This window comes from Bacteroides sp. B1-V-101, from assembly GCF_023656585.1.
Taxonomy (GTDB): Bacteria; Bacteroidota; Bacteroidia; order Bacteroidales; family Bacteroidaceae; genus Bacteroides; species Bacteroides thetaiotaomicron.
On record NZ_JAMOKH010000018.1, the window covers coordinates 57,672 to 111,108 of the forward strand.

Here is a 53,437-nt window from a genome sequence, read left to right on the forward strand (position 1 = left end):
GATAGCCGCCTACTACCGTTCCGTCCAGAAAGTATTCATAGCCCAGACAGCGGGCAGCTACGTCTACATCTCCCTGATGCAGCAACTTGCGGATTAAAGAAGAACTGACCGGAGCACTTTGGATGGTATCTATCTGTATATCATCTGTGTAAGCCTGTGCACGGATGACCTCAATGCCGATTGCCTGCCCGTAGCGTACATAATCGTCAAATCCTTCGCTGCGGTTGTGACCGAAACGGTGATCGTATCCTATCACCAGATACTTTACCTGATAACGTTCTTTTAGTATCTGAGTCATGAATTCTTTGGCGGTCAGACGGGAGATGTCGGGTGTAAAATCGAGCATCAGGCAATAATCTACTCCCGTGCCTGCGAGCAGGTTTGTTTTTTCTTCGGGAGTAGTTAAAAGTTCCGGATGGTAAGCGGCGTTCATCACTTTGCGCGGATGAACGGGGAATGTGACTAATGCAGAACGCAGACCTTTGGCTGCCGCTATCTCCTTCACCTGTTGAATCAGATAGCGATGTCCCATGTGTACTCCGTCGAAGAAACCGATGGTAGCTACGCATGGTTCGGGAATCATAGCCGATGTGTCATTTATAATCTGCATACTTACATTCTCATTTTTTTCTGAAAAGATGGCTCCAGTCTTCACCGGCTTTCGGTGTGTAGGTCGAGATACCCAGTTCCTGAGCTACTTTACAGTTAATTTCGGAATCGTCAATAAAAAAAGTCTCTTTCGGGTCAATACCCGCATCTTCGGTCACCGCCTTGAATATTTCCGGTTCGGGCTTGGCCATTTTCATTTCATAAGAGAGATACGTCTTCTCAAAATAGTCCTCTACTTTGAACGTACGGTAGGGGAAGGCATTCTTGCATACCCATTTCCAGTGGATGTCATTGGTGTTGCTGAGCAGATAGACTACGTATTTCTCGCGTAGTTTGAGCAGCAAGTCGAGCTTGTAGGTCGGGATGTCTACCAGAAAGCTGTTCCAGGCTGCGTCGATCTGCTTGTCGCTTACCATCTTTCCCATCATCTCCCGAATGCCGTCACGGAATTCGGCAGGAGTGATCAGTCCTTTCTCCTGCTGCAAAAATATTCCGTCCAGCTGGTGGGTGCAGAACTTTTCTTCTATGTTCTGGAACCCGATCTTTTTAAAGTTCTCAATACAACGTTCGCGGTCGAGATTTATCAGTACACCGCCTAAATCAATAAGTAAGTTTTTAATTCCTTTACTTTTCATTATTTTCTCATTTGTGAATACTACGTTGAACAAGGCGAATAAGTTCTCCAACCCATAACACCGTGGACGAAACGCCTATAATCAGAAGCCACGTCTGCCAGTCGAGCGGCTCTGTGCGGAATACAGCTCCACCGAACTGTACAATCAGAAATTGTCCGACCAGAATGGCCAGAACAATCAACTCCATGCCATACGATTTGGAAAGTCCCTTGAATGCCGAGTCGGTAGTGCCGAATACGCGGGCATTGAACAGGTTCCAGAATTGCAGCATGACAAAGAAAGTGAAGAAAATGGTGAGGTTATGTACATCCATACCTTGTGCGCTGTGGTCGAAATAATAAATCATTCCGAGCAATACGGCGAGGAAGATCGTACCTACACCTAATATATTGTTACGCATCGCTTTGCTGATGATAAAGTCAGTGCTGCGGCGCGGCTTTTCCTGCATGACGGTTTCGCTGGGAGGGATGGAAGCGAGGGCCAAAGCGGCAAAAGTATCCATGATCAGGTTCACCCACAGCATTTGTGTCACTGTCAGCGGAAGTTCCGTTCCGATCATCGATCCCAATAACACGATCAGCAAGGCTACAAAGTTGATTGTCAGCTGGAATACGATGAAACGCTGGATATTCTTATAAAGAGAACGTCCCCACATGACAGCGGTGCCGATACTGTTGAACGAGTCGTCGAGCAGCGTGATGTCACTGGCTTCTTTGGCTACGGACGTACCTGTACCCATTGACAGACCAACTTGGGCATGATTCAGGGCAGGCGCATCGTTCGTTCCGTCTCCGGTTACGGCGACTACGGCTCCTTTTTGTTGGAGCAGCTGCACAAGACGTTGTTTGTCCGTCGGGCGGGCACGAGACATGATTTTGAGGTCCATCACACGGTCCAGCGCTTCTTCGTCACTCAGTTCGGCAAAGGCAACACCGGTGATACGGTTCCGGTCGGTATCCGTTTCCGGTTGCCACAGTCCGATCTGACGGGCAATTTCCGTCGCAGTTCCCGGTGTGTCACCGGTAACGATCTTGATGCCGATACCAGCCGACTGGCATTTGGCCACGGCGGCGGGTACATCCGGACGAATCGGGTCTGAGATGGCTACGACTCCTAAGAAATTAAGGTCGTTGGCAGACACCAGTTCCGTGCAGTCATTCGGTTCGTTTTCTCCTACTATTTTGAAGGCAAAGCCGAGTGTGCGCATTGCCATATTCTGATAATTCAGCAACTGGGCTTCTACTGTCGAACGATATTCGACGGCATCTACCCGTCGGCCGTCCAGCACGACTTCCTTACATTTGCCAAGCACGATTTCGGGTGCTCCTTTTATATAAAGTACTTTCTTTCCGATGATCGGAGACTCGACGAGAGTCGCCATAAATTTACGTTCGGTCGAGAAGGTGAGCTGGTCGAGGATGCGGGCGTGTTCACGGAGTTCGAGATAATTTCTTCCCTGACTGTTGAGCCATAATAACAGGGCGACTTCCGTAGGGTTACCAACACCTTTCGGCTTTTCGCCCGTTGCCGCTTCTTCGAGGAAAGCGGTTGAGTTGGCGCTGATCCCTTCTGCGACGAGAGCGCTGATATCATCATCGCCCAGGTTGCCGCCATTCTTGATTCCGTAGAAATTGGGTTCGTGTACCTGCATCAGGTTTTGAGTCAGTGTACCCGTTTTGTCCGTACAGATCACGGTGATAGCTCCCATCGTCTCGCAGGCATGCATCTTTCGTACCAGATTGTTGGTCGAGAGCATACGGCGCATATTCAGGGCCAGGCTGAGTGTTACGCTCATGGGCAATCCTTCGGGGACGGCTACTACAATCAAAGTAACAGCCATCATGAAATATTTGAGGGTCCGTTCGAAAACCGGAAGCCACTCGTGCCAGCCGTTCAGCGAACTGAAATCAAAGTACAACAGTACATCTTTTACAAAGAAGATAAGGAAGGCAAGTCCGGCAACGGTAAAACCGATTTTACCGATCAGGTTCGCGAGCTTGGTCAACTGTATATTCAGAGGGGTCGGTTCCAGATTTTCTTCGGTGCTTTGGCGTGCTACCTTGCCGATTTCTGTGGCATCTCCCACGTGCAGTACGCGCATGGTGCCGTGTCCGTCCACCACTGTCGTTCCGCGCATCACTAAGTTGGAGGCATAGGTTGCTTCTTCGTCAAAGTCCGCTTCGATCACAGTCTTGTTGATTACCGGTTCTCCGGTCAGGTTGGATTCGTTCACTTGCAGGGAGATCGCTTCCAGCAGCTGGCCGTCGGCAGGAATCTCTTCGCCTGTTTCCAGTATGATAATATCGTCTACAACGACGTCTTTACGTGGGATTTCCTGTACGTGTCCGTTGCGAATCACTTTTACGAGTGTTTCTTCATTGACGGCATTCAGTAAGTCGAATTTTTTATTGGCATCATATTCGAAAAAGAAGCCGATACCTGTGGCTAATAAGATGGCAGCTATGATTCCGATAGTTTCGGCATATTCATTTTCGATGATGGAAATGATCAGTGAAAATACGGCGGCTACCAACAATACCCGCACAACCGGATCTTCAAACTTTTCGAGATAGAGCTTCCATAAGGAAGGACGCTTGGGGGGTGTTAACAGATTGACACCGTTCTTTTCCCTGCTTTGTAGGACTTCGTCATCCGTAAGGCCTACATGATAATAATCGTCTTTTTTTGTAGTACTCATGCAAATACATGCGTTTGATTAGGACCGCAAAAATACAACATAAAATTGTGATAAAATGTTTAATTAAAACTTTTTATGAAGTTACTTTATTCGGGACGTCCGCAAGTACGATAGGGAATGGTAAACCAGAACGTTGATCCCTTGCCTTCTACGGAGTCTGCACCGATTTGCCCCTCCAATTTGTTTACGATGGTTTTAGAGATGGAAAGTCCCAGCCCCGTTCCTTTCTTGTCTTTGTTCAGCTTCACAAAACGGCCGAAAACTTCCGGTAGTTTGTCGGCAGGGATTCCTGCTCCCGAGTCGGTGACATAAAAATAAAGTTCGGTATCTCTTGCCTCATAACCGATGCTGATCGTTCCCTCCTGCGTGAATTTAATGGCGTTGGTGGTAAAATTGGAGAGCACCTGCGCGACACGGTTCCGGTCGGTCTCTATGCTACAGGAGGGAAGGCTTGGTTCTGCTATTATTTGAATATTTCCTCCTGCATCGTTGACTTTCATTTGGAAAAGCTGTCGCAGGTCGGATAGTAACAGGTTGATATCTACCTTTGTATATACAAATTCGAGTGTGCCGGCTTCTATTTTCGACATATCCAGGATATCGTTCACCAGTTGCAGCAGCAGATCGGCATTCATTTTTATGATTTCCTGATATTGTGCCTTTTCTTCTTCCGTATTGGCGCTGGCAAGTATTTCTGCAAATCCCGTGATGGCGTTGAGAGGCGTGCGGATTTCGTGACTCATATTGGCGAGGAAGGCAGACTTCGAAAGGTCGGCATTTTCTGCTTTCTCTTTGGCCAGTGTCAGTTCTTTTTCGGCTTGTTTAAGTTGGGTGATGTCATGCACCGTGAGTACCATGTTCTCTTCTTCGTTAAGGAGAAAATAGGAACCGGATATTACGGCGTCACATTCTACAGATTTCTTTTCGGAGGTAAGCACGTTCAGAGTAGCTTCCAGATCAGTGAAGCCTCTTCTTTGTTCGAAAGCCTGACGGATGGCACAACGTATGGGGCAGGAACCGCAGTAAGCATGAGTACCGCAGCCTCCTTCCGCCGATAATGCGTTGCGGCATTGCAATAAGTCGCCCACTCTCTTTTCTTCCAGACCTTTTTGAGTTCCGGTGAGTTGATAGTAGTTTGTTTTTAATACTTTGAAGTCATTATCTATTAATAAGATATAGGCATGAACATTTTTCAGAATGGCGCTGGCGATGTGGTTGGTGTGTTCCAGTTTTCTGGATTCCCGGAATAGTCGTTTTTGCATCCGAAGACATTTTCTCCGTTCCCATAGATAGCTGAGCAGGAGGATTGCACATATAATTAGCAGGAGAGGTAGCAATGCAATTAGCATGATGTAACTTGTTGGTTTTGTTCTACAAATATATTGCAAAGATAACTTTTTTACTCGGGATAAGAAATAAGTTCGAACAATTTGCATTTTATTTGCGTTATATTATTTAGTAAACCAATAAAAAAACGAACGTTATGAAAAAGTACATTTGCACAGTCTGTGAATACATTTACGACCCCGCACAAGGAGATCCCGAGAGCGGAATTGAACCGGGAACAGCATTTGAAGACATTCCGGATGATTGGACTTGTCCACTTTGCGGAGTCGGAAAAGAGGACTTTGAACCGTACGAAGGATAAAAAAATTAAGAGAGAGAAGAGATTATTGAAAAAATGACCGGAAAGCAATGCTTCCGGTCATTTTTGCGTTTCAGCTCATGCTGAGCTTTTTTTGTTCCTGTTTTTATACTGTCGGGTCAGGTGCTTCCTCATCGCCACCGCCGTCGGGGTTGGGAGGAGTAGGAGTGTTTCCGTTGTCAACGATCTCGCTGCCGGTTACCAGTTTTTGAATACTTGCCTTTTTCAGCATATCTTTAAACTTGTATCCCGGAGTAAATACGATTTTCACCCAACGAATCGTGTCGGAATCCACTGCCGCTTCTGTCTCCTGGCTTTCGCTGCTGATGCCGGGACGAAATTGACCGAAATCACCCAGTTGTACGGAAATGCCTTTGTTTAAGTTTATATTCAGCGTATCGATCAGTGCATCGAGTACAAACTTGACCGCTCCGCTGGGAACCATTCCCACTTTAGAAATCTCATCACACAAATCCTTGAAATTAACCGTATTGGTAATAAAATTCTGTGCTACATATTTTTCGGTTTTCTCTTTACCGAAACCAATCATTCTTTTTTTAACGACATACCTAAGTGCCATAATCTTTTTTGTTTTTTAATAGTTAGTAAATCTGTTTCTTTTGTTTTGTGATCACGATGCAAATGTATGTGTTTCCAAATGAACTGCCAAGCAAAAAACTCAAAGTGCGTTAATAAGTTTCTTCAACTAAAGAAATGGTCAGATGTTTTTTTGTTGTTCTCCTTTCATCTTTTTCCGATTGAAGATTGTCCTTTTCATATCATATCCATACCTTTGTAGATTCAAGAACCCAACGTGGCTCCGGTGGCTCAGGAGCCGTGATGTCCGGAGAACGACCGGCTAGGTGGTGGAAAGGGAATGAAGAATATGAATCAAGAATTAACGGATGTAGTATAAATGATGACTTCCTGTTTATTGAGAATACACAGTTTACGTTTTTTCGACGGAGGCTTGCATGAGGTTCCTGTGGAAGAAGTGATGACGGTTGCGCTTATTGCGATATTCATCTTTGTTCCGTGCCTGTGGCTTGTCCGGTATTTAAAAGATAAGAGGCTGGACTCGGACGAGAAAGACAAGTTTATACAAATACATATTATCTCGACCATTGTCCTGACTATTGCGGGCGGTGTTTTTGCACGGATGTCCGGACTTGTCAATAAATGGATAGACGAACAGCCGTTGATTATTGCTGTTTACATCGCTTTGGCACTTAGTTCCTTCGGCATCATTGTCGGAAAAATGATCGACTTTTGGGTGTATTGTCTCCGAAAGAAGATGTTTTAAAGTATCTGTATATAGATGCCTGTTGCCTCTGCCCGAAGAAGGTTGGAAACAGGCTTATTCATCTAATGAGTTCAATTAGGGATATACGCTATATGCTTCAAATCATTTTCTTCGCATAAACCACCTGTTTTCCTGCTCCGTAGCGCATCAGTATCCCTTTTTCGATAAAAGCGTTCAGCTCTTTTAGTGCACGTTTTTTGTCGTGACCGGTCATATGGCAATAATCAGTGCGAGTCATGCAAGGATATTTTTCAAGGTGGGCGGTTATTAGTGCCAGACATTCCGCTTCGCTACGTCCGTTACCTTTGGGGCGGGTGAGGGATTCGGTACGTTCCAATCTCATGTCATACCCTACTTCCCGCTTGAATTGTTTGGTCGGTAGATAGTTGATGTTTTTTAGTTTGATTGATTGTGCACGCACATCTTTCTTGTGCATTACGGGTGGTCCTTGCAGCGATACGGAGAAATAGCCGATCTCGCCTAATTCTACAATCCAGCCGTTAGCCAGTAAATCTTTTAACTCATTTTGAAAAGACTGCATTGCTCCTGCCAGCAAACTACGGCTGATTCCCGTAAATTTGTGCACGCGGTCCAGAAATTCGTCCTGACCGATAGTCCCTTTGGGAACAATGCGGGGATGAAGGGGTTGTTTTTCTCCTGTCTGCTTGATATCGGGAATCTCGTAAAGGTCATACTGTGCGCTCATAACTTAAGTTATTTTGTTGTGTTATTAATGTTTCCGTTCCTATAAACTAAGGAATCCGGCTTAAATATTAATTCGTTCTACTACAGTTCCCCGTGCGGACCACTATAGTGGGGCACAAGGGGAACTATAGTTCTTCTTTCGTGCCACTATAGTGGTACGAAAGAAGATTTGCATACAAAGTTATTAATATTAAAGAGAAAAGGGTTAACCTTATGAGGTTTTTGCGTTAATTATTTATTTCCAGCCGCAATTCCTCTTGCATCACCTTGCTTTTCCCATCCTTTGTATATCGGTACGACAGCAGAAATACATTATAAGTATGACCGAAAGATTCCTCTACCTTGAATGTATTGGGGTATTTGGAGTCACCGTCTATCTGAGTTACCTCAATATCCTTGTACGGTTTTATCGTGACATGATTGTTTTCCTCCACTTGCAGTATGATAGCGGTTTTGTTGATGTGATCCACATTGCTTTCAAAAGACTCCGTTCCGGCTATCATGCGTACGCTGTTGTGGGTGAGTGGAAACATCTTCTTGTTACCTGCGGTTGCCATCCCGTCTGCCAGACCGGTCATTGAATAGTAAACGTTTTCGCCCTGCGTTGCATAATCGTTCTTGATAAGTATCTGATATAGAATGGTGTTTTTGCTTTCATTAATCTCGACGCCCGAGATATCCGTAGCTTTTAATCCTACGAAGTAGGTAGAATCCGGTGACAGTCCTTCGGGACGTATCCTGATCATGGTTCTGCCTGTCCGTTCGCCCGCATTGATCTGAATCTTGTAATCTACAATCTCGTATTTGTCACTGGACAGGAATTTGGCATAGCAGGCTTCATCGACGTCGTAAAGAGACCGGTTGTAGAATTCCAGTGAAGTCAGGTCTTCTTCCAGCCCGATCACCATGTCTTGTTTCGGGGCATGGGTACCTCCGGTGCAGGCTGCGATATATCCTGTCGCCTCTTCTCCGGTAGGGGACAAGGTGACCACTTCTTCAAACGTGTTATAGTAGTCACTGCTGATTAGGGCCACTACATTCTTGTACATTTCCTTTTCAAACAGCGCATCGTCATTGCATGACGAAAGCGCTGTCATAAGTGCGAGTATCGTTATAAAATCTCGTTTCATCTTCTTTTTTGTTATTTAGATTAATAACCCGGATTCTGGTCGAGAGAAGGCAGTCTTCTCATTTCGTTGCGTGGTATGGGCACCCAGACAGACCTTTTGTCAACCACCCTCGTCAGGAATGAGGAAGAACTAGGGATGACACGCTGGTAGTAGGTCTCTTTGGTTGCGCCGTCGGGATTCATTCCACGGATAGGTTCCTGCTCTGTTTCTTCATAAATACCCCAGCGGCGGACATCATAGAAACGTCTGTTTTCCCATAAAAACTCTACCATACGTTCGCGTTCTATCTGTTTCTGTACTTCCGGCGTACTGTTGAGTTGATTGGCTGTCAGCCCCGGCAGTCCGGCTCTGTAGCGGACTTGATTGAATGCTTTTTTAATTTCCTCTTTGTCCCTGCTCATGGTATAAGGTTGTCCGTCCAGTTCCACGGTGTGTGGCCCAGTCAGGTTGTTGAGTGCCTCCGCATACGATAGCAGGATTTCCGCGTAGCGGATAATGGGATAGGCTTTCTGGATATGGCGGGCTCCGGTGCCGGTCCAGGCATCCATCGGGTTATTGTACTTTTTGATTACGTATCCGGTGATGGGATAGTTGGGTGAGGTGGCGGTAACACCGCCACGACCGTCTTCATCCTGATAGTAGTACTTGGCTGTGTGGTTGTTGAGAGTCGAACTGGACAATGCCTGCCATACTGCCTCATTGAATCCTACAGACGCGTAGAACCGCATTTCACGATTGGCGTACATCTTATATACACCGGCGTTGAGGGGATAGCCGGAAAAGTTGCGCGGTTCGGAAGTGAAGCCTGTCTCCGAGTAATATCCGTCGGCGGCGGCTTCTTCTTTCGTACGGCCGTCGTCCATCAGATACGCGTCTACCACTTTCTGAGTGACGCAGAAACGTCCCCATCCACCCATCGAGGGAGGGAAAGAACCTTTGCTGATGGTTTCGTTGAGGTACGTCGTGTTTCTTCCCCATATCAATTCCGGATTGATAGACGCTACGGCTTCGCCGGTAAAGATGTCCGAATAAGATTTGAAAGGGTCTATTCCGTTGGCTCCGTTCGGGTAGGCGTCATAGAAATTGGGGTCGGAAGTGACTCCGGCGGGAAGTTCCGGCGTGTTGTCATCTTTTGCATACGTATAGAGCTTGTACGCTCCCATATCCATCACCCGTTTTGCGGCGGCGGCAGCTACTGCCCACCGGCTTTCGTCATATTGCTGGGAGACATAATGTACACCGTCGGTCTTGCGTTTCCAGTTGCCGAAATAGGAGCTGGCAACAGGCCCCCCGTTGAATAGCGGGCTGGCGTGTATCAGTCGCAGGCGGGCTACCAGGCCGAGTGCGGCTCCTTTGGTGGGACGTCCGAAGTCCAGTGTAGAAACATCCTGAGGCGAGGGCAGCAGCCGTGCCGCTTTTTCGAACTCCTCACAAGTATAGTTCATTGTTTCGTCATAGGTGGCTCTGGGGCGGTCGTAGTATTCGATAGGTTCGTTGGTATTCACTACTTCGTCTCCCAGCAAGATTGCCGGACCGTAATCGACCAAAAGATTGTAGTAGGCGAAGGCACGGATAAAGCGTGTGTATCCTTCCAGTCTGAGCCGTTCCGAGTTTGTCAGGTCTTTTGGGCGGTCGAGGTTTTGCAGGATGCTGTTGCACTTACGGATGATTTTGTAATACTTGCCCCATTGGTTCAGGTTGGGGGAGCCGTCTCCGAGGAAATCCTGTGTGATCTTTCCGTTGGCGAAATCCATGCCGTGATAGATATTGGCTGTTCCGCTTCCGGTCAGTCCGTTAAATCCTTCGTCGGTCGCCATCGGTCCCGGTGTGTACCCGTTACGGATGGTCTGTGCCTCATCCGGGAACATGGCTGCCGCTCCCCACATATACGCTTCCATATATCGGGCATTGGTGAAAACCGAGTCGATGTTGAATTCATCATCAAAGTAATTGTCTATGTTTAAGAAGTTGCTGCAGGACGTTACCAACATGACTGCCTGAACCAAGAAGAACATTCTTGCTGTTTTTTTTATTAGGGATGTTTTCATTCTATCGGGTGATGTATTTATTAGAGATTGACATATAATTGCAGGGAATAGGTGGAAGGGATGGGATATACACGGCCGTTCCAGCGTGCCTGCTCCGGATCGAAGAGTTTCACTTTATCCCATACATAGAGGTTGTTACCTACGAATTGGATATCCAGTGAGGAAACACCTATGCGTCTCAGAAATGCTGCTGCAAGATGGTAGTTCAGGGTGATTTCCTGCAGGCGTATGTAGCGTGAATCGCCCTGCCAAAAGGTGGACAACTGGCTGTTATTGCTGTTATTTCCATATTGCAGGCGCGGGAAACGTGCGTCCTTGTTTTCGGCAAGGGAAGGGTCGATCCCGTGTGCGATGGCATAATCTTTGGGAATCCATCGGTTGGCCGGATTGGCTGCCAGGGTGAGTACATTTCCGGTATTACCTTCGAAGAAAGGCATATATCCCATTCCGTTGAGGCGGGTTTCGTCGTTCACCGTCGTTTTTTGACCTACATAGAAAAAAGAGGTCTTGCCGGTTCCCTTGAACAATACACCCAAAGTCAGATTCTTGTAGCGGATTTCTGCCCCTAGTCCGTACATCAGCAGCGGGTAAGTGCTGTGCGTCAACGGCACCATGTCCAGCTTGTCCACCATACCGTCTCCATTGATATCCTTATATTTGATGTCACCGGGCATTACTTCCCCGAAAGTCTGCTTGGGACTGTATTTGATGTCATCTTCGTCTTTAAACAGTCCGACTGCCTGATATCCGCGGATGGAATTGTACGGGAAATTATTGTATTCCAGATAGGGATACTCCAGATAAGCCTGCTCCCAGTTCTGTACTTTATTTTTAGAGTAAGTGAAATTACCCCGTAAGGTGAAGCCGAAATCGGGAGTGAAATCCTGCGTGAAGCTGATGTTTCCGTCGGCACCGTAACTTTTCATTTTACCCACATTCGCGTATGGATTGGAGACCACTCCTACGAACTCGGGCACCTGTACGCGTTGCTGGAAAATACCGTTACGCTGATCATGGAAAATATCGACAACGAAATCGATCTTGTTATTAAACAACTTTCCTTCAATACCCACATTGGACTTGATGGCCTTTTCCCACGCCAGATTATCAGCTCCGATACGTGTCTCACCGATAATCTCGATGTCGGGAACGCCCCAAGCTGATCCGGTGCTTTCGTTCACTTTAGTAAGGTAAGGAAAGCGGACGTCGGTAATCCGGTCGTTACCTACCGAACCATACGAAGCTCTTATTTTAAGATAGTCGAGCCAAGGGAGCGCCTCTTGTATAAACTTGTAGCCGGTAGGTACCCAGCCCAATGCGACGGACGGGAAGAAACCGTATTGTCTGCCGGGCTGGAAGTTTTCGGAACCGGTATATCCGAAGTTGACGTCCAGCAGGTAAGTATCCTTGTAGCCATAAGTAAACCGGCTGGATACTCCCTGATAGCGCAAGGGAATGGCCGATAAATTACTTGTAGCGTCGTCCGTGTCTTTAGAATCGCTGATGTAATAATAGACCAGCGCGGATGTCCGGTGATCTGTACCGAAAAGCCGGTCATAATTGAGCGTAGCCTCAAAGTGGTATTTGCGGTACTGGCGGGTGGACTTGCTGTACGAGGCTTTTTTCTCCTGTACGGTCTCCTGCATGATGAGTGATCCGTCGCTTGCTCTGCCCAGCGCATTGTAGAGGGCCGGCTGCACGCTTCTCCGTTCATTGAAGTAGCTGTGGATATCGTATGCTCCCTGTACACGTAATTTAAGCCCGTTGATCAATTCGGAAAAGTCCTGATTGATTGCCAAAGTTGATTTGCCCTTGTACACTTCGTTGGCAGCCTTTCCCGTATGGTTGATCATGACATAAGGCGATGACAGCTCTCCGGCACCGCGTCCGGGCAGCATACCATTGGAATATTGGGTGGGAATGGACAATGGAGTAAGCCGCGACTGTGCTCCCCATATATATTCGGTATTGGCTACGCCGGGCTGATTCAACTGGGAGAGGAATCCGTCAGAACCCAAATAAACTTTCGTTGATTTGGTCAGGTTCACGTCTAGATTGATACGGTAATTATAGGTGTTGTAGCTGACGTTCGAACTGTATATACTGTTCTTGTCTACCTTGTAGGCCGCACTTTCGTTTTTACCTCCCAGGCTCAGAAAATAACGTGCCACATCGCTGCCGCCACGTCCGCTTACATAATAAGTGTGCCGCCAGAATGTTTTGTTGAGTATCTCATCCTGCCAGTTTACGTTGGGATAGAGGTCGGGGTCGAGACCGTCGCGTATAATTCCCATTTCCGTATCGTCATACAAAGGTGTTTCGTTCCGTACCGCTCTGGCTTCGTTTGCTAACTGCGCATACTCATAAGCTCCCAAATATTTCGGCAGACGGTTGAGGACGGACAGCGTGGTGTTGAAACGTCCGGTAATCTGAATTTTGCCCGAAAGGCCTTTCTTGGTGTTGACCAATACGACTCCGTTGGCTCCCCTTACTCCGTACACGGCAGTTGCCGACGCGTCTTTCAGGATGGAGAAACTTTCGACATCGGCAGGGTCGATGGTGTTGAGGTCGCCTTCCAGACCGTCAATCAGTACAAGGGCACTGCTGTTGGCTCCGAACGTACCGATACCACGTACCCAGAAATCGGCGATATTCTGACCGGGCTCGCCACTGCTCTGCAAGGAAATGACACCGGCTGCCCTGCCTCCCAACAAGTTACTGATGGAAGGGGAGGGGGACTGGATATCTTTAGTGCTGACCGTCGTAATGGCACCTACCGAACTGATTTTCCGCTGAACGTTTCCCAGTGCGACGACAACCACTTCATCAAGGGAATTGTTGTCTTCAAGCAGTGTGACCGTTAAGTCGGTTTGGGGTTTGATGGCCACATGCTCCGACGGTTTGAAGCCGATAAAAGAAAATATCATTTTGTCTCCATAAACCACTTTCAGCTTGAAATTACCGTCATTGTCGGTTGTGGTACCTTTGGAGGGCTTGTCTTTGATGTATACCGATACGCCGGGCATGGATAGCTTGTCCTTATCCACGACAGTTCCTGAAACGGTAAATTCCTGAACTTGCTGCGCGAAGGTTGTTGCCGAAAGCAATAAGCAGAACGACATTAAGTATAAAATCTGTTTGATTTTCATTGTGAGTTTACTTTGTTATTCGATAACCAATTTGCGAATGCGTGCATTACCCCAGTCTGCAATGTAAATGTCTCCCTGTTCATTGACAGCCACTCCCCAGGGATTCTTGAATAAGGACTCTACCGGTCCTCCGTCCTTGTATCCGGCGACGCCGGGCTGTCCGGCAACTGTCGTGACGATATTGTCGGCAGATATCATGCGGATGCAATGGTTGCCATAGTCGGCTACGAACATATTGCCGTCGTTGTCAAACTTGATATCCTTGGGATAATTGAAGAGGGCATCTTCAATCGGACCGTCACGGAAAGCGCTGCCGCCGGGAGCATTGAGACGCTTAAATCCGCCTGTTCCATCCGGATCGCGGAGGTCGAGCACCGAAATCCCTTGTCTGTATGCGGTAGGGGCGTTGGAGTGAAGCGTTATATACAGAAGCCAGGGCTTCGCAGGATTAATCGCCTGTCCGTATTGTGATCCGCTGGGACCTTGATGGATAATGTGTCCTTCGAATGTGTTGGGATCTATTTTAGCGATCTTTCCATCACGGTATCGTGTATATAGATAGCCGTCATAAGGGCAGAAGGTGACGAAATTCTTGTATCTGTCGGCATCTACGATTGAGTTCAGATCCGACTGTGAGTATTTTATGTTACGCTGGCGGGGATACCAGGCTTCACGCGGATCGAAGGTAAACGTCACTTCTTTGACTGACTCGTGTGCGGCGGTCAGTATTCCGGTGGTACGGTCCACCGTTAAGCCGTTGGCATATAAGATACGGTTGGCGGCATCTGCTTCAATGAGAGGAGTCACAATGTTCTGTTGTTCGTTTATCCGGGCGATTCCAAATGTACCGCCGTCACGCCATGACATGAAAAGATTGCCTTCGGCATCCAGATCAAGATATTTGCCATATACCTGAGCGGTGGAGAGTGTTCCGGCAAGGAAGCTCGTTTCACCGTTTCCGGTGACCGTGCTGACCAATGCCTGCGTATGATAAGCGTATGTTTCTTCGTAAGCGACAGAATCGGTGTCGACCACTACGGAGATACGGGGATTATCGCCCGGAAGGCGCGGTACAATGGCATAAATACGGCTTCCGCTTGATGAAACGACGGAGGCCCTGGCATTGTTGAAATATACTTTGATTTTACTCACGTCGGTGCCGAAGTTTTTTCCGTCCAGAAGAATTTTGTCACGTGCTCCGCCTTCTTTGGGATAGAAGGAGGTCAGTACAATCGGTTGATCGGCTTGGTGGGCTTTCTCGGTGGGCTCACTGTAGCTTTCGCAACTTGATAAATAGAAGAAAGCTACCAGCCAGCAGGCTAGGGATAAGTAACGATTCATAAAGTAATAATTTAAAATTAAACGATTATCCGCATGTAGTCCGTCGGATATCTTGATATTACATGGCTTTGATGACTGGAACTTTATAGTTTGATGGTGTAATCCAAACCTTTATCGGGGGCTACGATGAAGTTGGTAACTTCAAAATTGCAGTCACCTCCTTTGATACCGTTTTCAAACTTCACAGAGATTGTATGCTGCGTATGTGGTTTCAATGTCATTTCGCGGAAATAGACCAAAGAAGGATCATGTGCGGTCTTTTTCAGTTTCAGTACCAGATCGGTAGCGTTCATGACAGAAAATGTCACTTCTTTTTCGGTGCGTTTCACTTCTTTTATGTCTACGCATTTTTCAAAGAAGGGACGGAGGATTTCTTCACGCCCGATCACCAGTTCGCGGTAATAAACGGCAGTGCGGCGATTGTCGAGTGCTTCACGGATACCTTCCGGAGAACGTTCTTTGGCAAAGACAAACGTCATCGTGCGGTGTTCGCCTTTTGAAAAATCATAGTCTGTCTGGATAGGCTGGTGGATATCGGAAGTTCCTATCATGGTCAGATTCTTGTCCAGACACCATTGAATGGCTTCGGGCATGAAAAGACCACCGTTGGCTACTTCAATGCCGTGCATGCAGCCGTCATTGTAGAGTTGTGTATGCTCAGGCCACCACAGGGTGGAGTCCGGCTGCTGGCGTGCCCAGCCCGGATGATTCCAGAAGATAAAGGCTCCTTGTTTTTTTGCCTCATTGAAAGCGTCTTTATATGCCTTTTGTTCCAATGGATTGGAGTCGTTCAGGAAGATTGCATTAAAATGTCCCGGAGGCATGGAACGGGTGATTTCACTGCCTCTGATTAGAAGTATTCCTAACTTCTTCGCCTGCTTCTGAGACAGTTCATAAGAGCGGTTATGATCTGCTATAATGTCTTTTTTGTGCGGGCGGTACTCTATATGTTCTGTCAGAGAAATGGCATCCAGTCCTTCTCGATATGCTTCGTCTACACGTACGGTAGGCCATACTAGACCGTCCGAAAAAACACTGTGCATGTGAAAGTCACATTTTAAAGTAGTGTACCCGTTCAGATTGGGAACTTGAATCTCATTGCGGCGTTGCGCTTGTGCGCTCATTAAACACATTGCTGCCAGTGCAACTCCCATCAATACTTTTTTAATTTTCATTTCTTTTGCTTTAAATTAGAGATTTGGTTTTCTTTTGGAATGCCTTTGTCCGGTCATTGGAAAATGGTACTAAACATAGGCCCCTGTGTATTTTGGCGCAAATGTATATGCAAAAAAAAGACCTGCAATAGGCGCAGTAAAAGCTTAACGGGAACTTCACGGAAAAGAAATGTAATCGTAACGTCTGTAAAAAATGTAACGTCTTTGTAAAGTGTGAGTGTCCTTGTAAACGGACATGAGTTGTTTTGTCTGTGTGGAAATAAAAAAGAAATGGATAGTCAATTTTATGCTGCAACGCATAAATTGGCTATCCATTTCTTTGATTGAGTTCCTCTTTATTTAAGAGGCTTTCTTCTCTTTTACATCACTGCTGGCTTCTACCACATTCACTACATAGTCGCCCAGTTTCTCACATTCGGCGATAATATCCATATAATAGACTCCCATCTGATAATCATATTCCTTGTTGTTGACATCCAGAATATTCTGATTTTTCAGTTGGTTACGGTAGTTATTGATTTCGTTTTCGATGTTGAAAGACTTGTTGATATCAATGCTTTGGTGTTCCGGTTTCTCTACCACCACAATCATTTGTGCGAGGGCATCATCGGTCAGCTTCATCATGAAGTGGATGTGCTCGTATTGCTTTTCGGTAAAGTCCTGATTCGTCTGGCGTTTCCGGTTGATGGTGCGTGCCAGGTTGTAACAGCTGTCGCCGATACTTTCGATTTCCGTCACTTCGCGCAGCATGGCACGTATCTGCAACTTACTTTCAGAACTCAGACGCCCTTCGGATACCTGATTCAGATAATTGGCTATTTCAAGTTCCATGTTGTCGCTGATGTTCTCGTACTTTTCTACGCGGCTGAACAGCTTGTTAAAGTCATCGTCCTTTTCGGTGTGCATCAAGTCCTGCACCATTCCGAACATACGGTGGGTACGTTCTGCAAACAGGTGGATTTCCTTGCGTGCCTGCAGGATAGAAAGCTCCGCAGTAGAAAGCATACCGCCGGTGATAAACCGAAGGCGAGGTTCCTCGTCTTCCTCTTTCGGGTGGATTAATGCGCATACGGTGCGTTCGATCAGTTTCACTCCCCATATCAGGATACATACGTTACAGATATTAAAGATAGAGTGGAAAGCGGACAGTTTATAAGAAATGGCTACTTCCGGATTATTGCTCTGGAAGAAGGTATCCACTACCCAGTTGACCAGTTCCATGAAAGGATGGAAGATGATCAATACCCAGATCACACCGAACACATTAAAAACAAAATGGGCCAATGCTGCCCGCTTAGCCTGTGTATTGGCTGTTAATGCGGCAAGATTGGCCGTGATGGTAGTTCCGATGTTTTCGCCCAGTACGAGCGCTGCTCCCAGTTCCAGACTGATCCAGCCGTTGGCGCACATAATTAATGTGATTGCCATCGTGGCGGCTGAGGCCTGTACGATCATAGTCAGTATGGTACCGATGAATAAGAACAGGAGAATGGAGAAGAATCCCATATCCGTGTAGTTCTGTACGAAGGCGAGCATTTCCGGATTGGCGTTCAGGTCGGGAGCATTTGCTTTCAGGTAAGAAAGTCCCATGAAGAGGAAGGAAAAACCGAAAATGAATTCACCGATGGACTTGCGGTTGCTCTTGCCGGAGAAGATGAGCGGAAGGGCGATGGCCAGAAGTGGAAGAGCGAAGGCGGCCATATCAACCTTAAATCCGAAAATTGAAATAATCCATGCCGTAACCGTCGTACCGATATTGGCACCCATGATGACACTGATGGACTCGGCCAGTGTAAGCAAACCGGCGTTGACGAAACTGACGACCATTACTGTTGTCGCCGAGGAGGACTGGATAAGGGCTGTGATCAACACTCCTGTTAATACCCCCGTTACCCGATTGGTGGTCATAGCTGTCAGGATACTTCGTAGCCTGTCACCTGCGACTTTTTGTAAGCCCTCGCTCATTATCTTCATGCCATAAAGGAAGAGCCCTAACGAGCCTATGAGCTTTAAAAAATCATAAAAAGAATATTCCATCTATAATAATTTTAGTGGTTGTTTGTTCTCTATCTGATTACTAAGTATATTTAGTCCCATGTTATTCACCTTATTAAAAAGACTACGATGAAACAGATGTTACAAATATGTTGCAAAAATAATAATATTTATAAAGAATTCCCTATCGGAAGCTCACTTTTGGATATTTATTACGGTTTTAATCTTAATTTTCCTTATCAGGTAGTCAGTGCCAAGGTGAATAACCGTTCCGAAGGTCTCAATTTCAAAGTATATAATAACAAGGATATAGAGTTTCTGGATGTACGCGATTCATCCGGTATGCGTACGTATGTGCGGTCACTCTGCTTTGTCTTGTTCAAGGCTGTCAGTGAGCTTTTTCCCGAAGGGAAGCTGTTTGTGGAACACCCGGTCTCCAAAGGTTATTTCTGTAATCTGCGGATCGGTCGCCCTATTACATTGGAAGATGTGACGCGTATCAAACAGCGTATGCAGGAGATTATCGCAGAAAATATCTCTTATCACCGCATCGAATGCCATACGGCTGAGGCTGTACGGGTGTTCAGTGAACGCGGGATGAATGATAAGGTGAGGCTGCTCGAAACTTCCGGTTCACTATATACCTATTATTATACGCTGGGCGATACGGTCGATTATTATTATGGTAATCTGCTCCCCAGTACCGGATATATCAAGTTGTTCGACATCGTGAAATACTATGATGGCCTCTTGCTGCGCATTCCCAATAAAGAGAACCCGGATGTGCTGGAGGAAGTGGTGAAGCAGGAGAAGATGCTGGATGTATTTAAGGAGTATCTCAACTGGAGCTATATCATGGGACTTAATAACGCCGGCGACTTTAACCTCGCCTGCGAAGAAGGGCACGCTACGGATTTAATCAATGTAGCGGAAGCATTGCAGGAAAAGAAAATAGCCCAGATTGCCGATACGATCTTCCATCGTGGGGAAAACGGCGACCGGGTGAAACTGATTTTGATTTCCGGTCCGTCCTCTTCGGGAAAGACCACGTTCAGCAAACGTCTTTCCATCCAGTTGATGACGAACGGGCTCAAACCCTTCCCGATCTCCTTGGACAATTATTTCGTAGACCGTGAAGAGACACCTCTGGATGAAAACGGTAACTATGATTATGAGTCTCTGTATGCGCTCGATCTGGAATTGTTTAACCAGCAGTTACAGGCTTTGCTGCGCGGTGAGGAAGTGGAGCTTCCGCGTTTTAACTTCTCTCTGGGGAAGAAGGAATATAAAGGTGATAAACTGAAAATTGAGGATAATACGATTCTCATTCTGGAAGGTATTCATGCGTTGAATCCGGAACTGACACCGCATATCCCGGATGAAAAGAAGTTCAAAATTTATGTCTCGGCATTGACCACTATTTCTTTGGACGACCATAACTGGATTCCTACAACAGACAATCGTTTGCTTCGCCGCATTATCCGCGACTTTAATTATCGAGGATATTCGGCCCGCGAGACTATCTCCCGCTGGCCTAGTGTGCGTGCCGGCGAAGATAAATGGATATTCCCTTATCAGGAGAATGCGGATGTGATGTTCAATTCGGCGCTGTTGTTTGAATTTGCAGTGCTTCGCCTGCATGCGGAACCTATTTTGATGGGTGTTCCGCGCAATTGTCCGGAATATTGTGAGGCGTACCGGTTGCTGAAATTCATTAAATATTTCGTTCCGGTGCAAGATAAGGAAATTCCCCCGACGTCTTTACTCAGGGAGTTTTTGGGAGGAAGTAGCTTCAAATATTAGATAATAAATTTATTTAAGAGAATTATTTTGGAATTTATAGTTATTGTATAAATATAAGTTCGTAACTTCGCGCCGCAAAAAACAAGCGTGGCAATATGTTGTTGTATTCCAGGGAAAGGAAATAACTGTAAGATTAGACTTAAATAATGAACATTTGTACGTTCTTTCCGTTTATGTTATTACACAGCAAAAAAAGGGTATATGATATTTTATAACAATTTACTAGCGAAATGCTTTTTAGGGAAAAAGAAGCATTATTTTATGATAGGAGGGTTATTCTTTACTCGGTACAAGTATTTGGAAGTTTGGGAAGAAATGGAGTTAAGAATACATGCACGGCAATTCTGGGAGTGTTTTTTATTGACTTTAATCCCAGCATTGGGTTTGTCACTATGGTTTTCATGGTGGTGGATGGTGCTTCCGTTCATGACATATCACTTGCTTTACTGGTTTGAAAAAGCAATTAGTTCTCATTCGGTTTTTAACTGGGAGGCATTGACCTATTGTGGTGATGCCGTTTATATGAGAAAAAGAAAATCCTATGCCTGGATGAAATGGTATGGGAAGAAAACTTTTCCGAAATCGGAATGGGAAGATTAAAGGAATAGAGAGACGTTAAAACTCTCTTGCGGATTTATTCAGGCACGGCTTACACAGATTAATATGGTTTCGATTAAAACAGAACCATAAAAACTCTGTAAGCCGTGCCTGAATAATGATATGATAACAGTTATTTCTGCTTTCGGCGGTTTTTCCTTTTCTACTGCTTTTATTTCAGATGTTTCTTTATCCAAAGCAGATGTCCGTACTCTGTGTCACTGGAGGTCCAATGTTCATTAATAGGAGTGATCAATGCTTCTTTCGGGCAATTCAATACATTATATACAATGTAGCTGGTAGTCGGTGGACAAACGTCATCATTGAATCCCCATGTCATATAAGTATCCGCCCTGATTAATTGGGCAAAGTTCACCACATCATAATAAGCCATTGTTCTGATCTTTTCGGGAGTATCCATATCTACGGTATTTCGGAAGAAATGGGGGTAACCTCCGGCACGACCGGCTTTGTAACCTGCCATATCGCTTAGAGCCGGATGATTGGCTACGCAGGCCGTTACCCGCTGATCCAGTCCGGCGGTGACGAGTGCTAATGCTCCTCCCTGGCTGCCGCCTTGAACGATTACATTCTTTCCGTCCCATTCCGGTAGTGAGGTCAGTAGGTCGATGCTGCGGACACAGGCCAGATATACCCGTTTCATGTAATAGTTGTCGCGGCTGTCCAGACCGTTGGACAGGTAGCCATTTTCTCTGCCGTTGAAAGCGGCACTGATTTCTTTGAATTCTTCTTCGCTCATTTCCGGGTTCAGCCCGTGAATCTCTATTTCAAAACGGATGCAGCCTTGTTCGGCGTAATACTTATGTCGCAAAGGTTCCTTGATTGTTTTGATTCCTGCGCCCGGAGGACATAGTACGACAGGGTATTTGCCTTCTTTCTTCGGATAGAACAGGTAGCCGTAGATACTTTGTCCGCGTTGGTTCACCTGCAACTTGATAAGATAGCAGTCTATTTGGTCGGTCGAGTATTTCTTTACGTGCTCTTTGGTGTATGTCAGCGGAAATTTGGCCAGTTCCGCCTTTTCGTTCTCCCAGAATTGCTGAAAGTCGGCAGGCATGGTGGTATACGGACGGAGCTTTTCCGGCGAGAAACCCACTTTGACGTGATGGGAGTATTTCTTTCCGTCTACGGTGGTGGTCAGGCGGCAGTCTCGGAAGCCCGGTTTCTTCATGGTGCCTACGGGGATTGTTGCCTTTCCTTTTCTCATGATGACTGTTCCTTTGGTATCGGCAGGCATCATTTCTCCGCCTATTTCGAAATTAATCGCTATGCTATCTCCCGGAATGCCGTATTTGTAAAACTGTACTTCTACATTTGCCTGTTCTCCAGTTTTGTAAAGCCAGTCGGCATGATCGGGTACGGTTACCCAAAATACGTCACTCCGGTAGGGATTATTTTCGGCAACCGCGAGCAGCGTTGTCAGTAACAACGCTGCTGATACGTAAAATCTTCTCATATTCATTTTACTGTTCAATATAACTGTCATTCGTTTTCTCATTCTATTTTCCATCTGATCGGTTTGTTAATTACGCCGCAATATTAGGAAAGATTAGAAAAACAGAGGTCGATAAAATGTTCTATTAAGTGTAAATTTAGAGCAACTTCCACTCGAATGTATGTTTTCCGGCTTCTAACTCTATGACACGTTCTCCTTTCACAGTATCGGGCACGTATAAAGTGGCACTGCTGTTGGCAGGAATCGTCACGCTGTACACAACACTTTTTTTCTTACGTTCCCATTGGGACTGAATCTCTCCGTACGGAGAACGGTGTCTGGCCTCAAACTGCTTTAAATCACTGGGGAAGTTGGGGCGCAGGAGGATATGTTTAAAACCCGGCTGCTGTGGGTCGGGGAAGATACCGCCCAAGCCTTTATAGAACCATCCTCCGATTTCTCCGAACATCATGTGGTTGTCCGAAATGTCACGTGTAGCATTCAAATCCCAGTTTTCGAGCAGGGTGGTGGCTCCGTTGGCAATCCAGCAGCCCCATGACGGGTAGGTGTCTTGTGCAGCTACTTTATAAGCGGTTTCGGCTTCTCCGTTTTCACTCAAGGCGTTCAGTATGGCTTTGGCTCCCAATACACCCACATCCAGATGGAAACCGGCTTCTTCCACCTTCTTCGCCAGGTTGCGGGCTACTTTTGCTTTCATATCCTTGGGGACAATACCCCACATCAGCGGTACGCTCAGTTCCGTCTGAACGCCGCTGGCGTATATGCCGGTTTCCCTGTTCAGATATTTGTCATTGATCGCTTGCCTGATCTTTTCCGCAAGCGCCTGATAATGTTTGTAATCTTCCTGCTTGTTGAACAGCTTTGCGGCATTGGCCAGTATTTTAGTATCTACATAGAAGTATACCGATGAGGTCAGTTCTTTGGACGAATGCGATTTCACAGGAACCCAGTCTCCTCTTCCCCATGAAGTCAGTCCGCTTGGGCTGGTACGGTCTACGTAGTCTACATATCGTTTGATGTTTTCGTAGCAGTCGGCTAATAATTTGCTGTCTCCATAGAACAGATAAATATTCCAGGGAATAATGGCGATTGTACTCGTCCAGTCCAGACCGTTGTCCGTGCCGTATCCCCATCCTCCGGTCGGAATGATGTCGGGTAATACTCCGTTGGGTTGCTGTTCGTCACGGTGGTCGGCTAGCCATTTTTCGTAGACTGTGATGCCGTCATAATTATATAGTGCTGTTTCTATCGCAAAATGTCCGTCTCCCGTCCATCCGTTTTTCTCCCGTTGGGGGCAATCGGTGGGATACCCCATCAGATTGGACAGATAGGCGTTGTTGGTCGCCCACCACAACCGGTTTACGAGTGGGTTTGACGTGTTTATCTCTCCTTTTTGCGGAACGTCGCTATGAACGAAATAAGCAGTCAGACTGTTTTGATCGAGTGCGACAGGCTTACTGCTTGTCACTTCTACGTATCTGAAGCCTTTGTAGTTGAACCGTGCCATAAACTCGTCTTCTCCCTTTCCGCTCAGGATGAGAATATCCATCTGGAATGGGTCTTTGTCATCTACCGGACGATGGTATACGTCAATGTTTGACATATTCACCCGTCCGTTGTCATAGATGCGTTCGCCGTGTTTGAGCCTTACTACCGTTCCTTCTTCTCCGGATACCTTGATGCGGGTCACTCCGGACATATTTCTGGCAAAGTCGAATACATACGTCGTGTCGTTCACTTTCTTAAGCGCTTTTGCCGGTATTGTTTCTACGATACGAATCGGTTGTACCTGCTGGGATACGACGTTTTGAGAAGGTACAGCTCTGTAACCTGCTTCCTTCCATTTCGAATCGTCAAAATCTGCCGTATTCCAGCCTTTCTGTTCCAGGCGGGCGTCATAATGTTCCGCTGTATAGATGCTGTTGAAGATCAAGGCGCCCGATGAAGTCTTCCAGTCTCTTTCGGAGCGGATTACTTCTGTAGTACCGTCTTCGTAGGTAATTCTCAGGTCCATGCAAAAAGCGGGGCGGTTACGCCACGGTGCGCGGTCAAAGTCCCAGACTGCTTTTGACTGATGGTTGTACCAGCCATTTCCCAGCAGTACGCCAATCGCGTTTTTACCTTTCTGAAGTTGGTTGGTCACATCATAAGTCACATAGAAATTCCGTCTGTCGAAACGGGTATACAGCGGGTCTAGCCGATGGTTTCCAATTTTCTCTCCGTTGATGTATAATTCGTATAAACCGGCGACGGCGATGTACGCTCTGGCGGATTTGACTTTCTTTTGAGTGTCGAATGTTTTTCTGAAATAGGGGGCGGGCTTATAGTTGATGTCTCTGTTGTCGCCAATCCATGCGCCCTGCCAGTTTTCCATTCCCATCATTCCAGTCTCGAAGCTGTTGATGTCCGAAGTAGCCTTTTTGCCGTCCTTATCCCATACATTCACTTTCCAGTAATATTTGGTAAAGGGTTGAAGATTCTTTTCCGGATAGGTGACAAGGATTTGATCCGATTCTTTTTTCCCCGAGTTCCATATTTCCCCGTTTTCGTTGTTTGCTTTCAGTGAGTCTGTGCTGACTATTATCTGATAAGCAGTCTGCCGGGCTCTTTGTCGGGCATCGTTCAGCATCCACGACAATCTGGGATTGGCATTGTCGATGCCCAGCGGATTGATCAGGTGGTCGCAATGAAGGTTCACGGGCTTGCATTCTTCTTGCTTTTGTGCAAGGGTCGGTTGCAGTGCACAACATGCAAGTGCAGTCACTAAATATATTTTTTTCATTCTGTCTATTTGTTTTCCTTTTTAACCACAAACTGATATGTACCGGACTGTAGTTCTAATACTGCCTTTCCATTCATGAAAGTAACCGAAGAAACTCCTTCCGCTTTCACGGCAGTTTTTCCGCTTTCTTCTACTACATAGTCGAGAGTAGGTAATAGTAAGTGAAGAGTGGCGGTGGTGTTGGCAGGTATCGTCACTTGGTAAGAAACTGTTCCGTCATTTTCTTTTTTCCAGCTGCTCTTTATATCTCCATAACAGGAAGGGAACGAAGCATTTACCCAGTCAATCCGTTCCTGACCGGCGGCAACTTCCGGACGGTTGTCTGGAACCGGCTGTAATACGATGTGCTTGAATCCCGGACGTGTTTCGTCGATATCTATACCGCCCATTGTGCGGTACATCCATTCGGAGACTGCTCCATACGAGTAATGATTGAACGAGTTCATCGATACGGGGCCAAAACCTTTCTCTTTGGTATACGAATCCCAGCGTTCCCAGATAGTGGTTGCTCCCTGGTCTATGCTATACAGCCAGGAAGGGTTGTTCCGTTGCAGCAGTAGATCGTAAGCCGTATTTGATTCTCCGAACTGGCTTAATGTCTGATTCAGGATGGCTGTACCCACGAATCCTGTGCTCAGGCGGTTACCGTTGCCGGCAATCTTGCGGACCAGTGTTTCCACTCCTTTCTTACGTGCTTCTTCTGTCGGGAATAAATCCAGTTTCAAGGCAAGCAGATAGGCCGTCTGGCTCTTTTGTTTCAAATCTCCGTCTGCATCGATGTAGCGTGTCTGGAATTCTTTCTTGATTTCCTGTGCCAGCTTTCTGTAAGCCTTTGCTTTGGAGGCGTAGGCATCACAGTCGTCCGTTTTCAATGCTTCCGAAATTTTGGCCATCAATTGTGCCGTATATGCGTAGTAGCATACACTGACATAGCGGCGTTCGGTATCTTCGTACGATAGCCAGTCGCCATAATTTGTTCCGGCACCGTTATAGTTATAACCGTCTCCTTTTTGATGGGACAGGAACTCCATGTATTTCTCCATAGATGCATAATTGTCCTGCAATATCTTTTTGTTGTCGTACATCAGATAGATAGTCCAGGGAACGATGATACCGGCATCAGCCCAGGCTGCCTGTCCGTAGCCTACCCATGAGTGTGGGGCTACATCCGGATAGGCGCCGTCACTTCGCTGACCGTCACGCATATCTCTCATCCATTTTTCGAAGAAGGCGGATACGTTCGCATTATAAGAAGCGGCACGGCAGAACACTTGTGTGTCTCCGGTCCAGCCCAGACGTTCGTCTCTTTGCGGGCAGTCGGTAGGGATGCTCAGATAGTTGCCTCTTTGTCCCCACATGACATTGCTGTATAACTGATTGATTGACCGGCTGCTGGTGACAAACGAAGCTCCCTCTTCGGTAGCGGAACCGACCACTTCCCCTATCAGGGAAAGTACCTCGATGTCTTCACTTGCCGTTATCTCACAATACTGAAAACCGAAGAAGGTCATGGACGGATGGAATGATTCGCCTTCCTTGCTTCCTTTCAGGATATACTTCAATGTTGCTTTTGCACTTCTGAGGTTGGCGGTATATATACTTCCGGCAGGGCCGTCGTCTCCGCGTGATTTATCTCCCGTGTCGTTCAGCATCTCGCCGAAACGGAGTTTCATCTCCGTTCCCGATGCACCTTTTACTTTGAACCGAACCCAGCCGACCATGTTCTGACCTAAGTTGTAGACGGCCGTTTCCCCTTTCTTTAGCCGGATAGGAGCCGGTTTGTCCGTAACACTCACTACATTGATTTTACCGTCTTTTTCACCTTGGTAAACAGTAGTGGACAAAGGGATACGGCTCAGATGCGGACGTACCTGAACGGTGGGACCGGCAAAGGCGATTAACTCTCCTTTGAAATGAGGATTGACAGCCGTCTTGTTCCAGTTGGCAGTATTATATCCGGGCTTCGTCCATCCACTTTCTTTTCGGGCGTCATAAGTTTCTCCGTGGTAGATGTCTCCCATTCGTATGGCACCGTCCATGGATGACAGCCAGGAAAGGTCCGTTACTACCGTTTCCGAAGTGCCGTCCGTATATTTCAGTAATATCTTTGCGATGAATCCTACTTCGTGACTGCCATACTCTCCGTGGCAGACGTCACTGTTCCACCAGCCGGAGGATACCTGGGCGCCGACTGCGTTTTCTCCTTTCCGGAGCAAATCGGTGATGTCATACGTCTGATAGTGGGCTGTTTTGCTGAAATCCGTCCATTCCGGCTTCAATTCGTCATAGCGTATGCTGCCGTCTTCCATCTTGTTTCCTACCCGTTGTCCGTTGATAAACAAATCATAGACGCCTAGAGCCGAACTGTAGATGCGGGCGGATGCAATCTTCTTTTTTGCCTTGAATTCTTTACGGAACATGGGTACTCCGCTCATGTCAACCTGCAATACCCGATAATCGCCGGAACCGGAAACCATATTCAGTTTACGATTACCTCCCACAGATACGATTTCTCCGCCTTCAAAAGCGGACTGAGGTTTCTCGAAATCCTCTTTCAGAACGACTTTGGCTTCTTCCTTGTCGCCTTTCTGTTCGTACTCTGTCAGTACGATATTGTCAAACATGGCCGTTTCGTTGGTGTTATTTCCTCTGAATGCCCGGAAGCCGATATATCCATTTGATAGTTTGGAATCGGTGTCGGTATAGGTATCCACCAGTACCTTGTCAATATAAGTCTTGACCACTCCATCTTTTGCTTCGATTGCCAGATGGTGTTCTTTATTCAGCAAGTCGGATTTAGTGAAGAATTTGCCGATCGGAGTATCCGAACTTTGCAGGCGTCCCCTGTCATAAATATGTCTTCTGATCAAAGGTTCTTTTTCATTGTCCAGCGTATTGACAGACCACATGAATACGTTGGAAGCATCGCGTGCGCCGAAAAGAACGGATGCGTTGCCGGAAGTCAGTGTGACATCCATTTCCAGCAGCATTCGTGCCTTTGTCTGTTTCTTGTCTTCCGGATTGATTTTGGAATTCTTGTTTATTTGAGTTGCCTTGATCCATTGCGCTCCCGACCATCCGTCGGACAGCAGTCCTGTTTCGAAGAAAGCCTTTTCCGTCGAAGTCTCTTCTCCGGTTTTGTTGTTCCACACGGTTACTTTCCAATAATAGCGGGTGGAAGGGGTGAGAGCCGGTCCTGCATAACAGATGTGCAATGATTCGTCAGATGCCACCTTTCCGGAAGTCCAGACCGGATTTAGACAGGCTGCATCGGTCGCTACCGTGATTTGATAGGCTGTTTGTCTGACTCCTCTTTCCGCTGACTCTAGTTGCCAGCTGAATCGGGGAGCTGTTATGTCCAGCCCGATAGGATTGGTCAGATATTCAACCTGTAGTTTTTTGATTGCTGCATTCGTGGGCAGCAGAAAAAGAATAGATAAAAGTAACAAAGTAGTTCGTGCCATTAGTTTAAAGTATTAATAGTTTGTTATGATGGGGGATACTTGCAAATATAGTGCTTATTGTCTTGGATAGACATAAGAATTTTGACACTAATACTTAAAAATATGACCGTCCCCTTGAAATAATAAATGCCTATACTTGTTGTAGTACAGGCATTTATCGTTTTATGTGAATTCCGGCGCCATCTGTGAATAAAGCAGGGGTTATCTTAAAGCTTCCACTTCTTCGGGTGTCAGCGGAATTTTCTTGCCGAGTCGGCGGGCACCTGTCTCCGTGATGAGATAATCTTCTTCGTTGCGGATACCGCCGAAGTCTTTGTAATTTTCCACTTTGTCGTAATTGATAAAATCGGTGAACTTCTTTTCTGCTCTCCACATATCGATCAGTTCGGGGATGAAGTAAATGCCCGGTTCTACGGTATGTACGAATCCCGGTTCCAGTGGAATGGCGAGGCGTTGCGACTTGCGTCCGAACTGCGTGCTCTTCGGCTGACCGTTGTATCCTACCCATATCTCACCCAGATTTTCCATATCGTGAACATCCAGTCCCATCATGTGTCCTAATCCGTGCGGATAGAACAGGGCATGCGCGCCTTCGCGGACAGCATCTTCCGTATTTCCTTTCATTAGTCCGAGAGTTTTCATGCCGTCTACCATGACGCGGGCGGACAATTCGTATACATCCATATAAGGAATGCCCGGACGAAGCGCCTTGACAGATTCCAGATGCATCGCATTCTGGATTTCGTAAACTTCGCGCTGGCGGGTTGTAAATTTCTTATCCGCAGGAATCGTTGACGACATATCGCCTGCATAACCCGACTCGACTTCCGCACCTGCGTCAATCAGGAACAGATCGCCCGGTTTCACTTTATTTCCGTGATAATGGTTGTGCAGCGTCTGCCCGTTGATGGTGGCGATCGTTGCAAACGACAGTTCGCAGTTGTTGGACTCTGCCACGCGATTCATTTCCGCTACTACTTCATATTCGTACATTCCCGGACGAAGCACCTTCATGGCGGTGATGTGCATATCGGCAGTCACGTCACAGGCTTTTTCTATTTCTACGATTTCTTCCGCCGACTTGTAGTTGCGCTGAGCTATGACGGCACGGATGAAAGGTACGGAACCTTCCTGACGTGCAGGTGGTATTCCGAGCCAGTCCATCAGTTTCAGTTTATGTTCGGGGCGGTAGGGAGGAAGATAATGAATTGCTTTTCCACTCTGGACGCATTTGTGCAGATAGCCGACGATATCGGCGGAAGCCATCATTTCCCTGATGCCGACACGTTCGCATTTTTCGCGTAACGTAGGCTGTGAGCCCATCCATACGATGGCATCGATGGATAATTCGTCACCGAAAATAATTTCTTTGTCTTCGTCAATATCGATGATGGCCGAAAGTCCGGCACACGAAAGACCGAAATAATAAAGAAAAGTGGAGTCCTGACGATAACGGAACGTGTTATCCTCATAATTCAGCCCGCACTCGTCATTTCCCAGAAATAACAAAACTCCGGAGCCTAAATTCTTTTTCAGCAGGGCTCTGCGCTGCATATACGTCTCTTTGGCAAACATACTGTCCTAATTTTTAAGTTCGTGCAACAAAGATATAATAAAGAATGAAATATTACATAATCAACAAGTGACAATTAAGCTACGACTTACATAGAAAATTCTTTTTCTAATTCCTTTGTTACAGCTCTGTTGATAAATTCATTAATAGTAGTACCTGCGTTAGCGGCGGCTGTTGCTACCATTCCGTGCAGGTCGGAAGGCATACGTAGGACTAATTTTCCACTATACGGTTTACTTGGCTCCACTCCACGATCTTTGCAACTTGCCAAATAGTCGTCAATAGCCCCTTCAAAGTCACTCTTTAATTCACTGATGGTTTCACCTTCGTAAGTGATGCAATCTTTTTTAAGACCGAGAACTTTACCGAACAGGCAATTATCTTCTTCGTTGTATTCTACGCTACCAGCGTAACCTTTGTACTTTAACTGTCCCATAATTACTTTATTCTTTACTTTGTTCATATTTCTCAATCAGCTTGTTCTCACGGATATAAGCAAGTAACTGCTTCATCACGTATCCTTTAATAATATTAGACGGATGCGGCTTATGCATGATATACGAGCTTTTGTTATCAGCGCTTATAAATTCAACCCGTGAACCAGAAGTATTTCCTTTTTTTCCTTCACTATAACCAAATAACCCAAATAACCGTTTTACTTCATCGTAAGTGAAGTTCTTAGGCAATGTAAGGAAACGTTCTATTAGCTTTTCTTTTGTACCCATAATGTATAATGGTTTATGCAAAGATACTAAATTTAGTATCATGCTCAAGTGCTGGCTTTTCTTTTTATTAATTGATACTGATATTTAACATTAAAGCAAAGTAGATAACAGTGATTTTGAACTTAATTTGTTGTAAATTAAGATTTAATCTCTTATCAATCTGTGTTCTTTTCTACAATGATTTTAGGTAATACAATCTTAACCTCTTGTTTGTCTTTCCGTCTTTCCCAATATACTACGAAGTTGACAGCTGCCTCTTTAAGTCTATATCCTTTTTTATCTAACTCTTCAAGTGTATTTTGGAATTTTCTGGAGAAACGTAATATCTCGTTACCATGAAAGTCTGTACAGCCATTTGCTTTTAGCTGTAAAGGCATTCCACTTTTTAGATTATATATAGCGGCCTGACAATATGAGGAAATAAATGTGTCTAGATTTAAATCTTTGTGAGTTAATAAATAACATAGTCTTTGAGGTATAGGATATTGATTGTTGTCAGTCCGAATTTCTGTTAGTCCATTGACAATATTATTAAAATAATGTCCATTTAGATGGATAGATATGTTTTGTTTTGCACGAGTGATGGCAACATATATTTCACGTTTCTTTTCATCTGAGAGTGAGTTACCATTGTTAAGGAGTAAAAAGACATTGTCGAACTCCTTTCCTTTTGCTTTGTGGATGGTGGAGACAATAACTGTTTCACCTTGAGCTGAATAAAAGTCTTCTAGATTGGATTCAAATAGATAGGTTTTCCAGTCCGACAAATACTTTCGGGAGTAGATTTGTTCGAAAGTAAGTATGATGGAACGACATATTTCCCACGAAGAAGTATTGCCGAATTCGTATTTCAGCTTTCTCTTAGCTACTTCCCATCGTTCATTGTCGATAATATGGGTATCCTTAGTAAGATTTAGTACTTGGGTGAAATAGCGGATTTCATTTAAATCGCCTAAATAAAAATTACTGCTATTCGTTTGAACTAGTTTGGTGGCTATACCCTGTTCCTGTAAGAGGCATGATATAAAAACTGCTTCTTCGTTTGTTTTGGTGAGTACACCAGTCGTGCCTGCAAGCGGGCTTTCAACTACATCCTTTATTAAAGGAATAATTAAATTGTTTGATGGGTAGTAGGTGATACGAAGCGAACCATTCTCCGGTTGATGAGAGACAATAGGATTGTGCTTCATCCGATGAGGTATTTGATTGACAAATGAATTTGCGAATGTCACAAGATTGCTTTTACTTCTGAAGTTTTCATATAACTCATAAAAGCGTGCTTGGTATTTGCTGATGAGGTATTGCATATATTTGGAGTCTGATTTACGAAAGGAATAGATGTTTTGATCATCATCTCCTACAGCTATGACCTTTAGAGTTTCATTTTTATCTATAAGAGCAGTAATGAGATTGAATTCATCCTCTGTCATATCTTGTGCTTCATCAATTACAAGTACGCTTTTGGTGATACGGCTTATTTCAACTTCATCATTCTTGATTTTGTCTATTGTATCTTTAATGACAGATTCTGATTTCTCAATCGAACCTAGTTTGCCTAATAAGTCGAAACAATAGGAGTGAAAGGTCTTTATTTCAATGTAACCTACTGCATTTCCTATTAAATCATGAAGCCTTTTTCGGAATTCACTAGCTGCTGCTCGTGAGAAGGTAAGCATGAGTAACTGTTCATGTTTTACGTCTTCCATTAATAACAGAGAAGCCAGTTTATGTACGAGTAAACGGGTTTTGCCACTTCCCGGACCAGCTGCGACAACAATGTGTCCCGGCTGATTGTCATTAATAATATTTAGTTGGCTTTCGGATAGCTCTCCGAACAATTGCTTGTATTTGGTTGGAGTGATTCGTCTGCTAATCTCTTCTTTTCGTCCTCCTGGAAAATATTTTTGAATGAAAGACATATTGTTCAACCTGAAATAGTCATCAACGAATCGCTGTGCTTCTTGGTTGTTTTGGCTCATTTTTCGTGCATATTCTCCTACAATGTGAATCTTTTGTGTTTTGTTACTATAGAATTTTTCTAGTTTGCGATAATCGTCCTGCTTATACCGTATATTTGTGTCTCCCAATCGTTTAATCGTCATTCGGTTGTATATGACTAGAAATCCACCTTCTATTTGCAGAGCTCCTATCCGGGAAAGGTAAAAAAGCGTATCTTCTATATCTTCGAGAGTAGTCAGTTCTTGAAACAATACTTGTTGTTTTTCATAGCTTTCTTTTAATTCTACTACGGAAAATTCAACGAGAATTTCATCTCTTTTAGCTGAACCAGTTTCTGATTCAGTTTTTTCATATAGGTAATTTATTATAAACTCGGATAAAAGATGTCTGTCCTTTGTTTTTTTATCAAATGAAGTACTGGAGGATGAACACCGATAAATAGCACGATAGTTTCTATTATCATCTTTGTGTGAACGTATAATCCAGTTCTTTTCACACCAGAAATTTATGAGTGTTTTTAATTTGTCAAGACTAATCTCTTTTTTTATTTCAATTTCTGCTTGTTCACGTAATTCTTTCAAGTTAAATAACTTCTCTTCTTCATTAAACTGTGTGAGGAGGAAATCTTCCAAACAGTTGTATAGTCTGGTGATTTCAAGAGAACGGTTTCGCTGCTCTTTTTTGATTATATAAGCAGTGAGATCCTGATTGTCAGCCAATATCTTTTCGTCACGGAGTAAAGTTATTATCTGGATGACTTCATCATTGGGGATACCTAAATGATCGGAGATATAATCAATACGGGCCTCCGGTGCTTCATCATTTGCATACTTTCGACTTTTGGTTGATATGAGCTTTTTAATGATGCGAATAGCTTGCGTTTTTTGTTTTTCATTGAAGCGAGGAGACAGGTTAATTTTATCAATAGCTTCCTGAACTGTATTTGCCAATATACTGTCGGCAAATACACGTGGAATATTTTGTCCACGGCGTAAATATCCGGATTCTTCAAGTGCTGCTATGGCCGTGGTCACACGAGTTTCTATGTTGGTGACATTCTCATCCCATCCGGCTCTACGAGCTATCTCTAAAGCTGACTGCGAAACAGTCGGGCGCAAGCGAGTGTTATTTTTTATAGCTTTCCAGACCTGTTGTATTTCTCCGATATGTAACTTCGTTTGATTAAGCAGGATGAAATGCTTTGTTAAATCTTCTTCGTCAAAAAGAATATAACAAGAGGCTTCGATATTCTCGTCTCGGCCAGCTCTGCCCGATTCCTGTACATAATTCTCAAGTGAATCGGATATTTCATAATGGACTACGAGTCCTACATCTTTTTTGTCTACTCCCATTCCGAAAGCAGAAGTGGCTACCATAATTTGTACGATGCCGGAGATGAAATCGTTTTGGTTTTCTGTTTTATCCTTAATGTCCATTTTTCCATGGAAAGCTCTAACGGAAAAACCGTCTTGCTTTAAACGCGCTGCGAGGGTGGAAGCTGTTCTTGTGCGTGCTACATAAATAATTGTCGGGCATTTCTTTAACTCAATAATCTCCCTTAGACACGTATATTTCTCTTCTTGCTGACTTTTTTGGAATACTTGATATTCAAGGTTGGTCCGGTAACTGTTGGAGCGAAATAATTCTAACTGTATATTTAGCTTTTCTTTGAAATAAATGGAAATATCCTCAATCACTTCCTGTTTGGCTGTTGCTGTGAAACAAGAGACGGGTATTGGTTGTACCAAACCTTTTTTCAGTTGTAGTTGTCTGATATAATCACCTATGTAGAGATAGTCAACACGGAAATCTTGTCCCCATGAAGAAAAACAATGTGCTTCATCAATTACAAAACGAACAATTTTACGTCCCAATAATAATCTTTCAATTGATTTTGACCGTAATGATTCGGGAGATATATAAAGAATGGAAGCAGTTCCGTTTTCAACTCTTTCAAAAGATTCAGAACGTTCTATAGGATCAAGCAAACCATTGATAGTGACTGCATCTGTAATGGAATATTTTCGTAGGTTGTCCACTTGATCTTTCATTAAAGACTGTAGAGGAGAAATAACTACTGTGAGTCCTTTAACTAATTCTCCACTCATTAATGCCGGGACTTGAAAAGTGATAGATTTTCCTCCTCCTGTAGGGAAGATTGCGAGGAGTGATTTACCTTTTAAAGCAGCTTTTACTGCGTCTTCTTGCAAAGATTGATTGTTGTAAGTTCGATAAGAATCAAAACCAAAGAAAGTTTTTAATCCTTTATGTGCGTCAAAAACCTGATTACAAAAATCACATCCAGTCAAGCAAGGAGTATTACGTAATGCATACATGATTGACTCTACTTTCGGGTGCGAATGCAGTACCCAAGGTGGGGTAATAGAGTAGCGATCTTTACAATTGATTAGGGCAAGGCAATAAGCTAATTCGACAGGAGATTGGTTGATATAGTTTGTAAGTGGGGCATACTTACATAAATCACCGTCAAATCTGCGGTTTATGATAGCATCTAAATCCTCCTGCTGCTTTTCGTAGTTATAAGTAATATAATCAAAAAAGTAACCGAACTCTTTGGTATGATATAATAGTGCAAAATAGATATCCTTTAAATCTTTGTCCAGACAATTAAATGCTTCTACCTCAGAGAGGAATAGCTCTTGTGCTTTGATTGAATCATTTAGTGGGTTGCTGAGGCTTTCTGTTTGTAATTTGTCGTCTTTCAATAAATGATGGTAAGGTCTTGCCGGAAATAATAAAGGCGAGAGATAGAGAGTGTCTATTACTTTGGGGTGTTTGTATCCGACTTGCGCAAATAAAGGCGAAATATATTGAAGATCATGATTCAAGATGTTATGTCCGCCTATATATTCTGTTTGTGCAATGAATTGCATCAAATCTTTGGGCGAGTTGCAATGAAAAGAAGCTCCGTCATGGCGAATAGCTCCTATATCCAAAATCTGACGATTAGTTGGATTAATTTCAAGGTCAATAAAGGTGATATTTGTCATGCCTGTTTTTTTTAATCAACTGTTCAAAGATAATACTAATTTACAAAAGTATAATGAACTTCATAGAATAAATATTTGTTTAATTTATAAATTACTGTGATAGGATTAAAAATAATCCCACTAATCTGTGTAATCTCTCGTTAAAAAGTTACTTTTGTAGCGAGAAACAGTAGAAAGCAAAAACGAATATGGCACAAGGTTCCCGTCAAATACAATCGCAGGCGCAACAGCAGATACAAACGCTCTCGCCACAGCAGATTCTGGTCGTGAAGTTGTTGGAGCTTCCCGCAGTCGAGCTGGAAGACCGTATCCATGCTGAACTATTGGAAAATCCGGCGCTTGAAGAAGGCAAAGAAGACGCTGCTACAGATGAATATGCCGATGGCGTCAGTCCGAAAGAAGGCATGGATAACGATGCCAATGATTATGATTCTTTAAGTGATTATCTCACCGAAGACGATATCCCCGACTATAAATTGCAGGAAAACAACCGCTCGAGGGACGAGCAGGCGGAAGATATTCCTTTCTCCGACGCCACCTCTTTTTATGAAATCCTGAAAGAACAACTCCGTGAACGTAACCTGACCGAGCACCAGTGCGAACTGGTGGAATATCTGATCGGTTCGCTGGACGATGACGGACTGCTCCGTAAATCGCTGGAAAGTATCTGTGACGAACTGGCTATCTACGCCGGTATCGAATCTACGGAAGAAGAACTGGAAGAGGCTCTGTGCATCCTGCAGGATTTTGACCCGGCAGGTATCGGAGCACGCAACCTTCAGGAATGTCTGATGATACAGATTCTGCGCAAGAAGAGCGAAGAGAAGAAGCCGTCACCGATATTGAACCTGGAAGAGCGCATCATCAGTGACTGTTATGAAGAATTTACCCGGAAGCACTGGGAGAAAATCATTAAGAAACTGGATGTCAGAGAAGAGACTTTCAATGAGGCGATTGCCGAAATAACCAAGTTGAATCCCCGTCCGGGTGCTTCGCTCGGAGAAACCATCGGAAGAAACCTTCAGCAGATTGTTCCCGATTTTCTGGTGGATACCTACGATGACGGAACGATTAACGTAAGCCTGAATAACCGCAATGTTCCCGAACTCCGGATGAGCCGCGACTTTACCGAGATGGTGGAGGAGCATACCAAAAATAAGGCGAACCAGTCCAAAGAGTCGAAAGAAGCCATGATGTTCCTGAAACAGAAGATGGATGCGGCACAAGGATTTATCGATGCGGTGAAGCAGCGGCAGAATACATTGATGACTACCATGCAGGCGATTATCGACTTGCAGCGTCCTTTCTTCCTCGAAGGCGACGAGTCATTGCTGAAACCGATGATTCTCAAAGATGTGGCAGAACGTACCGGACTGGATATCTCTACGATTTCCCGTGTCAGCAACAGCAAATACGTACAGACCAACTTCGGCATCTATCCGCTTAAATTCTTCTTCAGCGATGGCTATACGACGGAAGACGGAGAGGAAATGTCCGTACGCGAGATACGTAAGATTCTGAAAGAATGCATTGACGGAGAAGACAAAAAGAAACCGCTGACAGATGACGAACTGGCGGATATCCTGAAGGAAAAAGGCTATCCTATCGCCCGCCGTACGGTGGCGAAATACCGTCAGCAGTTGAATATACCGGTGGCAAGACTGAGAAAGTGAGTTTAAAGTATTAACTATAAAGTATTAAGTATTAGGTGCTGATGGATAAAGAAAAAGAGCATATCATAGCGGATAAAACAATGTTGCGGGTGGCACGGATCACCTCCATCGTGTTTACTCCATTTTCTATACCGTTTCTGGCGTTTCTGGTGTTATTCCTGTTTTCTTATCTCCGTATCATGCCGATACTTTATAAGGGAATTGTGTTGGGAATCGTTTACTGCTTCACCATACTGACGCCCACCATCACCATTTTCCTGTTCCGGAAGATCAATGGGTTTGCCCGTCAGGAACTGAGTGAGCGTAAGAAACGTTATGTACCTATCCTGCTGACTATCATCTCGTATGTGTTCTGCCTGCTGATGATGCGGAAACTGAATATTCCCTGGTATATGACCGGAATCATTTTTGTTTCCCTGGTGATATCGATCATCTGCATTCTGGTCAATCTGAAATGGAAACTGAGCGAACACATGGCGGGGATGGGCGGTATTATCGGCGGACTGGTTTCGTTCAGTGCGCTGTTCAGCTATAATCCGGTAGTGTGGTTGTGCCTGTTTATTCTGATTGCAGGCATACTGGGCTCGGCGCGGATTGTGCTGGGGCATCACACCTTGGGCGAGGTCCTTTCCGGTTTTGTAGTCGGGCTGGTCTGCTCTTTTTTGATACTCCATCCGGCGTACAACCTTATATTCAGAGTATTTTTATTTTAAAAACAATATAAATCCTAAAAACTAATTATTATGAACTTTCCACAGAACTTGAAGTACACGAATGAACACGAGTGGATTCGCGTAGAAGGAGACATCGCTTATGTAGGTATCACAGATTACGCACAGGAACAACTGGGCGATATTGTATTCGTTGATATTCCTACCGTAGGAGAAACGTTGGAAGCCGGAGAAACTTTCGGAACGATTGAAGTGGTAAAGACCATTTCCGATCTTTTCTTACCGTTGGCAGGCGAGATACTCGAACAGAACGAAGCTTTGGAAGAAAATCCGGAGCTGGTAAACAAAGACCCTTACGGCGAAGGCTGGCTGATCAAGATGAAGCCTGCCGATGCCAGTGCTGCGGAAGACCTGCTCGATGCCGAAGCATACAAGGCGGTAGTGAACGGCTGAAACTGAATAAGCAGTACTTCTGCCTCTCCCCATAGGGGGAGGTGGTAGGTAAATGAATGTATGTAATAACTTTTAGATTAGATGAAAATGACTCCAATTGTAAGTATCATCATGGGTAGCACGTCCGACCTTCCTGTTATGGAGAAGGCTGCGCAACTGCTGAATGATATGCATGTACCGTTCGAAATGAACGCCCTTTCTGCTCACCGCACGCCGGAGGCTGTGGAAGAGTTTGCCAAAAATGCCCGTAGCCGTGGCATTAAAGTAATCATCGCTGCTGCCGGAATGGCTGCCGCCCTTCCGGGTGTCATCGCAGCCAACACAACGCTTCCGGTGATCGGAGTACCTGTAAAAGGCTCTGTGCTCGATGGTGTAGACGCTCTGTACTCCATCATTCAGATGCCTCCGGGCATTCCTGTGGCTACGGTTGCTATCAATGGAGCGATGAATGCGGCTATCCTTGCCATTCAGATGCTTGCATTGAGCGATGCCGCATTGGCTGAGGCTTTTGCTGCTTACAAAGAAGGACTGAAAAAGAAAATCGTAAAGGCAAACGAAGAACTGAAAGAAGTGAAGTTCGAATATAAAACTAATTAATTGACAATTGACAATTGACAATTGACAATGGGCTGGCGCTGTGGGTGCTTTGTTGAGCTTGTTGTTGATTCTCGATTCTCAATTGTCAATTGTCAACTGTCAATTGTCAATTGAAAAGATGGATTTATTCAATTACTTTCGAAGAGAAACATCCGAAGTAAATATTGGGGCTGTACCTTTGGGTGGCCCCAATCCTATTCGTATCCAGTCGATGACGAACACGTCCACTATGGATACAGAAGCTTGTGTGGAACAAGCCAAACGCATCGTCGATGCCGGCGGCGAGTATGTACGACTGACCACGCAGGGTGTCAAGGAAGCGGAAAATCTGATGAATATCAATATCGGGCTACGAAGTCAGGGATATATGGTTCCGTTGGTGGCTGATGTGCATTTTAATCCGAAAGTGGCCGATGTAGCAGCTCAATATGCAGAAAAGGTACGGATCAATCCGGGCAATTATGTAGATGCAGCGCGTACTTTTAAGAAACTGGAATATACCGACGAGGAGTATGCGCAGGAGATACAGAAGATTCACGACCGTTTTGTGCCGTTTCTGAATATCTGTAAGGAGAATCATACGGCTATCCGCATCGGAGTCAATCACGGTTCCCTGTCCGACCGTATCATGTCCCGCTACGGAGACACTCCCGAAGGGATGGTGGAATCCTGTATGGAATTCCTGCGTATCTGTGTGGCGGAACATTTCACGGATGTGGTGATTTCGATCAAGGCTTCCAATACGGTGGTGATGGTGAAGACCGTCCGCTTGCTTGTTGCCGTGATGGAACAGGAGGGAATGTCATTTCCCCTGCATCTTGGAGTGACGGAGGCCGGAGACGGAGAAGACGGACGTATAAAATCTGCCTTGGGCATCGGTGCATTGCTTTGTGACGGATTGGGAGATACGATTCGTGTGTCGCTTAGTGAGGCTCCCGAAGCGGAAATTCCCGTAGCGCGCAAGCTGGTGGATTATGTTCTGTTGAGGCAGGATCATCCGTATATCCCGGGTATGGAGGCACCGGAATTTAATTATCTTTCTCCTTCGCGCCGCAAGACGCGGGCAGTGCGGAATATCGGGGGCGAACATCTCCCTGTCGTTATTGCCGACCGCATGGATGGGAAGACGGAAGTCAATCCGCAGTTTACTCCGGATTATATCTATGCCGGAAGAACGTTGCCCGAACAGCGGGAAGAAGGAGTGGAATATATCCTTGATGCCGATGTATGGGAAGGGGAGGCCGGAACATGGCCTGCTTTCAATCATGCGCAGTTGCCGTTGATGGGCGAGTGCAGTGCAGAACTGAAATTCCTGTTTATGCCTTACATGGCGCAAACGGATGAAGTGATTGCCTGTCTTAAGGTGCATCCCGAAGTTGTGGTTATTTCTCAGAGCAATCATCCGAATCGCCTGGGCGAGCACCGTGCATTGGTGCATCAACTTATGACGGAAGGTCTGGAGAATCCGGTTGTTTTCTTCCAGCATTATGCGGAGGACGAGGCGGAAGATTTGCAGATTAAGTCCGCCGTTGATATGGGAGCATTGATTTTTGACGGTTTATGTGACGGGATTTTCCTGTTCAATCAAGGAAGTCTGAGTCATGCGGTAGTAGATGCTACTGCCTTCGGTATCTTGCAGGCAGGACGCACCCGTACTTCTAAAACGGAATATATTTCTTGTCCGGGCTGCGGTCGTACGCTTTATGATCTGGAAAAGACAATTGCGCGTATCAAGGCGGCTACCTCACATCTGAAAGGCTTGAAAATCGGCATCATGGGATGTATCGTCAACGGTCCCGGTGAGATGGCGGATGCCGACTACGGCTATGTAGGTGCCGGACGCGGAAAAATCAGCCTTTATAAAGGTAAAGTTTGCGTAGAGAAAAACATACCCGAAGAAGAGGCGGTGGAACGGTTGCTGGAATTTATCCGCAATGATCGGAAAGAACTGGAACTTTAATCAGTTATACTTTTAAATAGTTAAGACAGGAGTTGCTTTAAGTTTGCTTAAGGCAACTCCTGTCTTTTATTATAGTATACACAAACATTTATCCGTACAAGGGGAAGATAACCACCCGGGATTAATAGTAGGAGAACCGTTCATTAGGCTATTATGTAGGTTAGATTAATGTATTCTGTCAGTAAGAAGAAGTCATTTCACGTACATGGGTCCATCAGTCCACGTACGTGATCTATTGGGTTCATGTACGTGAACCGAACGGTCCACGCACGTGAAACGAATACATGAAACGTACTAAATGTACTTCCCTAATAATGGTTGACTTGTTTATCTCTAATAGCTGCTATGTGTTGACTAGAAATATTACTAACCCTGGCAGCTGTTTACTTTATTATTTATTATTCCTGCCTCCGGTTTACTTATTTTTTTCTTATTCCTTTAACCGGTTGACTCTTCTCTTTGAAAGAAGAAAAAAGAAAGGAACTCACCCTTTTTCCTCTTTCTATCCCGCTAGCAGGGCATTCTTGGTCTTTTAGGTTGCAAAGTTACTACAAAAAAGTGAAATGCGGAAAGATATAGTGATAGAATTGAGTTACAAGGGTTTTGGTTGAAGTGGCGATAATCCGTGAAGCCATTACAATCCCTGCCGAAGCCAAATCCTGACGCCGCTACGTTACTTGTTCGTAACCATGCCCGAAAATGCGACAAACGGGTACGAATAGCGAAACAAGGCTCTAAGGAATAGTGAGTTATCCATAACTCATGCGAAAAATCAGGTTACGGAAAAAGATTGCGCCGTTCCTCCCCGTTTTGCGTACCAACACCGGACTCTTCACCAACTAATTTTGAAACCCAAAAATTAAGGACAATGAAGAGTACATTTTCAGTAATCTACTACCTCAAGCGTCAGGTAGTGAAAAAGGACGGGACAGTTCCCGTCATGGGACGCATCACGGTGGACGGCAGCCAGACACAGTTCAGCTGCAAACTGACTGTCGATCCGAAACTGTGGGACACCAAAGGTGGACGTGTCACGGGCAGAAGCACGGCGGCACTCGAAACGAACCGTATGCTTGACAAGATGCGGGTACGCATCAACAGGCATTATCAGGAAATCATGGAGCGTGACAACTTCGTCACGGCGGAGAAGGTGAAGAACGCCTTTCTCGGACTGGAACACCGCTACCACACGCTGATGCAGGTGTTCCGCCAGCACAACGAGGACTACGAGAAGCAGGTGGAGGCAGGCATGAAAGCCAAAGGCACGCTGCTGAAGTACCGCACCGTTTACAAGCACATGCAAGAGTTCCTCGACATCCGCTACCATGTGAAGGACATCGCCCTAAAAGAGCTTACCCCGGCTTTCATCTCCGACTTCGAGATGTTCCTGCGCACGGACAAGCACTGCTGCACCAATACCGTGTGGCTGTACGTCTGCCCGTTACGGACGATGGTATTCATCGCCATCAACAACGAGTGGCTGACGCGCGACCCGTTCCGCGAGTATGAAATCAAGAAGGAGGAAACAACACGCAGTTTCCTGACCAAAGATGAGATCCGCCTGCTGATGGAGGGGAAACTGAAAAACGCCAAACAGGAATTGTACCGCGACCTCTACCTGTTCTGCGCCTTCACGGGGCTGTCGTTCGCGGATATGCGCAACCTTACGGAAGAGAATATCCGCACCTACTTCGACGAACACGAGTGGATAAACATCAACCGCCAGAAAACGGGCGTGGTGTCCAACATCCGCCTGCTCGACATCGCCAACCGCATAATCGGCAAATACCGGGGACTGTGCGGGGACGGCAGGATATTTCCCGTTCCGCATTATAACACGTGCCTTGCCGGTATCCGTGCCGTCGCCAAGCGTTGCGGCATCACCAAGCATATCACGTGGCATCAGAGCCGCCACACGGCAGCCACGACGATATTCCTCTCCAACGGTGTTCCCATCGAAACGGTCAGCTCCATGCTCGGACACAAGAGCATAAAGACGACGCAGATTTACGCAAAGATAACCAAAGAGAAGCTCAATCAGGACATGGAGAACCTTGCCGCAAGATTGAACGGCGTCGAGGAATTTGCAGGTTGCACCATCTAAAAAGAAAAGCCATGAAACGTGACACAATCATCATCGAGGACAAGGCAGTCAGCGTAACCGGTAACGACGTGTGGATGACCGCCACCGAAATAGCCGGATTGTTCCATACGACCGTCCCGGCAGTGAACGCCGCCATCAGAGCCGTCCGCAAGTCGGACGTGCTGAACGACTACGAGGTGTGCCGCTACATGCAGCTTGAAAACGGGCTGCACGCGGACGTGTACGCCCTTGAAATCATCATCCCGGTCGCTTTCAGGGTGAATACCTACAACACCCACCTGTTCCGCACATGGCTGGTGGGAAAGGCACTCTCACAAGAGAAACGGCAGACATACGTGATGTTCATACAGAACGGAAAAGCCGGGTATTGCTGATTGCACATACCCCATAAGACAAGTAAACGGGTAGCACCACAAAAGGTGTCACCCGTTTACTTTTTCATGAAACCGCCTCACTCCAGCGGCTTGCGGTAGTTCGCTTCCAGTACCCCGCGCAGCCCCGTTTCCGGGTAAAGCACCTTCCCTCCCAAAAGTATGAAGGGCAACACGCGGTTGTTGCGGTATTCCTGCAAGGTGCGCCGGCTCACACGGAGCAGTTCCGACACCTCGCCGTCCGTCAGGTAACGTTCCCCGTCCAGCGGAGGACGGTAGCTTTCCAGAAATGCGGACAGCCATTTCGAGCCTTTGCGCATATCCTGCACCACAGAGGCTATCGGCTCGTCTTCCATCGTAAAAACATCGTTGTTCTCGTTCATCATAACTTCGGATTCAGTGGGTGAATAAATCAAATCATCTGCCGTGCGGATAGAGCGTGCCGACAAGCGGTATCAGCCGCTTCACCTCCTCTGGCTTGTAATAGAACCTGCGGTTTATCTGCGAGTAGCCGATAAGCCGCCTGTCACGCAGCGTCTGCAACGTGCGCGGGCTTATTCTCAACTGCCCGCAGACCTCCTCGCCCGTGAGCCATCTTTCCATGCGCCCCGTGTCGCTTTTGCGCCTCAGGGCGGCGACCTTCTCCGAGAGTGCGCCGAATGCCGCCACCATCATCTCGAAAGTCTTTTTCTCGATAGATACTATTTCCATATTCATGTCATTTAGAGTTTGCCGCAAAGGTAACGAAACGGCATACAAGACGTATCGTTTTCCGCTGAAAGGCTGCCTGTTGCGCCGTTTGACCGGGTTACGGAGCCATCTTCCGCAAAAATCTTACGTGAGTCACGTAGTGAGTTGTTAAAGCCCCTTTTGTTTATTGCCGAATTTTGTCGCAGAAACAAAAAGAAAGGACTGAACATGAAAGTGATAACAATGGAAAGTTCCGCCTACAAGGAGATGATGGCGCAGATTGCGAACATCGCAGGGTACATCCGCGAGGCAAGGGACGAGAAGAAACGGAAGCGGGAAACCGAAGACAAGCTGCTTGACACGGCACAGGCGGCGAAGATGCTCAACGTGAGCAAGCGCACCATGCAGCGTATGCGCACCGACCACCGTATCGAGTATGTGGTGGTACGCGGAAGCTGCCGCTACCGCCTTTCCGAGATACTGCGGCTATTGGAGGACAACACAGTAAGGAACGAGGAAGGGACAATAGACACCCTGTTCCACAACCACACGCTGCGCACGGGCGGCAAACCAAAAGGAAGGAGGACATAGGTCATGGAACTGCTCACACGAAACAACTTCGAGGGCTGGATGCAGAAGCTGATGGAACGGCTCGACCGTCAGGACGAACTGCTGCTGGCGATGAAGGCTGAGGGGAAACAGCCCACTATCACGGAAAGCATCCGCCTTTTCGACAATCAGGATTTGTGCATGTTGCTCCAGATAAGCAAACGCACCCTCCAACGCTACCGCAGCGTAGGCGCATTGCCCTACAAGACGCTGGGCAAGAAGACCTATTACAGCGAGGAGGACGTGCTGACATTCCTTTCCAACCATATCAAGGACTTCAAAAAGGAAGATATAGCCTTCTACAAGGCTCGTATCCATAATTTCTTTCATAAATAACCCATTAAAACATTTTTCAGATGGCAAAGAAAAAAGACGAAAAGGACGTGCTGGTAGTCCGTGACGAGAAGACAGGCGAGATCAGCGTGGTAGCCGGGCTGAACGCGGACGGCACACCCAAGCGCACCCCCGCAAAAGCGGAGAACGCGCAGAGTTTCCTGCAATTCGACCGACATGGCGACGTGCTGGACAACTTCTTCAAGAACTTCTTCCGGCAGTGCAAGGAACCCAGCCGCTTCGGTTTCTACCGCATTGCGGCAGACCAAGCTGAAAATCTCTTAGAGGTGATGAAGCAACTGCTGAAAGACCCCGAAGCGAACAAGGAGCTGCTCGCCCCTCACAAGGTGGACACCTCCGACTATGAGAAGAAGGTGCAGGAAGAGATGGCAGCACAACAGACAGAGAAACAAGAACCTCAAAAACAGGAGAACATGGAACAACGGAAAGAACAGCAACAGGACAAATCCGAACAGATGCAGGGCAAACGTGGCTACCAGCCCATCGACGAGAGTAAAATCAACTGGCAGGAGCTGGAGGACAGATGGGGCGTAAAGCGGGACAACCTTGAAAAGTCCGGCGACCTTACGAAGATGCTCAACTATGGCAAGTCCGACTTGGTAAAGGTCAAACCGACCTTCGGCGGCGAATCATTCGAGCTGGACGCCCGCCTCTCCTTCAAGAAGGACGGTGAGGGAAACATCAGCCTCGTGCCGCACTTCATCCGCAAGGAGCAGAAGCTGGATGAGTACAAGGAACACAAATTCTCCGACAATGACCGGAAGAACCTCCGCGAAACGGGCAATCTCGGTAGGGTCGTGGACATTGTGGACAGGGAAACGGGCGAGATCATCCCCTCCTACATCAGCATCGACCGCAAGACGAATGAAATCACGGACATTCCGGCAAGCAGGGTGCGCATCCCGGAGCGCATCGGCAAGACGGAAATCACCACGCAGGAGCGGGACATGCTCCGCGCCGGACTGCCCGTACGCGACAAGCTCATCGAGCGCAACGACGGCAGAAAGTTCGTCACCACCCTGCAAGTGAACGTGGAGCAGCGCGGCGTGGAGTTCGTGCCGGGAACCGGCAAGTCGCCCCGTACCGCACAGACACAGGAAACCAAAGGCGACACATCGAAAAGTCAGGCGCAGGGCGGGGAAAATGCCGCACAGACCAAGAAGGAGCAACGCCGCAACACGTGGACGAACGAGGACGGCAGCATCCGCCCCATCAGCAAATGGAGCGGCGTGAGCTTCACCGACCAGCAGAAAGCCGACTATGTGGCGGGTAAAGCCGTGAAGCTGGAGAACGTGACCGACAAGCAGGGCTTCCATGCCACGATGTATATCAAGTTCAACCCGGAGAAGGGACGCCCGTACCGCTACGACACGAACCCTGACAATGCACAGCAGGTTGCTCCGTCCAACGAGAGCCGCACGCAGGTGGCGGTGAACAACGATGGCAAGACCAACGAGGCTACAAAGAATCTGAGAGAGCCGTTGCAGAAAGGTCAGACCAACCCGAAGGACGCCCGCCAGCAACAGCAGCAGGAGAAGCCGCAGAAGAAAACGGGCAAGGGCATGAAAATGTAATCCCGTGTCCGCCACTGAATCCAAAATAAAATCCAAAGTATCAACAAAAAAGAAGAAGACATGAAGACAATCATTGCAGAAAAGCCCTCCGTGGCACGTGAAATCGCCCGCATCGTGGGCGCGACAAAGAGAGAGGAAGGATATTTCGAGGGAGGCGGTTATGCCGTGACATGGGCATTCGGACACCTCGTTCAGCTTGCCATGCCCGACGGCTACGGCGTGCGCGGATTTGTCCGTGACAACCTCCCGATTATTCCCGACACATTCACGCTCGTCCCCCGTCAGGTCAGGACGGAGAAAGGTTACAAGCCCGACAGCGGCGTGGTGTCGCAGATAAAAGTCATCAAAAGACTGTTCGACACAAGCGAACATATCATCGTGGCGACCGATGCCGGACGCGAGGGAGAGCTTATCTTCCGCTACCTCTACCACTATACGGGTTGCACCACTCCTTTCGTGCGCCTGTGGATCAGCTCTCTCACCGACAAAGCTATCCGCGAGGGACTGCGGAAACTCGAAGACGGCAGCAAATACGACAACCTCTACCTCGCCGCCAAAGCGCGGAGCGAATCCGACTGGCTCGTGGGCATCAACGGCACACAGGCGTTATCCATCGCCGCCGGACACGGCACGTATTCCGTGGGGCGGGTGCAGACACCAACGTTGGCTATGGTATGTGAACGCTACTGGGAGAACCGCCGCTTTACGTCCGAAGCATTCTGGCAGCTCCATATCGCAACGGACGGTTGCGACGGCGAAGTCGTGAAATTCTCATCCTCCGAGAAATGGAAAGAGAAAGAACCGGCGATGGAACTATATAATAAGGTAAAGGCGGCAGGTTGCGCCACTGTCACGAAAGCCGAGCGCAAGGAGAAGACGGAGGAAACTCCCTTGCTCTACGACCTGACCACGCTCCAGAAAGAAGCCAACGCCAAGCACGGCTTCACGGCGGAACAGACGCTTGAAATCGCGCAGAAACTCTACGAAAAGAAGTTGATAACCTATCCGAGAACGGGAAGCCGCTACATCCCCGAAGACGTGTTTGCCGAAATTCCCAAACTGCTCGCTTTCATCGGCACACAGCCCGAATGGAAAGACAAGGTGCGGGCAAAAGCCGCCCCGACACGCCGCAGCGTGGACGACGGCAAGGTGACAGACCACCATGCCCTGCTCGTCACGGGTGAGAAACCGCTCTTCCTCTCCAAAGAGGACAATACCATCTATCAGATGATTGCCGGGCGCATGGTCGAGGCATTCTCTGAGAAATGCGTCAAGGATGTGACCACTGTCACGGCGGAATGTGCCGGAGTGGAGTTTACCGTAAAAGGCAGCGTCGTGAAGCAAACCGGATGGCGTGCCGTCTATGGCGAGGAAAAAGAGGAAATTACCATCCCCGGCTGGCAGGAAGGCGACACGCTGACACCGAAAGGCTCGTCCATTACCGAAGGAAAGACCAAACCCAAGCCGCTGCATACCGAAGCCACCCTGCTCTCGGCAATGGAAACGGCGGGCAAGGAAATTGAGGACGACGCACTGCGGCAGGCGATGAAGGACTGTGGCATCGGTACTCCCGCCACACGCGCCTCCATCATCGAAACGCTTTTCAAGCGCGGTTACATGGAACGCTGCAAGAAGTCGCTTGTTCCCACCGAAAAAGGACTTGCCCTCAATTCCGTCGTCAAGACGATGCGCATCGCCGATGTTGCCATGACGGGCGAATGGGAAAAGGAGCTGGCGCGTATCGAGCGCGGGGAACTGTCCGACGACACCTTCCGCAAGGAGATAGAGGCGTACACACGTGAGATAACCTCCGAACTGATCTCGTGCGACAAGCTCTTCGGCAGCCGTGACTCCGGCTGCGCGTGTCCCAAGTGTGGCACGGGCAGGATGCGGTTCTACGGCAAGGTGGTACGCTGCGACAACACGGAGTGCGGACTGCCCGTGTTCCGGCTGAAAGCGGGACGCACCCTGTCCGACGATGAAATCAAAGACCTGCTCACCGAAGGGCATACCAAGCTGCTCAAAGGGTTCAAGAGCAAACAGGGCAAGAGTTTCGATGCTGTTGTCGCCTTTGACGGGGAATATAACACGACTTTTGTGTTCCCGGAGGCTAAAAAGGACAAGAAATTTTCAGGACGGAAGAAATAGTATTAACTTTGCCACTTGTTCAGAGTAATGAATTGTTCTTCGATACCGGATTACACTCATACTTTGGATTTAGTGGTGGCACTCGGAGGGATACCGAGTGCCTTTTTCTTCCTTTTTCCAACCGATTATCCCGTTAATTATCAATCCGCTAAATCCAAAGTAATGAACAACAAGAAGAAAAACGAGGGTCAGACCGACTTTTCCTATTACGGTCTGTACCTGCTGGACTATCTCCGCACGAACAAGTTTGAACAGGCTGACGACACCGCTTTCATACGGGAACGGGCCGACCGTGCCGCCGAAACGTATGAGAGGGCACGGCTTGAAGGCTATCCCGCCGATGGTGCGCAGGAACTGGCGATGGACACGCTGCTGCGCGGGCTGCATTATTCCCGTTACGCCATCCTCCGCGAAGTCGTGGAAAACGAGTTTGCCGATGAAGTGCCGGAAGAGAAGCGTGAAGCCTTTGTCCTGAAACTGCTGCCGCTTGTCGGCAACGTGTTCTCCGTCTATGACCTCTCGGATGACAATTTCGCCCTGTCTTCCGATTACGACCTGCTCTACACGGAGCTGACGGGAGCAACCGTCCTTTACTTAGACGAATATGGCGTTTAACCGCAAACAGAAACTGCGGGACAACATCGAGGCGATACGGACGGCATTCATCCTTGACAGGGAAAATAGGACAGCGACAACCGAAGAGCGTGCCATACTTCAAAGGTACTGCGGTTTCGGCGGTCTGAAATGTATCCTCAACCCTGCAAAGGAACTGACGGATGCCGTCCGGTGGGCGAAATCCGACCTCGAACTGTTCGCCCCGACGGTGGAGCTGCACAGGCTTATCCGTGAGAACAGCAAGGACGAAACAGAGTACAAGCGGTTTGTGGATTCGCTGAAAGCGTCCGTGCTGACCGCTTTCTACACCCCCAAAGAGATAACCGACACCATCGCGGACGTGCTGGCAGATTACAGCGTCCGCCCCGCCCGTATGCTCGAACCGTCGGCAGGTGTCGGCGTGTTCGTGGATTCCATGCTGCGGCACAGCCCCAATGCGGATGTGATGGCTTTCGAGAAGGATCTGCTCACGGGTACAATCTTGAGGCATCTCTATCCCGACCAGAAAATGCGCACCTGCGGTTTTGAGAAAATCGAAAGACCGTTCAACAATTATTTCGACTTGGCGGTGTCCAACATTCCGTTCGGTGACATTGCCGTGTTCGACGCGGAGTTTCAGCGGAGCGACTCTTTCGGCAGACGCTCCGCCCAGAAAACCATCCACAACTATTTCTTTCTCAAAGGACTGGATGCCGTGCGTGACGGCGGTATCGTGGCGTTCATCACCTCGCAAGGGGTATTGAATAGCACCAAGACCTCCGTGCGTAACGAGCTGTTCAGTCAGGCCAATCTGGTATCCGCGATACGCCTGCCCAACAACCTGTTCACGGACAACGCGGGCACGGAGGTGGGCAGTGACCTGATTGTCCTGCAAAAGAACCTCAGCAAGAAGGAAATGTCGCAGGACGAGCGGCTGATGACCGTGATACAGACGGACACGAAAACCGCCCTGACCGACAACGCCTATTTCATCCACCACCCGGAACGCATCGTGCATACGATGGCGAAACTTGACACAGACCCCTACGGGAAGCCCGCTATGGTTTATCTGCACGAGGGCAAGGCAGCAGGCATCGCCGGGGATTTGCGCCGTATGCTCGACGAGGATTTCCATTACAGGCTTGCCATGCGCTTGTATTCGGGTTCAATCCGGCAGGCAGGAACGGAAGAAAAAGTTGCCGTTCAAAATAAAGTAGAGCGTCCTGCCATAAAATTGGAAACAGTATCCTCGGCGCAGACGGTGGAAACTCCGACAGAAAAGCCGCAACCCGCAGATGAAAAGCCGGAGATAGAACCGCGCCCGCAATATTCCGCAGGCGTGCAGCTCACCCTGCTTGACCTCTGGGGGATGACGGAAGAGGTCAGCCAACCGAAAACCTCCAAAAAGAAAAAGACGGTGAAAAAGGCAGTTACGGCAAAGTCCACTCCGCCCAAACCGAAAGTCACGGTTACACCGACAGCTCCAACTGCAAAACCCGCAATGGAGAATAAGGAGGTGAAAGCGGAGAACACCGCCAAGCCTGCCGACCCGGACGACATCTATGCCACACTGGACTGGGATACCAATCCTCCCATCAACGGTTTCTATGAAATGATGATGGGTTTGACGCCGGAGCGTAGGAAAGAACTTCGGGAACTGGCAAGGCAGCATAACGAGAAACAAGTGGCGGAAAAGACGGAAGTGAAAGCCGTGCCGGAAACTTCCCGTGAGCAGCCACGACAGGAGGAAACACAGCCGGAGGCAGTCGCCGCACCTGCCGTTACAGATACCCCATCGGAAGCGGTGGGGACTTTCCTTTTCCCCGACATCGAAGCGGAAAAGCCGAAGGAGGAAGTCGTGGACCTTTCTCCGCGTGCCTACCACCGCACGCCGGAGATGCACCTGCGCGAAGGGTCGCTGGTGGCTGACCGGGGGCGTCATAACATCGGCTACCTGAAAGACATCACGCCATACGGGGCGACATTCCAGCCGCTCGACCTGAAAGGATACCAGAAGGAAAAGGCGTTGTTGTATGTGTCGCTGCGTGACGCCTACGAGCGTCTGTACCGTTATGAATCGCTCCGGCGCGAGGCAAATGTTCCGTGGCGAGAGCATCTGAATACCTGTTACGATGAGTTTGTCATGCGCTACGGCAACCTCAACGCCAAGCAGAACGTGAAGTTAGTGATGATGGATGCGGGCGGGCGCGACATCCTTTCGCTGGAACGGATGGAAAACGGAAAGTTCGTCAAGGCGGACATCTTCGAGCATCCTGTTTCCTTCGCGGTGGAGAGCCATGCCAACGTAGGCTCTCCCGAAGAAGCCCTGTCTGCGTCGCTCAACAAATATGGTACGGTCAATCTCGACTATATGCGGGAGATAACCGACAGCACGGCGGAGGATTTGCTCACTGCCCTGCAAGGGCGCATCTACTACAATCCGCTCGTGACCGGTTACGAAATCAAAGACCGTTTCATCGCCGGAAATGTCATAGAGAAAGCGGAACGCATAGAGGCATGGATGGGTGACAATCCCGAAAATGAGCGTATGCCGGAGGTGAAGCAGGCGTTGGAGGCTCTGAAAGATGCCGAGCCGCAGCGCATCGCCTTCGAGGATCTGGACTTCAATTTCGGGGAACGCTGGATTCCGACGGGTGTCTATGCCGCCTACATGAGCCGGCTGTTCGACACGGAGGTGAAAATCGCCTATTCCGCAAGCATGGACGAGTTTTCGGTGGTGTGCGGCTACCGCACCATGAAAATCACGGACGAGTTTCTGGTGAAGGGGTATTACCGGAACTATGACGGTATGCACCTCCTAAAACACGCCCTGCACAACACCTGCCCTGACATGATGAAGTCCATCGGCAAGGACGAGCATGGCAACGACATCAAGATGCGCGACAGCGAGGGAATACAACTCGCCAACGCCAAGATTGACGAGATACGAAACGGCTTCTCCGAATGGCTCGAAGAGCAGTCGCCGCAGTTCAAGGAGCGGCTTGTGACGATGTATAACCGCAAGTTCAACTGTTTCGTGCGCCCGCGCTACGACGGCTCCCATCAGACCTTTCCCGACCTCAACCTGAAAGGGCTGGCAAGCCGGGGTATCAAGAGCGTCTATCCCTCACAGATGGATTGCGTCTGGATGTTGAAACAGAACGGCGGCGGAATTTGCGACCACGAGGTGGGAACCGGTAAGACGCTGATAATGTGCATCGCCGCGCATGAGATGAAGCGTCTGAATTTGGCACACAAGCCGATGATTATCGGGCTGAAAGCCAACGTTGCGGAGATTGCAGCCACCTATCAGGCGGCATATCCCAACGCACGTATTCTGTACGCTTCGGAGAAGGACTTTTCGACCGCCAACCGTGTGCGCTTCTTCAATAATATAAAGAACAACGACTACGATTGCGTCATCATGTCGCACGACCAGTTCGGCAAGATACCGCAGTCGCCGGAATTGCAGCAGCGCATCCTGCAAGCAGAGCTTGACACGGTGGAGGAAAACCTCGAAGTGCTACGGCAGCAGGGAAAGAACGTGTCGCGGGCGATGCTGAAAGGATTGGAGAAGCGCAAGCACAACCTTGAAGCGAAGCTGGAGAAGGTGGAACACGCCATAAAGTCACGCACGGACGACGTGGTGGATTTCAAGCAGATGGGCATCGACCACATCTTCATAGATGAGAGCCATTATCAGAACTTTCTTATTTTTTTGTTTGACATTCTAAATATATTGAAATTCAGCATCTTTTTTATATAATAAGTTCTGATTATTTTTACGGTCGTAATATGCAGGGTATAGAATATAT

The 53,437-nt window shown here is 47.1% G+C and carries 37 protein-coding genes and 1 pseudogene (1 of these 38 running past the window's edge); 17 read left to right on the forward strand and 21 right to left on the reverse strand.

Going from position 1 to position 53,437, the window contains the following annotated elements; genetic code table 11:
* From NBH01_RS14815 to NBH01_RS14830, 4 genes are all read right to left on the reverse strand, one after another.
* Positions 1-610, reverse strand: the 5' portion of a protein-coding gene (locus tag NBH01_RS14815; RefSeq protein ID WP_225693567.1) for a bifunctional riboflavin kinase/FAD synthetase. It extends 353 nt beyond the left edge of the window; the window shows 610 of its 963 coding nt (coding positions 1-610); the start codon lies at positions 608-610; its stop codon lies beyond the left edge, outside the window.
* Between the two features lie 10 nt (positions 611-620).
* Positions 621-1,244: an HAD family hydrolase gene (locus NBH01_RS14820; protein ID WP_008763583.1), complete on the reverse strand. Its 624-nt coding sequence runs from the start codon at positions 1,242-1,244 to the stop codon at positions 621-623.
* 7 nt (positions 1,245-1,251) lie between these two features.
* Positions 1,252-3,942, reverse strand: coding sequence for a calcium-translocating P-type ATPase, PMCA-type (locus tag NBH01_RS14825; RefSeq protein ID WP_008763584.1), 2,691 nt, complete (start codon positions 3,940-3,942; stop codon positions 1,252-1,254).
* An 86-nt stretch (positions 3,943-4,028) separates the two neighbouring features.
* The gene (locus NBH01_RS14830) at positions 4,029-5,204 is read right to left on the reverse strand and encodes a sensor histidine kinase (protein ID WP_234119727.1); all 1,176 of its coding nucleotides are present in this window, start codon (positions 5,202-5,204) and stop codon (positions 4,029-4,031) included.
* A gap of 221 nt (positions 5,205-5,425) precedes the next feature.
* Here NBH01_RS14830 and rd point away from each other — a divergent pair, with 221 nt between their 5' ends.
* A complete protein-coding gene (gene rd, locus NBH01_RS14835; RefSeq protein ID WP_008763586.1) occupies positions 5,426-5,590 on the forward strand; it encodes a rubredoxin in 165 nt (54 codons plus the stop codon).
* A gap of 103 nt (positions 5,591-5,693) precedes the next feature.
* Here rd and NBH01_RS14840 read toward each other — a convergent pair whose 3' ends face one another.
* A complete protein-coding gene (locus NBH01_RS14840) occupies positions 5,694-6,167 on the reverse strand; it encodes an HU family DNA-binding protein (protein ID WP_234141233.1) in 474 nt (157 codons plus the stop codon).
* 336 nt (positions 6,168-6,503) lie between these two features.
* On the opposite strand from NBH01_RS14840, the gene NBH01_RS14845 reads away from it, so the two are divergent.
* A complete protein-coding gene (locus NBH01_RS14845) occupies positions 6,504-6,890 on the forward strand; it encodes a hypothetical protein (RefSeq protein WP_195381018.1) in 387 nt (128 codons plus the stop codon).
* A gap of 97 nt (positions 6,891-6,987) precedes the next feature.
* Here the strand turns inward: NBH01_RS14845 and NBH01_RS14850 are convergent, their stop codons facing one another.
* The 7 genes from NBH01_RS14850 to NBH01_RS14880 all read right to left on the reverse strand — a co-directional run bounded on the left by NBH01_RS14850 (position 6,988) and on the right by NBH01_RS14880 (position 18,475).
* On the reverse strand, positions 6,988-7,596 hold the full coding sequence (locus NBH01_RS14850; RefSeq protein WP_225693572.1) for an HU family DNA-binding protein: 609 nt from the start codon (positions 7,594-7,596) through the stop codon (positions 6,988-6,990).
* Between the two features lie 226 nt (positions 7,597-7,822).
* On the reverse strand, positions 7,823-8,725 hold the full coding sequence (locus tag NBH01_RS14855) for a BT_3044 domain-containing protein (RefSeq protein WP_234141234.1): 903 nt from the start codon (positions 8,723-8,725) through the stop codon (positions 7,823-7,825).
* A gap of 20 nt (positions 8,726-8,745) precedes the next feature.
* Complete coding sequence (locus NBH01_RS14860; RefSeq protein WP_118337108.1) at positions 8,746-10,773, reverse strand: RagB/SusD family nutrient uptake outer membrane protein; 2,028 nt, start codon at positions 10,771-10,773, stop codon at positions 8,746-8,748.
* 20 nt (positions 10,774-10,793) lie between these two features.
* Entirely contained in the window at positions 10,794-13,922 is a 3,129-nt protein-coding gene (locus NBH01_RS14865; protein WP_225693576.1) for a SusC/RagA family TonB-linked outer membrane protein, read from the reverse strand.
* Between the two features lie 15 nt (positions 13,923-13,937).
* Positions 13,938-15,263 (reverse strand): IPT/TIG domain-containing protein, encoded by a 1,326-nt coding sequence (locus NBH01_RS14870; protein ID WP_225693578.1) that lies wholly within the window; start codon positions 15,261-15,263, stop codon positions 13,938-13,940.
* An 83-nt stretch (positions 15,264-15,346) separates the two neighbouring features.
* On the reverse strand, positions 15,347-16,438 hold the full coding sequence (locus NBH01_RS14875; RefSeq protein ID WP_008763592.1) for an Sb-PDE family phosphodiesterase: 1,092 nt from the start codon (positions 16,436-16,438) through the stop codon (positions 15,347-15,349).
* 339 nt (positions 16,439-16,777) lie between these two features.
* Positions 16,778-18,475 (reverse strand): Na/Pi cotransporter family protein, encoded by a 1,698-nt coding sequence (locus NBH01_RS14880; protein WP_008765170.1) that lies wholly within the window; start codon positions 18,473-18,475, stop codon positions 16,778-16,780.
* Positions 18,476-18,562: 87 nt separating this feature from the next.
* On the opposite strand from NBH01_RS14880, the gene NBH01_RS14885 reads away from it, so the two are divergent.
* The gene (locus tag NBH01_RS14885) at positions 18,563-20,236 is read left to right on the forward strand and encodes a nucleoside kinase (protein ID WP_008763594.1); all 1,674 of its coding nucleotides are present in this window, start codon (positions 18,563-18,565) and stop codon (positions 20,234-20,236) included.
* Between the two features lie 201 nt (positions 20,237-20,437).
* The gene (locus NBH01_RS14890) at positions 20,438-20,836 is read left to right on the forward strand and encodes a hypothetical protein (protein WP_008763595.1); all 399 of its coding nucleotides are present in this window, start codon (positions 20,438-20,440) and stop codon (positions 20,834-20,836) included.
* Between the two features lie 169 nt (positions 20,837-21,005).
* Here NBH01_RS14890 and NBH01_RS14895 read toward each other — a convergent pair whose 3' ends face one another.
* The 7 genes from NBH01_RS14895 to NBH01_RS14925 form a co-directional block, all read right to left on the reverse strand.
* Complete coding sequence (locus tag NBH01_RS14895; protein ID WP_032840778.1) at positions 21,006-22,310, reverse strand: acetylxylan esterase; 1,305 nt, start codon at positions 22,308-22,310, stop codon at positions 21,006-21,008.
* A 136-nt stretch (positions 22,311-22,446) separates the two neighbouring features.
* Positions 22,447-25,092, reverse strand: a complete 2,646-nt coding sequence (locus NBH01_RS14900) for a glycoside hydrolase family 78 protein (RefSeq protein ID WP_225680352.1) — start codon at positions 25,090-25,092, stop codon at positions 22,447-22,449.
* Positions 25,093-25,097: 5 nt separating this feature from the next.
* Positions 25,098-28,556 (reverse strand): glycoside hydrolase family 78 protein, encoded by a 3,459-nt coding sequence (locus NBH01_RS14905; RefSeq protein ID WP_234141236.1) that lies wholly within the window; start codon positions 28,554-28,556, stop codon positions 25,098-25,100.
* A gap of 201 nt (positions 28,557-28,757) precedes the next feature.
* Positions 28,758-30,131, reverse strand: a complete 1,374-nt coding sequence (locus tag NBH01_RS14910; protein ID WP_016269903.1) for an aminopeptidase P family protein — start codon at positions 30,129-30,131, stop codon at positions 28,758-28,760.
* Between the two features lie 86 nt (positions 30,132-30,217).
* On the reverse strand, positions 30,218-30,565 hold the full coding sequence (locus NBH01_RS14915) for a type II toxin-antitoxin system HicB family antitoxin (RefSeq protein WP_008763599.1): 348 nt from the start codon (positions 30,563-30,565) through the stop codon (positions 30,218-30,220).
* A gap of 7 nt (positions 30,566-30,572) precedes the next feature.
* Positions 30,573-30,854, reverse strand: a complete 282-nt coding sequence (locus tag NBH01_RS14920) for a type II toxin-antitoxin system HicA family toxin (RefSeq protein WP_008763600.1) — start codon at positions 30,852-30,854, stop codon at positions 30,573-30,575.
* A gap of 155 nt (positions 30,855-31,009) precedes the next feature.
* The gene (locus tag NBH01_RS14925; RefSeq protein WP_022470792.1) at positions 31,010-35,824 is read right to left on the reverse strand and encodes a RecQ family ATP-dependent DNA helicase; all 4,815 of its coding nucleotides are present in this window, start codon (positions 35,822-35,824) and stop codon (positions 31,010-31,012) included.
* Positions 35,825-36,012: 188 nt separating this feature from the next.
* Between NBH01_RS14925 and rpoN the strand changes: the two genes are divergently transcribed.
* The 7 genes from rpoN (at position 36,013) to NBH01_RS14960 (ending at position 43,656) form a co-directional block, all read left to right on the forward strand.
* Complete coding sequence (gene rpoN, locus NBH01_RS14930) at positions 36,013-37,497, forward strand: RNA polymerase factor sigma-54 (RefSeq protein WP_250700166.1); 1,485 nt, start codon at positions 36,013-36,015, stop codon at positions 37,495-37,497.
* A gap of 41 nt (positions 37,498-37,538) precedes the next feature.
* Positions 37,539-38,210, forward strand: a complete 672-nt coding sequence (locus tag NBH01_RS14935) for a hypothetical protein (RefSeq protein WP_008763602.1) — start codon at positions 37,539-37,541, stop codon at positions 38,208-38,210.
* A gap of 30 nt (positions 38,211-38,240) precedes the next feature.
* The gene (gcvH, locus tag NBH01_RS14940) at positions 38,241-38,621 is read left to right on the forward strand and encodes a glycine cleavage system protein GcvH (protein WP_008765165.1); all 381 of its coding nucleotides are present in this window, start codon (positions 38,241-38,243) and stop codon (positions 38,619-38,621) included.
* 87 nt (positions 38,622-38,708) lie between these two features.
* Positions 38,709-39,218: a 5-(carboxyamino)imidazole ribonucleotide mutase gene (purE, locus tag NBH01_RS14945; protein WP_008763604.1), complete on the forward strand. Its 510-nt coding sequence runs from the start codon at positions 38,709-38,711 to the stop codon at positions 39,216-39,218.
* A 118-nt stretch (positions 39,219-39,336) separates the two neighbouring features.
* Positions 39,337-41,178, forward strand: coding sequence for a 4-hydroxy-3-methylbut-2-en-1-yl diphosphate synthase (locus NBH01_RS14950; protein ID WP_011108331.1), 1,842 nt, complete (start codon positions 39,337-39,339; stop codon positions 41,176-41,178).
* A gap of 868 nt (positions 41,179-42,046) precedes the next feature.
* Positions 42,047-43,282 (forward strand): site-specific integrase, encoded by a 1,236-nt coding sequence (locus tag NBH01_RS14955; RefSeq protein WP_004291422.1) that lies wholly within the window; start codon positions 42,047-42,049, stop codon positions 43,280-43,282.
* An 11-nt stretch (positions 43,283-43,293) separates the two neighbouring features.
* On the forward strand, positions 43,294-43,656 hold the full coding sequence (locus NBH01_RS14960) for a hypothetical protein (RefSeq protein WP_004291423.1): 363 nt from the start codon (positions 43,294-43,296) through the stop codon (positions 43,654-43,656).
* A 77-nt stretch (positions 43,657-43,733) separates the two neighbouring features.
* Here the strand turns inward: NBH01_RS14960 and NBH01_RS14965 are convergent, their stop codons facing one another.
* Both NBH01_RS14965 and NBH01_RS14970 read right to left on the reverse strand, forming a co-directional pair.
* Positions 43,734-44,039, reverse strand: coding sequence for a helix-turn-helix domain-containing protein (locus NBH01_RS14965; RefSeq protein ID WP_004291424.1), 306 nt, complete (start codon positions 44,037-44,039; stop codon positions 43,734-43,736).
* Between the two features lie 31 nt (positions 44,040-44,070).
* Positions 44,071-44,370, reverse strand: a complete 300-nt coding sequence (locus NBH01_RS14970) for a helix-turn-helix domain-containing protein (RefSeq protein ID WP_004291426.1) — start codon at positions 44,368-44,370, stop codon at positions 44,071-44,073.
* A 138-nt stretch (positions 44,371-44,508) separates the two neighbouring features.
* On the opposite strand from NBH01_RS14970, the gene NBH01_RS14975 reads away from it, so the two are divergent.
* From NBH01_RS14975 to NBH01_RS15000, 6 genes and pseudogenes are all read left to right on the forward strand, one after another.
* Positions 44,509-44,934 (forward strand): helix-turn-helix domain-containing protein, encoded by a 426-nt coding sequence (locus NBH01_RS14975; protein ID WP_004291432.1) that lies wholly within the window; start codon positions 44,509-44,511, stop codon positions 44,932-44,934.
* A 3-nt stretch (positions 44,935-44,937) separates the two neighbouring features.
* On the forward strand, positions 44,938-45,288 hold the full coding sequence (locus NBH01_RS14980) for a helix-turn-helix domain-containing protein (RefSeq protein ID WP_004291454.1): 351 nt from the start codon (positions 44,938-44,940) through the stop codon (positions 45,286-45,288).
* Positions 45,289-45,308: 20 nt separating this feature from the next.
* Positions 45,309-46,880, forward strand: coding sequence for a DUF3945 domain-containing protein (locus NBH01_RS14985; protein WP_004291455.1), 1,572 nt, complete (start codon positions 45,309-45,311; stop codon positions 46,878-46,880).
* 60 nt (positions 46,881-46,940) lie between these two features.
* Positions 46,941-49,028 (forward strand): type IA DNA topoisomerase, encoded by a 2,088-nt coding sequence (locus NBH01_RS14990; RefSeq protein WP_004291456.1) that lies wholly within the window; start codon positions 46,941-46,943, stop codon positions 49,026-49,028.
* A 27-nt stretch (positions 49,029-49,055) separates the two neighbouring features.
* Positions 49,056-49,643, forward strand: a complete 588-nt coding sequence (locus NBH01_RS14995; RefSeq protein ID WP_004291461.1) for a DUF1896 domain-containing protein — start codon at positions 49,056-49,058, stop codon at positions 49,641-49,643.
* A pseudogene (locus NBH01_RS15000) lies at positions 49,633-53,340 on the forward strand (helicase-like domain-containing protein); the annotation flags it as partial. The gene NBH01_RS14995 and the pseudogene NBH01_RS15000, both read left to right, overlap by 11 nt.
* Between the last annotated feature and the right edge of the window lie 97 nt (positions 53,341-53,437).

Coding starts and splice junctions, on each gene's coding strand:
- NBH01_RS14845 (WP_195381018.1), top strand. CDS start 6,504: ATGATGACTTCCTGTTTATTGAGAATACACAGTTTACGTTTTTTCGAC.
- NBH01_RS14885 (WP_008763594.1), top strand. CDS start 18,563: ATGAAACAGATGTTACAAATATGTTGCAAAAATAATAATATTTATAAA.
- NBH01_RS14850 (WP_225693572.1), bottom strand. CDS start 7,596: ATGAGCGCACAGTATGACCTTTACGAGATTCCCGATATCAAGCAGACA.
- NBH01_RS14970 (WP_004291426.1), bottom strand. CDS start 44,370: ATGAATATGGAAATAGTATCTATCGAGAAAAAGACTTTCGAGATGATG.
- NBH01_RS14990 (WP_004291456.1), top strand. CDS start 46,941: ATGAAGACAATCATTGCAGAAAAGCCCTCCGTGGCACGTGAAATCGCC.
- NBH01_RS14890 (WP_008763595.1), top strand. CDS start 20,438: ATGATATTTTATAACAATTTACTAGCGAAATGCTTTTTAGGGAAAAAG.
- NBH01_RS14915 (WP_008763599.1), bottom strand. CDS start 30,565: ATGGGACAGTTAAAGTACAAAGGTTACGCTGGTAGCGTAGAATACAAC.
- NBH01_RS14980 (WP_004291454.1), top strand. CDS start 44,938: ATGGAACTGCTCACACGAAACAACTTCGAGGGCTGGATGCAGAAGCTG.
- NBH01_RS14875 (WP_008763592.1), bottom strand. CDS start 16,438: ATGAAAATTAAAAAAGTATTGATGGGAGTTGCACTGGCAGCAATGTGT.
- NBH01_RS14860 (WP_118337108.1), bottom strand. CDS start 10,773: ATGAAAACATCCCTAATAAAAAAAACAGCAAGAATGTTCTTCTTGGTT.
- NBH01_RS14865 (WP_225693576.1), bottom strand. CDS start 13,922: ATGAAAATCAAACAGATTTTATACTTAATGTCGTTCTGCTTATTGCTT.
- rpoN (WP_250700166.1), top strand. CDS start 36,013: ATGGCACAAGGTTCCCGTCAAATACAATCGCAGGCGCAACAGCAGATA.
- NBH01_RS14995 (WP_004291461.1), top strand. CDS start 49,056: ATGAATTGTTCTTCGATACCGGATTACACTCATACTTTGGATTTAGTG.
- NBH01_RS14855 (WP_234141234.1), bottom strand. CDS start 8,725: ATGAAACGAGATTTTATAACGATACTCGCACTTATGACAGCGCTTTCG.
- NBH01_RS14870 (WP_225693578.1), bottom strand. CDS start 15,263: ATGAATCGTTACTTATCCCTAGCCTGCTGGCTGGTAGCTTTCTTCTAT.
- NBH01_RS14925 (WP_022470792.1), bottom strand. CDS start 35,824: ATGACAAATATCACCTTTATTGACCTTGAAATTAATCCAACTAATCGT.
- NBH01_RS14820 (WP_008763583.1), bottom strand. CDS start 1,244: ATGAAAAGTAAAGGAATTAAAAACTTACTTATTGATTTAGGCGGTGTA.
- NBH01_RS14830 (WP_234119727.1), bottom strand. CDS start 5,204: ATGCAAAAACGACTATTCCGGGAATCCAGAAAACTGGAACACACCAAC.
- NBH01_RS14840 (WP_234141233.1), bottom strand. CDS start 6,167: ATGGCACTTAGGTATGTCGTTAAAAAAAGAATGATTGGTTTCGGTAAA.
- NBH01_RS14900 (WP_225680352.1), bottom strand. CDS start 25,092: ATGAAAAAAATATATTTAGTGACTGCACTTGCATGTTGTGCACTGCAA.
- NBH01_RS14965 (WP_004291424.1), bottom strand. CDS start 44,039: ATGATGAACGAGAACAACGATGTTTTTACGATGGAAGACGAGCCGATA.
- purE (WP_008763604.1), top strand. CDS start 38,709: ATGACTCCAATTGTAAGTATCATCATGGGTAGCACGTCCGACCTTCCT.
- NBH01_RS14910 (WP_016269903.1), bottom strand. CDS start 30,131: ATGTTTGCCAAAGAGACGTATATGCAGCGCAGAGCCCTGCTGAAAAAG.
- NBH01_RS14895 (WP_032840778.1), bottom strand. CDS start 22,310: ATGAGAAGATTTTACGTATCAGCAGCGTTGTTACTGACAACGCTGCTC.
- gcvH (WP_008765165.1), top strand. CDS start 38,241: ATGAACTTTCCACAGAACTTGAAGTACACGAATGAACACGAGTGGATT.
- NBH01_RS14960 (WP_004291423.1), top strand. CDS start 43,294: ATGAAACGTGACACAATCATCATCGAGGACAAGGCAGTCAGCGTAACC.
- NBH01_RS14880 (WP_008765170.1), bottom strand. CDS start 18,475: ATGGAATATTCTTTTTATGATTTTTTAAAGCTCATAGGCTCGTTAGGG.
- NBH01_RS14985 (WP_004291455.1), top strand. CDS start 45,309: ATGGCAAAGAAAAAAGACGAAAAGGACGTGCTGGTAGTCCGTGACGAG.
- rd (WP_008763586.1), top strand. CDS start 5,426: ATGAAAAAGTACATTTGCACAGTCTGTGAATACATTTACGACCCCGCA.
- NBH01_RS14905 (WP_234141236.1), bottom strand. CDS start 28,556: ATGGCACGAACTACTTTGTTACTTTTATCTATTCTTTTTCTGCTGCCC.
- NBH01_RS14920 (WP_008763600.1), bottom strand. CDS start 30,854: ATGGGTACAAAAGAAAAGCTAATAGAACGTTTCCTTACATTGCCTAAG.
- NBH01_RS14955 (WP_004291422.1), top strand. CDS start 42,047: ATGAAGAGTACATTTTCAGTAATCTACTACCTCAAGCGTCAGGTAGTG.
- NBH01_RS14825 (WP_008763584.1), bottom strand. CDS start 3,942: ATGAGTACTACAAAAAAAGACGATTATTATCATGTAGGCCTTACGGAT.
- NBH01_RS14950 (WP_011108331.1), top strand. CDS start 39,337: ATGGATTTATTCAATTACTTTCGAAGAGAAACATCCGAAGTAAATATT.
- NBH01_RS14935 (WP_008763602.1), top strand. CDS start 37,539: ATGGATAAAGAAAAAGAGCATATCATAGCGGATAAAACAATGTTGCGG.